Origin of the sequence: Bacillus cereus group sp. Bc010 (genome assembly GCF_027716745.1) — a bacterium.
Taxonomy (GTDB): domain Bacteria; phylum Bacillota; class Bacilli; order Bacillales; family Bacillaceae_G; genus Bacillus_A; species Bacillus_A pacificus.
Window position 1 is genome coordinate 1 of record NZ_JAQFUY010000001.1, and the last position, 57,671, is coordinate 57,671.

Genomic DNA, 57,671 nt, shown 5'->3' on the forward strand with positions numbered 1-57,671 from the left:
AAAGCTGCATAATTTTTAAAATGAAACTCGTTAGAGTTTATTTGGTGTGTGTACTTTTCAATACCAAAAGTACATTACGTGTTTTTTAGTTTGTTTGAACGAAAGTTCATTTTGTTTTCGTTCTTAAGTTGATGGGCATGTATGGTGACCCCTAATAGAGATTTTTAAAGATTTGGCTATGACATTAAGTGAACTACATAAAAAAATAATAACTCATCGTGATATTAAGCCAGAAAATATACTATATTATCAAGGTGAATTTTGTTTTGGAGACTTTGGTTTAATGGATTTTCCTGAAAAAGAAGATTTAACTAAAGCAAAAGAAGCACTAGGAAATCGAAAAACAATGGCTCCTGAAATGCGAACGCCTTCACAAGTAGATGATTCTAAGCCAGCAGATGTTTATTCATTTGCAAAAACACTTTGGATTATACTTACTGGTGAAGAATATGCATTTGATGGTCAATTTAATTATTTTGAAAATAATAAATTACAAAATAAATATCCTGACCAACATTTTGTTGAATTGTATAAGCTGTTAGCAGATTCGACAGTTGAAAATCCTGAAAAAAGACCAACAATTGATGAGTTTTTAATTAGACTGCAAGAGTGGGAAAGTATAGCTCAAAATGAGCGTGAAGCACATAAAAGCTTATGGAGATTTATAGAACAAACCGTTGTACAACAGAAAAATCCAAGTACAGTTATTTGGAGAGACAAAATCCAAGTAGTAGAAATTCTTAAGCAATTAACGATTTTAAACTTTAATCATACATTTATTCATTCAGGCGGAGGAATGGATTTAATAGATATAAAATTGTTAGAGGAAATAGAAAAAGATATGGTTATGATTGACTTTGGTTATGGAAGGGGACACGTATTTAAAGTAAAAAAATTAATATGGGAGCTGCCAAACGAGGATCCTGCCTTTAGCTATTTTCGTTTAGAATTCGATAAAATAGATCCCATTTATCCTAAAGTAGTTGAAGAATTAGAAAATTTTGGGGGGAATCAGGAATTTGGAGATTATGACAAGATAGTTTCAGAAAATTTGATTGTTAATAATAATGGAGAATATGAGAATTATTACGAAGATGATGAGATAGCACATTTCAGTGTTACTAGATGGTTCGATGGTTCATTTTTGATAGTGCCAAAAGGGTCTATATATAATTTTATTCACAGTACATATGATGGACAACATTCAAAGTTCAATGCAGATGAGTTTAGAGAATATATGGAGATATTACAGTATTTTTATAACCATGAGCTCTTAAGTGATTATTTCTCTTATATTGCTAATAGAGATCCTTTAGAAGAAGGTATATTTGAAGAAATGAAACGAATTAGGCTTATGACAGATGAAGAGTTGAAAACGCTATTAAACATCAATATAGAAAATTAAAGAATTTTATCAATACAAGATAATTTTTATAAAACTTTGTTGAAAGTTTCTTGGCAAGAACATATTTTGCGAAACAGGGCTAAAACAATAAAGTATATACCTTGCTGTTTTTTTATTCTTATATTTTTAAGTATAGTGAAGTAACTTATATAGAAAATTATAAAACTATCTTAACCCTGTCTTAAATTTAGAACGTGGTTAAGATAGTTTTAGGTTTTAAAAATTAAATAACTTTATTTTAAATCAACATCTGTTTCAATTAATTCAATTTCGTCAGATGTTGAATCCCCCGCAAGCTTTAATGCTTCTTGATAAAATTTCTCCGAGTTTGCATTTTTTTCTCTTTTGTCGTAAACAGAATCCCAAGGAATACCAGTTGCTTGGGCGTGTTTTACAGGGTCATATTTTTGCCCCGTTTTAAGCATCATATAAAGGATCTTGGCAATCTTGCCACACATATGCCCAATTGCTGTTTTTCCATTCATTTTACGCTCTACTAGACGATGATAATAGGAGCTGAATACGGATGGCTGGGATTTTGTCGCAATGATAATCATTGCCATTTGAAACAGCACTCGACGTGCATCTCGAACTCCACTAAAGGTCATTCTCGTACCCTTTACTGATGTCCCGGATTGTTTATTTTCAGCCGAAACACCAAGATATTTTTTGAACTCTTTATATGTATTAAATCGTTCAACATCACCAATGGCTCCGATAAGGGTACAAGCCCAATTATCACTCATAAAAGGGAAAGAGTATAATAACTCTGTATAAGGGTGAGGTTTAATACCTTTTCCTGAATTTCCGTGAAGTAGTTCTTGGATGTGATTGTCAATTCCTTTAATACTTTCTTCAATACGTAATGCTTCTTCAATTATCCAATTTTGTCTTCCAACTAAATGAGGGACATCAATTGTTATAGATTTTGCTGTAACTTTTGCTAGTGCCTCAGACGCCTTTGTAGCTACTCTCTTTGCCCCAGATTCAATCATTGCTTGTCGTAGTTCTTCCTGTGTGGCTAGTTTTAAATCTTTACCAGTAGGATACTTCAATACGAATTTCATGACAGAAGTGGTACCAAGCTTCTTAAATGCTACTTTGAGGTCTGGGTGCGTAACAGTTAAAAGTTGCTGTACCTGATTTTTACGCCGTGTTAACTGAGTATTTAATAACCATCGGTCACGGGTTAACGAACGAAAAATAGATTGAGTTACAGAAGCTGGTTTAAGTAAGCTAACTCCTTTCATATGAGGGTGTAAGATTTTATGCCATCCCATATAGGACATTACCCATGCGTCAACTGCATCTGATTTTTCAGTAATTCCTAAATGTTTTTCGCGGAAGTCTTTTACTGCGGAATTTTCTAATAGGTATACATCAAAATTTTCGTTCAAAAGGACTTGTTGAAGTAGGTAAGAGTAGTGACCACCTGTTGGTTCTAGTAAAACTAGGAAGTCCGATTTATGAATTCCTAGCTGTTTTTCCATTTGTTCTAAGGCTTGTAAGAACTGTGATATTCCCAGACTGTCCGCATTAAACTTCATTGTCTTTGTCCGTTTCCATTCACGTCCCTTTGGGTCCAAAAAAGCTTGAAAGGGGATACAACTAGCAACGTGAAAAGAGGAACCAATGTCAATTCCCACAAATAACTGGTACATCTTCCTCTTAGTTTCTTTCTCTTTTTCTTTGGATTCCTCTATAAAACTAAAGGGTACTACTGTGTTTTCATTCATACATAAATCCTCCTAGCGATATATACATCTGACTGTCCAATTTTCCGTTAGAGCTTAATGCCCAATGTAGTATGTCAGGACTATAACGCCAGATGGTAAATCTCACATTAAGTAAAGATGTCTAGTCAAGAGCCAGCCCCAAATAACCAAAGAGTTTCAATCGCTAATTTTGTTAAATACTATATACGTATTTGAATTTTACTTGCATATAGTCTTTTTAAATTTCTAAAAGAAAAATTCTTTATCTGGTATCCTATTTCCTGCCTGGTTCACAGAATTTTTTATCTTTTTTTGATTAATTTGTTATAATGAGTGTGTGCAGTGACCTTTTAAGGTGTTTCCGACCATAACTGGATTGGGGCTAGCATTATATATCCTAGACCTCTTATATGCAATTGGGGCACTCCACTACTTGTGGGTACAAGGCTCTGCACACCCTAGATAAATCCCTTATCTTCTAAACTAATTTACCGGGATAGTGGGTTTACTGCCAATAAAAAACTTGTCTATGTTCATAGTAAACAAATCTATTTTCTTATGATAAGCAAGAAACATAAAAAAAGACCCCTTTTTGTAGGAGTCTTTTTTCTATGTATGCCAATGCTCCCAATAAGTTGAAAGAGTTACTGCTCAAAAGCATACTCACATTAACAAAAAAGATACATTGGCATTATTATTATAACTCACTTTTTATTCTATTTACCAGTTTTAGTTGTTAGCACGTTCATTGGAATAAAAGGCATAAAAAAGACCCTCTTGCTGCGGAGTCTTTTTTATGTGGAAACCAATGCTCCAAAATTATCGCAAGAGTTACTGCTCGAAAGTGTACCCACATTAACTTAAGAGATGCACTGGCATTATAATTATATTTCATATTGTATTGTATTGTATCGTCTAATAGTTTCCTAGACAGCAGATTATTTTATTCAATTTTATAAACCTTTGTTTAGTTGATTATTCTTATTTTTAAGTTCCTCGATACCTCACATCTGCGGATACGCCTCCCCGCCATGAGCTATGTCCTCCACCAAAACCAATTAACCCCTTATATAATTCCTTTGTTTTATACTCTTTCGCGTATAGTATGTAGTCTTTTATTTTTAACTAATTTATTCTAAAAAGACTACGGAAAAGACTACGGAAATTATTGTAGCTTTTTTCATGATTAATACTGCAACGAAACAGTATTTTCAATTGGAAAGTAGAATATATATTGATTGTATGTCCGTTTCCATTAAATAGGAAGGTGATTATAGATTTGTGCCGAATGTAGAGGATACTACAAGAGTTTTCCATTACCTATCTTATAGTTAGTCATGATTACGGACAGGGGACTTTGGCGTGTTTGATTCTATCAGAAAGTAAAGTATGGGGAGGATCACAATGTCGATGAAAAAACGTAAATGGCTAAGAATGATGGCTACTGGTTGTGTTTTAGGTTCATTATTAATAACCGCAGCTTGTTCAGGAAAGAAAACAAGTACAGAGGGTGACAAGACGATTAAGGTAGGTGTTCTTGCTTCATTAACAGGTCCATTAGAATCATATGGAAAACAAACCATGAACGGATTTGAATTAGGATTAGACTATGCAACCGGTGGAACTGGGAAAGTGGAAGGGAAGAAGATTAAGTTTGTTGTAGAAGATACGGAAACAAAAGCGGATGTAGCGGTTAAAAAAGCTACGAAGTTATTAGAAGAAGAGAAAGTCGATTTTTTAGTCGGATCGTCTAGTTCAAGTGATACATTAGCAGTTTTACCATTAGCTGAAGAATATGAAAAAATAATGGTTGTAGAACCAGCAGTAGCTGATAGTATTACCGGGAAGAACTGGAATAAATATATTTTTAGAACAGGTAGAAATTCCTCTCAAGATGCAGTCGCTGGTGCGGCGGCAATCGCTAAAAAAGATGTGAAAATAGCAACATTAGCACAAGATAATGCTTACGGCCGTGAGGGAATTGCAGCATTTAAAGCTGGAGCGAAGAAATTAGGGGCGAATATTGTAAACGAGCAATACGCAGATACAAATTCGACTGACTTCACTGCAAATATTCAAAATATCATTAGCTCAAAACCAGATTATTTATTTATTGTTTGGGCAGGGGCAAATTCACCTTGGAAACAGTTGAAAGATATGAATGTGGAAGCGCAAGGTATTAAAATTTCTACTGGTGCACCAGATATTCCGGCATTAAAAACGATGGATGCGTTAGTAGGAATGCAAGGGTTTTCGGTATATTATCATACACTCCCGAAAAATAAGGTGAATGATTGGTTAGTAGAAGAACATAAAAAACGATTTAATGGTGCGGTGCCAGATTTATTTACAGCAGGGGGAATGTCAGCGGCAATTTCTATTGTAGAAGCGTTAAAGAAAACAAAAGGTGATACAGATGTAGATACATTAATTAAGAAAATGGAAGGAATGGAATTTGATACACCGAAAGGAAAGATGAAGTTTAGAGAAAAGGATCACCAAGCGATGCAGACGCTTTATTCTATCACGTTGAAAAAGCAAGATGGTGTTGACTATCCAGTGCCAGTATTAGAGCGAGAATTAACGATGAAAGAGACAGAGCCACCAGTTCAAAATAAATAGACTGAATTTTCTGTTGTTTTTTGCATAAAGAGGGGATCCCCTCTTTGTACGTATTTTTTTCATACTTAAAGCTTTAAAGGGGGGATTTCATGACACATTTGCTAGAAACAAAAAATCTTAGTGTATCTTTTGGCGAGCATCATGTTATTAAAGATGTAAATTTAACTGTACAAAAAGGAAAACTCATTTCTATTATCGGGCCAAATGGTGCGGGTAAGACAACATTATTTAATTTACTAAGTGGACAGATTTCACCCACAACAGGTGAAGTGTATTTTAAAGGGCAAGATATTACAAAACTATCGATTTCAGATCGAACACGCTTAGGAATCGGTCGCTCTTTTCAGCTTACAAACATATTCCCAGAATTAACGGTACTTGAAAATGTCCGTTTAAGTGTTCAATCATTCGTACAAGATTACTATAGTTTTTTCCCGAGTCCAGCAAAATTAAAGCAACAAGTTGGAGAGGCGAGACGTTTCTTAAAAACAGTATTACTTCAGGAGAAAGAGAATGTATTAGCAAAAGATTTGGCACATGGAGAGAAAAGAAAGCTAGAACTTGCGATGTTATTAGCTTTAAAAACGGATGTGTTATTACTTGATGAGCCGACGGCAGGTATTTCGGTTGAGGAAGTCCCAGCTATATTACAAGTGATTGAAAATATTAAGAAACATCCAGAGAGTACAATTGTACTTATTGAACACAAAATGGATATGGTATTAGGTTTGTCAGATCATCTAATCGTTTTATTTCATGGAGAGTTATTGGCTGAAGGCTTACCCGAAGAAATTATGAAAGATGAGCGTGTACAAAGTGCTTATTTAGGGGGATTATATAGTGGCACTATTACAAGTGAATAATATAGAGACGTATTTAGATCAGTTTCATATTTTACAAGGGGTATCTCTTACTGTTGAGAAAGGAACGATTACTGTACTGTTTGGAAGAAATGGGGCAGGGAAGACTACGACGTTACGTTCGGTTATGGGGTTTCACCATATCGCACATGGTGAAATTTATTATGATCGTACACAAGTAAAGGGATTATCTACACATTTAATTTCAAGGAAAGGGATAGGGTATGTACCAGAAAATCAAGGTATTTTTCACGATCTGACAGTAGAAGAAACATTCGCTCTTGCTAGAGGTAAGGGCGAAGAAGCGGAAGAAAAGATAGAATGGATGCTTGAACTATTTCCAGATTTAAAGCAATTTTGGCACAAAAAAAGTGGACTCTTAAGCGGGGGACAAAAGCAAATGTTAGCAATTTCAAGAGCATTTATTAATAGTGATGGTTTACTACTTATTGATGAGCCGAGTAAAGGCTTGTCTCCTATTATGATAGAAAAATTAATGATAGCTATTTTGAAAATGAAGGAGAAAACAACAGTTTTACTCGTTGAACAAAATTTTATGATGGCTAGTCAAATTGGTGATTATTTTTATATTATGGATAACGGAAAAATTGTTCATAACGGTTTTATGCATGAATTAAAAGAGGATAAGGAAATGTGTCACAAATATTTAGGAATCTCTTAACATGAATCCGGGGTGAGAAGGATGGATGTGTTAATCAATTTATTTGTAAATGGGATTTCAACAGGGATGCTCATTTTTTTATTAGCATCAGGTCTTTCACTTATTTTCGGTTTAATGAGTGTTCTAAACTTCGCACATGGTGGTTTATTTGCGTGGGGAGCATTTACAGGTGTTTGGCTATTTAATATGACAGGGAGTTATGTGTTAGCTTTAATTGGAGCAATAGCTATGGGAATGTTCCTTGGATTTATTTTAGAAAGATTCCTTATTAGACCGGTATACGGAAATCATGTTCGACAGCTTCTTGTTACACTTGGAGGAATGCTTGTACTTAGTGAATGTATTAAAGTATTTTGGGGACCAAATCCAATTGGGGCAAAGTTACCGTTATGGCTACAAGGAAGTTTTACGTTCGGAGGCGTTATATTAATTAAATATCGTCTATTCGTTATCATAATTGGGGTTATCATATACATTGCCTTATTATTATTGCTCAAAAAAACAAAGATAGGTCTTATGATACGCGCAGGTGTAATGGATAAAGAGATGGTTCAAGCGCTCGGTATTAACGTAAAAGCTATATTTTCTTTCGTCTTTTTATTAGGAGCAGGGATGGCTGCCTTAGGTGGCTTCTTATTAGCACCATACTCAGGCGTTATTTTCGCTGAGATGGGTATGCAGTATGCGATTTTAGCTTTCATAGTAGTAATCATTGGAGGGCTAGGAAGCGTACAAGGTTCAGCCATCGCTTCTTTAATTGTCGGATTAGCTGGTGCTTTTACAGCGTATTTTATACCGGATTTATCACTTGCAATCAATATGTTAATGTTACTATTTTTCTTAATAGTGAAGCCAAATGGACTTGTTGGTGAAAAGGGGTGAAATGGTGAACAGCACATCAAATCGAATTAAAGTATACTTCGGAGTATGTATGCTCATTTGTTTAAGTGTATTTCCATTCGTAAATGATTCACGGAGCTTGTTAATTTTGTTCACTCAAATCTTCATCTTTGCTATTTTTGCAATGAGTTTTGATGTATTGCTTGGATATACAGGAATTGTATCATTCGGCCATTGTATGTTCTTTGGGATAGGAGCATATGGCATAGCGCTTTTATTTGATCGACAAGGAGTATCCATAACGAACTTTTTAATAGGAATAGTAGCTGCAATTATCATTTCAGCAATCGTTAGTTATATAATCGGTTTGCTTTCTTTACGGCTGAAAAGTCATTTTTATGCGATGTTAACACTTGCTATTTCACAGTTGTTTTTCGTACTTGCTGAAAAATGGCGTGGGCTCACTCACGGAGGAGATGGTTTTACATTTGGTGTACCAGAAGTATTCCGTGATCGTTTTACGTTTTATTATGTAACACTTATATGTTTACTTATCATTTTTGTTCTGTTACGTCTTTTCACCAAATCTTCTATTGGAAAAGTATTAAAGGCAATTTCACAAAATGAGCAACGTGTTGAAGCACTAGGATATAAAGTTCTTCATTATAAAATTATTGCTAGCATTGTTGCAGGAGTAGTAGCTGCAATTAGCGGTGGTTTATTTGTTATAACTTTACGCTTTGTTAATACAACTGTATTTTCAATTGAAATGACATTAAATGCATTATTGATGACTATGATTGGAGGCGTTGGAACGTTAATAGGAGCCATTGCAGGAGCTGGAATTATTGAATCCCTAAAATATTATTTATCAGAACTAGCTACAGAGTATCCGATCTTTGAACGATGGACGATTATTCTTGGTGTATTGTACATTATCGTATTGCTAGTTTTCCCGAAAGGATTAGTTGGCACGGTTAAGAGACTGAAGAATATGAAACGGAATAAGAAGGAGAAAAGTGCAGAAGTGGAGCAAAATGTGTGAAAAATCAATTGTATAGAATATGAAAATCCCTCTTTTAGATTCGGAAAGGAGGGATTTTTATTGCTATATGTAAATTTAGTTCGTTTATAGCTATTATATTAATCAAATAGTTCATCAGGGATTTGTTTGAAAGAATTTTGATTCGTAAAGAAATGAACAGCTAATTTCTCAATTGGAACATCTTCAATTGGTACTAATTTATCATTTTTAATCGGTAAAAAGGCTATTCCTTTTCCGTCCTGAATAAACTCTTCTATAAGCGAATAAGAATCTAATTGTTGAAGTTGGCGCTGAGATAAATTATTTTCTTTTAGAAATTGTATCGTCTTATTCCTAAAAGGGCACTTTTTGTCATTACTAACGAAGAAGAGTTCCTTTGAAAATTCAATGGTACACTTTTCTTTCGGTTTTAATAAGCCGATAGAAATTGAAGTGGAAAATACTTTTTTAAACGATATGTCTGGGTAATCCTCATAAGTAATGACCATATCAACTTTTTGTTGCTGCAGTAATTTTTGCAAATGACTACTATTTTCTACATATATTTGATAACTCCTAAAATTTTCTTTAATGCGCTTGCTTACATAATTAGTCAAAATAGATTGTGACGTTGCGATTATATAAGAAGACCCACTCGTTTTAATTTTATCTTTTGCTTCTTCTACTAGCGTTAATATTTGATTTGTGTAGTCTAATAAAATGTCACCAGAAGGTAATAAAGAAACGCCTTTGTTATCTCTATGTAGTAAAGGTGTTTCTAACTCTTGTTCTAATTTTTTAATTCGCTCAGTTACGTTCGGTTGAACATACCCTAACTCTTTCGCAGCTTTACTAATAGAGCCTTCGCTAGCCACAGTTTTGAATATAATAAGATCATTTATTTCCATTTATCACAGCCCCTTATACGATATCATTATAAATGATACCAAACATAATTTATACCTATTTTACGTTAGTCAATCATCGGTTTATCATTGTGTATATAAGATGGAAAGTGAGTGATAAACATGATTAGAATGCAATATAAGGTCATTTTGCCGAAAGATTATGATATGGAGATTATTAAGAAAAGGGTAAAGGATAATGGGTATAAAACGGATGGTTTTCAAGACCTGAATTTTAAAGCTTATTTAATTACTGAGGCAGATAAGGACGGAAATTTCTATAACTGTTATGCACCTTTATATATTTGGAATGGTCATGAAGGAATGAACAAATTTATCTTTGAAGGGTATTACGATAATATTTTACAATCTTTTGGATGGCAACAAATAAATATAGGTGTTCCATTAGTTGTTAATGTAAAGGGTGATTTTAAGAAATGTAGATATGTTGTGGAATATGAAGGAAGTATTTCTCCAAGTGAATCATTGAGTGGGATTCAATCTATCATTGTGGATCAAAAGGTAGAAAATTGTTTAGGAAATGTAATAGTATATAATCCAGATAAATGGGGATATAGCCAGTTTAATTTTTATGAAGAGAAGCCTGATATTACAGCGAATAAAGGTGTTACATTATATGAGATTTTGCACATTTCACGATGAAAACTTGTTGAAGTTAAATTAAGAAAAAGGAATGACAATGTATGCCTTTTGTGAACGTCTATTATCATGAAAATAAATTAAATAAAGAAGAAATCAAAAAGATAGGTGAATGTATTCATCTTTCATTAATTGAACATTTTAACATTCCTGAAAATGATTTCTTTCAAATGTTTTTACCCTATCAACAAAATCACTTTTTATATAATCCATATTATTTATTAGAAAGAGGAGAAAAGAGAACAGAGAATATGATGTATGTTTCTATCACATGTGGACCGGGAAGAACGATAAAACAGAAAAGTGATCTATATCATTCGATATCCTCGAAGGTTTCTGAATGTTCTAGTATAAAAAGTGCAAATATTTTTATTACGGTAAATGAGACATCTGCAGAAAATTGGTCATTTGGTCAAGGAATGGCACAATTGGTAAAAGTGAAGGGGGAGTGAAATGATGAATGAATCCATTGGATATTGTATTCAAGAGAAAATGAGAGAAATGGCACCTGTATTTGCACATTATAGTGAAGAGATACTGTTCGGGGAAGTGTGGCGAGATGACACTTTAACATTACGAGAAAGAAGTTTATGTACTGTGTCAGCACTAATCAGTCTTGGTAATACAGAACAATTACCATTTCATCTGAAGCTAGCTAAACAAAATGGGATTATGGAGAATGAGTTGGTTGCATTAATAACACATATGGCTTTTTATGTTGGTTGGCCCAAAGCAGCGGGAACTTTACATATAGTAATGAATGAAATGGAAAGTTAAGAATAACGATAAGAAAGAATTCGTTTAAACATGAATTCTTTCTTATCGTTATGTATGCAATACTTTAATGAGATATTTTTCACGGTTTCTCTTGCTTTTTTATCACTTGCGTAGTAAAGTGATAGTAAGATTCACGATAGGAAGTGATCAAACATGCGTGATAATACGATAGGATCATTAATATGGTTACGTTTAATACGATTTACGAACCAAAGTAATCAGATGTCAAATGAGTTTTTAAAACGCTTTGATTTAACGACTGCTCAATTTGATGTGCTTTTGCAAATACGTACGTATCAACCACTAACACAAATGGAGTTAGCTGAAAAGGTAACTGTTACACAAGGCGGTATTTCTCGAATGTTAACACGTCTTGAAAAAGAAGGATATATTGTACGAAAACAAGATTGGAAAACGAAAACAATTAGTCTGACAGAGCAAGGGGAAGCGGCCTTAGAGAGAGCACTGCCAGAGCAGCTTGCATTTCAATCATCGTTTTTTGATGATGTATTAAATGAAGAAGAGCAGAAAATGTTATACGAGCTAATGACGAAAGTTCATAAGCATAGTGAAAAAAAAGAATTACCGCAAGAGTAATTTTTTTTACACTATCAATTGACTAATCAAGTGATGTTGTAAGCAATAGGGAAAAACATTTGACTTACAAATGTTTTTAAAAGAGAAAATAATAACACCTCATCAAAGGAGAGAGCAATGATGGAAAAATACCGTATGAATACAAGTAAAGGAATGGAGTTTGGATTATATTCAATTGGGGATCATGTTTTAAATCCACATAACGGAGAGAAAATTAGTGCTGAACAAAGAATTCATGAATTAATTAAAACAGCAAAGTTAGCGGATGAAGCTGGACTTGATGTATTTGCTGTCGGTGAAAGTCATCAAACGCACTTTACAACGCAAGCTCATACAGTTATTTTAGGAGCGATTGCGCAAGCTACGAAAAATATAAAAATTGCAAGTTCAGCAACGATAATAAGTACATCTGATCCGGTACGAGTATACGAGGACTTTGCTACACTTGATTTGATTTCTAATGGACGTGCAGAAATTGTGGCTGGTCGTGGATCTCGTATTGGGGGATATAGTTTACTTGGTTATGATGTGAATGATTATGAAGAGTTATTTGAAGAGAAGATGGATCTTTTATTAAAAATTAATAAAGAGGAACATGTAACATGGAATGGACAGTTCAGAGCACCGCTTGCGCATGCATCGGTTATTCCAAGAGCTAAAAATAATAACTTACCAATTTGGCGTGCAGTTGGTGGCCCACCAGCTAGTGCGATTAAAGCAGGACGTGCAGGTGTACCAATGATGATAACAACACTAGGTGGCCCAGCTATTAACTTTAAAGGATCAGTAGATGCTTACCGTGAGGCGGCTGCGCAAAGTGGATTTAATCCAGCGAGTTTGCCAGTTGCAACAACGAGTTTATTTTACACAGCAAAAAATTCACAAGACGCACTTAGTGAATACTATCCTCACATTAATGCTGGTATGCTTACGCTACGCGGTGGTGGGTATCCGAAACAACAATTTACAAATGCAATAGATTACCGTGACGCGTTAATGGTTGGTAGCCCACAACAAATTATCGAAAAAATGCTTTACCAATATGAATTGTTTGGGCAACAACGTTTTATGGCAGAAATTGATTTTGGTGGTGTACCATTTGATAAAATTGAGAAAAACATCGAATTAATTGCTACTGAAATTTTACCGGCTATTAGAAAACATACAGAAAAGTAATTTGAAAAATACCGAGAGTCTAATCGATTCTCGGTATTTTTTTATGTATGAATTTAGTTTGAAAAAATGACAATAAAATGAATTTTTAGTCTAGAAAGAGGGAGTATATTTTCTATTTTTGAATAACATTATTTCGTGTTTGAATTTTAGAAATACATTTTTCTCTTGACAAAAAAATAACGAATTTATCCATTGATTAATAGGACATTTTTTCGTAGAAAAGTCAAGTGTATAAAGAGAGAAACGATTATTTTATTGATGCAAAGATAAGTCTCATATTAAAAAAACACATTTTATCGATGAGAAAAATATAATTCAAAAAAATACCAAAAGACATATTTCAGACAAAATGATGTCAATAATACGTCAAAAATCAGCTGAATTTACTATGCAGGTATATTATACAATTCGATTAACGAATAAAACACTACAGAAATAGTGAAAAGGTAAAAAATAGCATTACAATAGTTTGAAAAACTGAAACTTCATATTTTTCGACAATACATACAAAATGTTTTTGTCTTTTCGTATTTCTTAATAATTGAGTTTGATAAGATTGCTCAATTAACTTTTATTATAAAAACTATGAAGGAAGTGATTGTAGTATGGAAACGCTCGAATTGGCACGAATACAATTCGCATCAACAACGATTTTCCATTACTTTTTTGTTCCGCTGTCTATTGGTTTAGCTTTTATCATTGCGTTAATGCAAACGTTATATGTGGTAAAGGGACAAGAAATTTATAAGAAGATGACAAAGTTTTGGACGCAAATATTCCTTGTTAACTTTGCAGTAGGTGTAGTAACTGGTATTCTACAAGAATTCCAGTTTGGCATGAACTGGTCAACCTATTCACGTTTCGTAGGCGATGTGTTTGGTCCATCACTTGCGATTGAAGGTTTATTAGCATTTTTCATTGAGTCTACATTTTTAGGTTTATGGGTATTCGGTGAGGATAAATTACCGAAGCGCATTCATCTTTTATGTATTTGGCTCCTTTCAATTGGAACAATGTTATCAGCATTTTGGATTTTAACTGCAAGTGCATTTATGCAATCGCCAGTAGGATATGAAATGGCAGCAGATGGACGTGCACAAATGAATGATTTCTTAGCAATTATTCAAAATCCACAATTATGGGTACAATTCCCGCATACCATTACAGCGGCAATTGCAACTGGTGCATTCTTTATTGCCGGTGTGAGTGCATGGAAAATAACGAAAGCACAAGAAACTGAAGTGTTTAAAAAATCATTCCGCATTTCTATCATTGTTGGAACACTTACAACGGCGCTAGTATTATTCTTCGGTCATGCGCAAGCACAACAATTAATTAAGACACACCCAATGAAAATGGCAGCAGCTGAAGCGTTATGGAATACGAGCGAAGATCCAGCGCCATTTACAGTATTTGCGAAAATTGATGCGGAGAAGAAAGAAAATTCGTTTGAAATTCAAATCCCGTATATGCTAAGTCTATTATCATATGATAAATTTAGCGGCCAAGTAGAAGGGATGAATCAAATTCAAAAGCAATATGAAGAAAAATATGGGCCTGGAGATTATATTCCACCAGTACACACGATGTTCTGGAGCTTTAGAGCGATGGTAATGAGTGGAACATTTATGCTTCTTCTAGGAGCGTACGGTTGGTTCTTATCAAGAAAAGATCGTTTAGCTGAAAAAACTTGGTATTTAAAATTAATGGTGTATGCAATTTCACTACCGTTTATCGGTAATACAGTAGGATGGATTATGACTGAAATGGGACGTCAACCTTGGGTAGTTTTCGGTGTTATGAAAACGGAAGATGCTGTATCTCCAAATGTTACGTTCGGAGAAGTGCTATTCTCTTTAGTTTCGTTCACATCATTATATTTAATTATAGGTGGAATTACAGTTTACTTATTCGTTCGTATTATTAAAGGACATGAGAATAAGAAAGCGAAACAGAATTCTCAAAGCCATGATCCATTTGATAAGGAGGATGAGTATGTTATCTCTTAATGAGTTGTGGTTTATTATTATTGCAGTTTTATTCGTTGGCTTCTTTGTACTTGAAGGTTTCGATTTCGGTGTAGGTATAGTTTCAAGGTTTTTAGGAGAAAACGATTTAGAGAAAAGAATATATTTAAATACAATTGGTCCATTTTGGCACGCGAATGAAGTATGGCTTGTTTGTGCAGGTGGCGCTATGTTTGCGGCATTCCCGCATTGGTATGCAACTTTATTTAGTGGGTTTTACATTCCGTTTGTATTTATGCTTCTTGCTTTAATTATTAGAGGTGTTTCCTTTAAATTCCGTGCGAAAATAGATAATCATAAATGGCAAGGCTTTTGGGATTGGGGTATGTTTTTAGGAAGTTTACTACCGCCTATCCTTTGGGGAGTTGCCATTGCTAACTTTATGGTAGGTATTCCAATTGATGAGACGAAAAATGCTGTAGGTGGATTCTTACAATTACTTCATCCATTTGCATTACTTGGAGGAGTTATGTTCCTTCTGTTATGTATTGTTCACGGATTGCAATTCCTTACTATACGTACAACAGGTAAGTTAAGAGAACGTGCACGTATTGCCGCGTTGAAAATTGCACCACTCGCAATTATAGCACTTCTTATTTTTGCCGGTGTAGGGTTATGGAAAACAGATATTTTCACTGGTCATGGTACAGAGTGGATTATGGTTCCAATCGGAGCTTTTGTAGCGTTATGTGCGTCAACATTATTAAATAAAAGAAGAAGAGATGGTTGGGCTTTCTTTATGACAAGTTTAACAATCATTTTACTAAGTGCGAGTGTGTTTGCTGGCATGTTCCCACGTGTCTTAATTAGCTCGTTAGGGTCAATATACGATTTGACAATTTATAATGCAGCATCAGGAGATTATGCACTAAAACTGATGACATATTTTTCAATTGCTATATTGCCATTTGTTTTGGGAAGTCAAATATGGAGTTTCTATGTGTTTAGACAACCTGTTAAGTCAGATAAAGATTTGGAGTACTAATGAAAAGAAAAAGAGGACTTCCGTCGTATCCTGGTAGCCGAGTTTTATATGTAGTGTTAACAATCATTAGCATGTTAGAAGCTTTTAGTATTATTGCACAAACAGTGTTTTTAGCGCGAGCTATCACGTTTTTATTTCAGGGAGAAGCAGTGCAATCTGTGTTAAATGAAACAGTTTATTTCGGAATCACGTTTGCAGTACGTCACTTGCTAGTTCGAATGTCACAAGTATTAGTGGAACGTTTCGCTGAAAAAACAGGATCGCTACTGAGAAAACAATTAATAGAGGCGTATTTCACATTAGGTCCACGGTATGTTCAAACTGTTGGAACAGGTCATCTGGTTACCTTATCGATAGAGGGTATTGAGAAATTTAAAACATATATTGAATTAACAATTCCTAAAATGATTAGAAGTAGTATCGTACCAGGACTAATTGTACTATATGTTTTTACACTAGATATTGAGTCTGGAATCATTTTAGTTGTAACGATTCCTATCGTAATTATTTTTATGATCCTACTAGGATTAGCAGCGCAGAAAATGGCGGATAGCCAATATGAAACATATCGTGTTCTTTCTAATCATTTTGTAGATACGTTAAAAGGATTAGAAACATTAAAGTATTTAGGTCAAAGTAAACAACACGAAGGAAAGATTGAGAACGTAAGTAAAAGATATAGAAAAGCAACGATGCGTACTTTGCGAGTTGCTTTTCTTTCTTCATTTGCATTAGATTTCTTTACGAGTTTATCAATTGCATTTGTAGCGGTCGGATTAGGGATACGTTTAATAGATGGAACAATTGTACTATTGCCAGCCCTTACGATTTTAATTTTAGCTCCGGAATACTTCTTGCCGATTAAACAAGTTGGAGCAAATTATCATGCTACGTTAGATGGACAACTTGCAATGGAGCAAATAGAAGAGATTTTACAGCGACAAAAAGAAATAGGGAAGAAAGAATCTAATGTAGACTTAATATGGAATTCAACTAGTAACTTGAAATTACAAGATGTAAAAGTAAAGAATGATGAATCTGAAAAAGCTATATTAGAGGGAATTGATTTTACTTGGAATGGAAACGGCGCTATAGGTGTAATTGGTGAAAGTGGAGCAGGGAAATCGACGTTAATCGATGTATTAGCTGGATTTTTAACTCCTTCGGGTGGAAAGATGATCGTAAATGGTGTGGAAATTGACGGGTCTACTCGTGAAGAGTGGCAAAAGAATATTGCTTATATTCCGCAGCAACCTTATATTTTTCCGCTTTCATTAAAAGATAACATTTGTTTCTATGAAACAAATACAACTGATGAAGAAGTGGAAAGAGTTATGAATGAAGTCGGTCTTCGTTCACTTGTTACATCGCTTCCAAATGGAATGTATGAAAGAATTGGAGAAGGTGGGCGTATGCTGAGTGGCGGACAAGAACAACGTGTCGCAATGGCGCGAGCCCTTTTAAGCAAAAAGCCAATTATTTTATTAGACGAGCCTACGGCACATCTTGATATTGAAACTGAATTTGAAATAAAGCAAGCGATGTTACGTCTGTTTGAAGGTAAGTTAGTATTTCTTGCAACACATCGTCTTCACTGGATGAAACAAATGGATCATATTCTTATTTTAAATAAAGGGAAAATGATAGAAAGTGGAACGTATGAAGAACTTGTAAAGAATGAGGCATTACATGTTCACAGGAAAGAGAGGGGATAGAGATGAGTAACTGGATTAAACCGTATATACAGCAAAATAAAGGTAGAATGACTGTAACTATTTTCCTTGGTCTTCTTGGAGTTAGTTCAGGTGCGATGCTACTTTTCATTTCAGGTTATTTAATCTCTAAATCTGCTCTTAGACCAGAAAATGTAATGGCTGTATATGTTCCTATCGTTGCAACACGTGCGTTTAGTATAGGACAAGCGGTATTTCATTATGTAGAGCGTTTAGTTGGACACGATGTTGTATTACGCATATTAGAAAAGATGAGAACGAAACTATATGGGATAGTAGAACCACAGGCGTTATTTTTCCGTTCACGATTTCAAACGGGCGATATGTTAGGCGTATTATCCGAAGATATAGAGCATTTACAAAACCTATATTTACGTACAATATTTCCTAGCATATTAGCATTAGTTGTATATAGCATATTCGTACTTGTTATCGGTACATTTGACGTAGTGTTTGCACTTATTGCAGGGGGTATGCTAGCTATTATCGTTTTTCTGCTTCCATTTGTATCGTTACTTTTAATGAAGCGACATCATGTTACTTTAAAACAAGGAAGAAATCGTTTGTATCAACAACTAACAGATGCTGTTTTTGGATTATCTGATTGGCAAGCAAGTGGTAGAAAAGATGAATTCATTGATAAGTATGTAGAGCAAAATGCTCAGTTGTTAAAAACGGAAAAAAGAATGAAGCGTTGGAATCATATTCGGGACAGTATTATTCAATTAGTAGTGGGTATTGTAGTTATTGCAATGATTATATGGACTGGAAATGAGGCTGCGAGTGAACAAATTGCTCCTACCGTTATTGCGGCTTTCGTCTTAATGACGTTATCTGTCACAAACGCGTTAATCCCTCTGTCAGATGCTATCGATCGAATTCCATCATATGTAGAATCCGCTCATCGTCTCAATCAAGTAGAAGGTAATGGTGTTTTACAGGATGAAAAGGAATTACCTAGAGATAAAGATTATGTTGCACCAAAACATATAGACATTGAATTAAATCATGTATCGTATAGTTACCCACATAGTAATGAAGTTGTATTGAAAGACGTATCATTACAAATAAAAGCAGGAAAGAAAATTGCCATTTTAGGAAGAAGCGGAACCGGAAAATCTACTTTGTTAAAATTGTTAACAGGTGCGCTAAGCCCGTTACATGGTGAAGTTTTATTGAATAGTGAACATGCTCACACGAATCTTTTATCAAAATATATTTCTGTATTGAATCAAAAGCCGCATTTATTCGATACGACAATTGGAAATAATGTGCGAATCGGCAAACCAGAGGCAACAGATGAAGAGATATGGAAAGCTTTAGAGAAAGCACAATTAGCTTCTCATATTGCTTCTCTTCCAGATGGATTACAAACAAAAATGCATGAGATGGGAAAAAGATTTTCTGGTGGGGAAAGACAACGGGTTGCTTTTGCAAGAACGCTAATGCAAGAAGCACCAATCATTGTACTAGATGAACCTACAATCGGTTTAGATCCAAAGACAGAATTATCTTTAATTGAAACGATGTTTTCTGCAACGGAAGAAAAGACAGTAATTTGGATTACGCACCATCTTGTAGGAATGGAGCATGTTGATGAAGTAATATTCCTTGATCGTGGTCAAATTGTGATGCAAGGTAGTCATGAACAACTTCTGAAAGAAAACGAAAAGTATCGTATGCTTTATGAGTTAGACAAAGGAATATAATTTTATCCGACTTTAATGGGCAGTAAGACCCCCACCTTAAAATGCAGTGAAAGCAAAGAAGTTAGGTGGGGGATCAACTGCCCATAAAAGTCCGATTGGTTCAACTAATAATCAGTGGGGGATGAAGAAAACCCCCACTGATTAAAGTTTCACTTTATTAAGTATGTAATGGAAAAATAGCTACGCCTAATGGTGGAGCTATTTTTTGTTTTGAAATAAATATTCTATTCTTTTTTTGATGGATGGCAAATGTATATGATCGTTACGAATGAAAAATGAATTTCATATTATACATATAATGGAGGGGATATACGTGAAGGAGCAGTATAAAATTATTGTTTTAAGTGATGAATTATCAAAGGAGAAGATTCAAAATACATTAGACAAAAATAAATGTAAAACAATCGTTCATCTTGTAGACGTGTCAGCTATTGTTCAAATAGAAAATTCTTTTCAATATATAGTCATTTGGAGAATGGACGCAGAAAAACTTACAAATGAATTGATAAATAGGGGCGTGCAAAGTTCAAAAATTATTAATTTAACAAAATACATGTATGAATGGAGGAATAAATTAATTTCTATCTATCAAATAAATCCGGATCTTATATCTTTATACATTTCTATGAAAAAAGCAAAGGGTGATCCGACGTATGAATTGTTTGCGACGGGCTTATCTTATCCGCATTGTGGTATAAGTACGGAGTTCCTCTCAAAAAAGTCAATAAAATTTACACTTCCATCACAAGACCTGTACTATGATTATTTAATAGCGTCACAACTTCTATCAAACGATCATTCCTTTCAATATTGTTTGATAGGAATAGCCTATTTCTCTTTTTACTTTGACATGTCGTTATCATCGGAATCATATAGAATTCACAAAGTATATTATCCATTGTTTCAAGACGGTCATCATACTGTAGTGCATTCTCCTTTACCCACTGATGGATTCTCACATCTAGATACCCCGAAACCACTTTCTTCTATTTTTAATTTGCATTTTGAATATATTTTATTAGACGAACTAAAAGATGAATCATTGATGTTGCCTTGGTTAAATGCTGAATGGAATAACACGCCTCTTCACATTCCTTTTGAAGAACACGGAAAAATAAGAGCAGCTTCACATGCTAAATTGTCATATCCTCATACTTTAGTTGAAAATAAAACGATTTTCAAAAAATATTTAGAACTATTGTTAAAACATGATATAAAACCACTAATTGTTGTATTTCCTGTTACTTCACATTATTTCAATTGTAGTAGTAAGAAATTAAAAGAAGATTTTTATAACGTTATAAAAGATTTTCAATCTCAATATTCTTTTCAAATTATAGATTTATTTGATTCGCCATTATTTTGCGATGATGATTTTTATGATAGTGATCATATGAATAAAAAAGGTGCAAATAAAATGTCCATATTACTAAATATGTTTATTCAGGAACGAAAAGTATGATATTTCGTTTCATGTCTGCATAAAAGTATATAGGCTCCATTCGGTTACAGTAATGTGATTTTTGTGTCGCGTATATAAATAATATGCGAAGAGGTGAGAGAGTAAAATGAGAACTCGTATTGAAAGAAATGAAGAGGTGGTAGATCAACTTCCGTTGGTAAGTGTATTAATTCCTACATATAATCGTCCATGCTACTTTGAAGAGGCGTTATGTAGTGTGTTAGAACAAACGTACCCTAATATAGAGATTATAGTTGGAGATGATAGCACGAATGACGAAACAGAAAAGGTGTTACAAAAATACTTATGTGATCATTCAAATATTACTTATATAAAAAACAGGTCAACTCTCGGACAGTTTGAAAATGCTCTAATGTTATTTAATGAAGCGAGCGGTGAGTATATAAATTTTTTAATGGACGATGATATCTTTCATGTGGATAAAATTGAAAAAATGATGAAGTATTTTTTCAATGATTTAGATAATGAAATTAAGCTTGTAACATCCCATCGTCAAGTAATTGATGAAAAAGGGAAAGAACTACGACATATTTATTCAACTGTCCGTTTATTTAAAGAGGATACGATTATAGAGGGAACAGAATTAGCAAATAGGGTAATTGTCGATCAAAAAAATTATATTGGAGAACCGACAACAGTTTTATTTCGTAAAAATGATTTACAAGAACCGTATGGGATTTTTGATAAGAGGAGGTATCTTTGTAACGTAGATATAGCTTCATGGTTATCTTTATTAAGTAAAGGAAAAGCAGTATATATAGCAGAGACACTGAGTTACTTTCGATTGCATCCAGATCAACAGTTAAATGAATCTAATAAAATGATGGATGGATTAGAAGATTTTTCACATAGTATTTTAGTAGGAGAAAAATATGGTTTCTTATCTAACGAAAAAGAGTTAGATAAAGCGATAACTAATTTTCTAGATTATGCAAGAAGGATAGTTCCACCATCAATATTATATACATTAGACTATTATCAAAAAATTAAAGAAAAGAAAATAAACATAGAAAAGAAAAAACAACATATAAATAATAATTCGCCTTTACCGAAAGTAAGTATACTTATTCCTGCGTACAATAGGCCGTATTACTTGGAATTGGCGCTTAACAGCGCTCTGAATCAAACATATGAAAATATTGAAATTATTATTTCTGACGACAGTACAAATAATGAAGTCAATGCTATGATTCAACCGTATTTACGTGAATATGAGTGTATTACATATGTTAAAAATGAAACGCCGTTAGTTGCTGAAAACTTTAATAAGTGTATAGAACTTGCGAACGGGGATTATATAAACTTTTTATTAGATGATGACTTATTTCATCATGAAAAGATCGAGAGAATGATGAAATACTTTTTGACGTTAGAAAATATTTCATTTGTGACGTCTTATCGTGAACTGATTGATGAGAACGGAGAGATATTACCACCTTCAACTTTGAATATGAAAATTGCGAAAGAAACTACACTTTTTGAAGGAAAAGAATTAGGGAATTACATATTGAAAAATTTAAAAAATATAGTGGGTGAGCCGACAACTGTTCTGTTTAATCGGAACTTGTTTGAAGGGAAGTTTGGGTATTTTAAAGGGAAGGCTTATTCTGCTATTAATGACATTGCAACTTGGTTAGATATGATGAGGAAAGGGAAAGTAGTTTATATAAAAGAGCCTCTTAGTTATTTTAGACAACATAGTGGACAAAATCAAAAACAAATGCATTTTATTTTAATGACAATTGAAGAGTGGATTGAATTAATTATAGATGCATATAATAGTGGGTTTTTAAGTTCTGAGAGGGATTATAAGGAGAGCCTATCTTATTGTTTAGAAAATGCGGGATTTATAGTTAAGGATGCAGTAAAAAATGGAGAACTAGATCAAATTTATAATGAAAAGATTAAAAAAGGATTAAACAAGCTAGTTGCTCATATGTTTGAGAAAGAACCTTGTTATTGTCAATATTGCAATCAACAATTTGAAAAATTTTTACCTTGGCCAGCAGATTATGACTTTCCGAAATATAAATTTGAGATGTGGAATAAAGATACAGGGATATGTCCAGTTTGTAGTTCAATGGATCGTGAAAGATTGTATCGTGCGTACATTGAAACGGAAACGGACTTGTTAAGTAGAAAATATACTATGCTTCATATTGCACCTGAAGGGAATTTAAGGGATTGGTTTAACGAGTATAAAAATATTACGTATGTATGTGGGGATATAGAACCAAAGGATCCATTAATGAAGGAAATTGATGTTACAAGTATTACATATGATAGTAATACGTTTGATGTAATTTTGTGTAGCCATGTATTAGAACACGTTCTTGACGATGATAAAGCAATGCGAGAGTTATATAGGGTTTTAAAACCAAATGGATGGGGAATTATTCAAGTACCAATCGTAATGAATGTAGATTCTATTATAGAGAATAAATTAATTGTAACACCACAATTGAGAAAATTAGCTTTTGGTCAAGAAGATCATGTGAGAATTTATAATCAATCGGGATTCATTCAACGATTAACGAATGCAGGATTTAAGGTGGAATTATATAACATAGCTGAAAGACAAGGAATGAAAAGTGCGAGGAAATTTGGATTATCTGAAACAGATATGCTCTATATTGTCCGAAAATGATAGGAAGGAATAAATAGATATGGAGAATATTCCTTTTTTACGTGCTTCAACTGTACCAGTAATTGAGTATTTAGATGAATTGAAGGAAATTGATGCATCGCACATATATACGAATTATGGACCTATAAATCAACGTTTTGAACAAACAATTATGTCGGGATTTTTTCAGAACAGGGGAGCTGTTACAACAGTAGCAAACGCAACGTTAGGGTTAATGGCGGCCATTCAACTTAAGAAAAGAAAAAAAGGAAAGTATGCCCTCATGCCTAGTTTTACATTCCCTGCAACTCCATTAGCGGCTATTTGGTGTGGGTTGGAACCTTATTTTATTGATATTTCAATAGATGATTGGTATATGGATAAAACAGTACTCTGGGATAAGATTGAAGAATTAAAAGAAGAGGTTGCGATTGTTGTCCCGTACGCAACTTTTGGCTCATGGATGAACTTAGAAGAATATGAAGAATTAGAGAAAAAAGGTGTTCCGGTTGTCGTAGATGCGGCACCGGGATTTGGATTAATGAATGGAGGGATGCATTACGGTCAAGATTTTAGTGGAATGATCATATATAGCTTTCATGCAACAAAGCCTTTCGGAATTGGTGAAGGAGGGCTCATATATAGTAAAAATGAAGAAGATATACAACGTATTAAAAGAATGGGGAATTTCGGATTTGATACAAATCGTGAATGTACGATGATGGGGTTTAATTGTAAAATGTCTGAATACGCAGCCGCGATTGGGATTGCAACTATGAAAAAATGGGATGACAAATTAAAAGAACGCACCCGTATTTCTGAATGGTATAAACAATTGTTACAAAGTAATGGGTTAATGAAAAAAGGGTGGCAACTCCAAAAGACAGAAGCAGTTATTCAGCAATTTATGCCTATTCTTTGTCCGGAAGAAGTTCGCAACAAACAAGTAATAGAAGAACTGAAAAAACAGAAAATAGAAGCTAGATTATACTTTTCGCCCTCTTGCCACCAACAAGTTCTTTTTAGAAACTATAAGTCTACAGATTTAACAAGAACGAATAAAATAGCAAAACGAATAGTAAGTTTGCCTTTATGGGAAGGAATGACGAAAGAAATAGTAGAACAAATTGTAATCTGTTTAGGACAGAAGGTGGTGTCGGCAGATGAATAGTTTTTATAGTCAAGAAGAGCTAAAGAAAATTGGATTTTTATCTGTTGGGAAAAATGTATTGATTAGTAAAAAAGCAAGTATATATAATCCAGGTGTTATATCAGTTGGTAATCATGTAAGAATTGATGATTTTTGCATTTTAAGTGGCAAAATCACAATTGGAAGTTATTCGCATATATCAGCGTATACAGCGTTATATGGAGGGGAAGTTGGAATTGAAATGCATGACTTTGCAAATATCTCAGCTAAAACCTTAGTATATGCAGTACTAGATGATTTCAGTGGGAATACATTAATGGGGCCAACCGTCCCGAATCAATATAGGAATGTGAAAACAGAAAAAGTTATTTTAAAAAAACATGCGATTATTGGTGCTAATTCTATTCTTTTTCCAAATGTAACTATAGGAGAAGGCACGGCAGTAGGTGCGATGAGTATGGTGAAAAAGAGTTTAGAAGATTGGTATATTTATGCTGGAGTTCCCGTAAGAAAAATAAAACCTCGTCAAAGAAAGATGCTAGAGTTAGAAATTGATTTTTTAAAAAACATTCCTTCTTAACAAAAAGAAGGAATGTTTTTTATTTTTATGGTGCAGCAGAGTGTGTATATAAACGTATTATGTTTTAAATTTTGCTGACCAAGGCAATACTGAGCCATAGTGAATGTAAAGTTGGAGGGCGAGCGTATATGTTTGATGAGGATGGGATTGTTTTAATTATGGAACCGGCTGATGAAAGAAATTTGAGGAGATTTATTTTTTCAGTACCAAAGTCAGTGTATGAAAAGAAGGGGCTTACATTACACTATGGAACAGCTATAGGACAAGGATATACGGATATAATTGAAGATATTATTAGCGTACATATAGAAGTAGATGTTGTAACGGTAATCGGGCATGTAAGAGGGTAAATAGCTATTTGAAAAAAGGTTATAAGTAATGTAGCTAGAAGTTAGGATAGAGAAACTTACAGACAATTATAAAGACGAAGGGAGCCTAAAATGAAAATAAAATCAATTTTATTAGTATTTATAGTTACAATTGGTTTGATGGGATGTTCACTCGTTGAACAAGGAAAGAACTCCATAGATTATGCTCAAAAAGCGACAGATTATGTAAATGAAATAAGTGCATTTGCAAATGATGCACCAGCATTAGCTGAAAAGGCTGTTAATGATAGTGAAGCTCGAAAAGAATTAGAAGCGAAGCTTAGTGAAATTAAACAAGATATACCCGTTTTTAATGAATTAACACCGCCTGATGTAGCAAAGGATCTTCATCAGCAAATCGTCGGATATAACGAAAAGTTAAATACGTTAATTGATACGGCGATGACAAAGATAGAAGAAGGGAAAGTGAATGTAGAAGAGTTTAAAAACTCTGAGCTTATGCAGACGGTAGATCAAGTTCGAGATTTGAAAGATAAGGTGCAAAATTTAGGTCAATAGTAAAAGGCTCCGTTTATCACAAACGGAGCCTTTTACTATTGGATACAATAAACGATTACACCAACGATAATAATCATGTTGCCGATGAGTTTACGTTTCGTTATTTTTTCCCCTAGGAAATACCAACCGAAAATTAATATGATGATATAACTTAAGGATTCTAATGCTGATGCTTGTTTTAATGCCATTCCCTTCATGGCGATAACATTTAATCCAGCGTTAATTACAAATAAAGAGTAGCCAATCATAACATAAGGATTCATATATTCTTTTATTCTAGAATCGTATTGTTGCAAAGTAGCTTTTTTTAATAATATTTGTGAGTAATTAGCTAAAATTATCCCGAAAATAAATAATAACATATAACTATTCATCTTTTGTCACCACCACAATTCCGACGATAATAATAGCTGCACCAAGTAAATGATTCCACTGAATCGTATCTCCAAATAGAAATACTGACCAAAGCATTGACCATAGTATAATAATCCCGCGATGTGAATATGCTTTTGATATTTCGAAATGTTTAATTACTTGTTGCCATAAAATTGCATATCCAAATAAAAGTATAACTAGTCCGAAATAAGCAATAAAAAATGAGATGGAAGCAATGGGAAATTTAGCCGCCCATTTCATGTAAACCATAATGATAGAATATATCAAAAAAGCTACATGTAAAAATAAGTAATTTTTAATAGTTGGTTTCATTTATTCACTCTCTTTTGCATATAAATATATATTTATACCTAATTTTTCTAATGATAGATATTGGAACGTATTTAGTTTAAGCTTTCACATTCCAAATTATATAGTATCATGGCTTTTATTGTAAAACAATAAAAGCCATGTATTCATTTTTTCTAAGATTCTATAATATGTATCGTTTTATTTGTTGCATCTGAATACCCAATCATTATTTTAGGGTTATTTAGAAAAGCATCATAATCAATATAAGGTAATAAGGAATTTGAATTCATGCCACCAATTGTTGACATGATACAAGAAACATTAGGATTTCTTATTAAAGCATTTAGTTCCTCAGCACGCTCTTGTATACTACCCGAACGATAATAATCATATCGACCTGTTAGTGAACCTTCTAATATATGAAATCCTTTCTGTTGTAAGTAAGATTTCGCTCGTTCAAATCTTTTAGGAGAAGTGTAGGTTACTGGAGAAGAAGGTGAGTAAATCCCAATTGTGTTTCCGTATTTTAATGATTTTGGAAGTGGCATTTGTATGAATCCTTTCTATTAATAGTTTTATTCATAAGGATTTATCATTGAATATTCTTATATTTCGGTATTGTTATTGTAACATACATGCATTGAAATAATAATTACTGTAGATGAATAAATATGCTTTTTACCTTGACGATATAAAGGGAAAGTTGTTATGGTTAAATGTGAGTGTATAAAAGGTTTGTTAAAGGAGTTTTGAAATGAAGCGGTTAAAATGGGGAAGGCTGACAGTCCTATTAGTCATTGTTTTAGGGATATGTTGGTTCTTATTCCAAGGAACTCAAAAGAGTGCAACAAGTATAGAGGGACAACCTTTACAAGTGGCAGAACTACCTAAAACAGGATTAGTTGAAAAAGTAGTCCCACCAAAGTACATACCACCGGAAATTGATGCAAAAGCAGCTATGATTATTGATGCGAGTAATGGAGATATTATTTATCAACATAATGAAAATGAGGCTTTTGCGCCAGCAAGTATGTCTAAGATGATGACAGCATATCTTCTATTAGAAAATGTACATAATGGGAAAGTTCGCTGGGAAGATCCGGTGAAAATGAGTGCGAAAGCGGCACAAACAGAGGGAGCGAGAATCCCAGTACAAGTTAATGACACATTAACTGTTAAAGATTTATATCATGCATTAATGATTGAGTCAGCTAATAATTCAGCTGTGGCTTTAGCAGAACATATGGCAAAATCGGAGAAAGATTTCGTTCAGCTTATGAATGCAAAAGCGAAACAGTTAAAAATGTCGGAACATGCTAAATTTGCAAATGCTTCTGGATTACAAGAGCCCGATGGAAGTGAAACAAAAATGACGGCTGGTGATGTAGCAAACTTGGCGTATCATCTTATAAAAGATTACCCAGAAATATTAGAAGTGACTCACTTACGTCAAAGTCAGTTAGCATTTAATAATATTAATGTTATAAGTACAAATGATATGTTAAACAAAAATAATAAAGCTTTATATATAGAAGGAATAGACGGATTAAAAACAGGATTTACAGATAGCGCAGGGTATTGTTTTACGGGTACAGCAAAACAAGGTGATACTCGTATTATTACAGTTGTTATGGGAACAAAAGGTAAAACAAAGCGTTTTACAGAGACGAATAAGCTAATGTCTTATGCATTTGGCTTAGTTAATTAAGTGAAATACTGAGTTGGATCATCATATAAGAAAGGCAATTTGTTGTTACGTATTATCGGTAACAACAAATTGCCTTTTATTTTTTAGCACTAATAAAGTAAAAAGGTAAAAAATGTGAGTGTTATTATTTGAGTTTATTATTGTTTGTTTATATTATAAAGTTAGAAACTTATTAATGATAAGTTTTGAGGGGCATATGATGTGTACATAGGAAAAAGCCTCAAATGAAAATTGGAGGGAATTATGATGGCAAAAGATTTTTACTCAGCAATTGAAGACAGAAGATCTATTTACGCAATTAGTAAAGAACAAGTAGTTTCTGATGAAAAAATTCAAGAAGTAATTTATCATGCTGTAAAACATACACCTTCAGCTTTTAACTCTCAGAGTGCTCGCGTTGTCGTCTTGCTTGGAGAACAACACGATAAGTTATGGGATATTACGAAAGAAACGTTACGAAAAATTGTACCTGAAAATAACTTCGCTTCTACGGAAGAAAAAATGAATGCATTTAAAAGTGGTTATGGAACAGTTCTATACTTCGAAGATAGTGAAGTGGTGGAAGAACTGCAAGAAAAATTTGCATTATACAAAGAGAACTTTCCAATTTGGTCTCAGCAATCCTCAGGAATGTTACAATTTGCAATTTGGACAGCTTTGGAAATTGAAGGGTTTGGTGCTACATTGCAACATTACAATCCATTAATTGATGAAGAAGTGAGAAAAGAATGGGGAGTTCCAGAAAATTGGAAGCTTATTGCGCAAATGCCTTTTGGTAAACCAGTTGTACCTGCAGGTGAAAAAGAATACCAGCCTTTAGAAAAACGTGTGAAAATTTATAAATAATGTAGGAACGAGCGGGGGAATTGTTTATCCCCCACTAATTATTATTTGAACCAATCGGGGTTTTGCTACTTATAAAAAGGTGAACAGGGATACAACCTGTTCACCTTTTTATAAGTAGTAAGGATTTTTTTGATAGGAATTTTTCATCTGATCTTTTAATTCGTTTTTACGTGTTTCAACAGTTGATATTTTTTGTAAGGTAATAATTGAAACGAATTGAAAAAAAGCATAGTACAGTTCTATATTTTTATTGATAGGATTATCTATTATATTTTTCATAAATATACCTCCTTTTTGATTTCACTATTTGCAGGCAATAAGGCTTCCATCTCAAAATTCAATGTTAAGTGGAGAATACCGACCTGTAAAAGTTCGATTGGTTTCCGGGTAGGGTGGATAATATTTGTATGGATTAAGGTACCACTGTATATATAATAATATAAATATCCTGAAAATTCCATATGTAGTGAAAAATAGTTAGTGGAATGTACATTTTCGTCAAATTAGAACAGAATTTTTGAAGTTAAATCTTACAAATCGTCAAATCTTTTAAAAGCGATAGATAGTATCAAAAATAGTTTTCTAAAAATATTATACTATTGATAAAAAAAGTGTTTTTTGTCATGATAAGAGTATCCTTCATAGGAAGAACTATACTAGGAAATACATTCTTTGCATTGTGTTAGATGAATAGAATTTTTTTAAGTGGATAGAAAATATATACTAAGATAATGAATGGTATGTCGAATTTCCAATAAAATACATAAGAAATATAAAAAAAGCATTGCAAAAAGAGTAAGTTTAATGGTAAAGTTCACATGAAGTTCACACGGATTTCACTTCGCTCGTTTAAAATGAACTCTGTGTGAAAAATAAAACTCTTGTTAAAAAATGGAACTTAATGAATATTTTACTTTGATAATATTGTAAAGTATTAAGTTTATAAGTTTTTTTTAAGAGGATAGTAGGGAAAGGAAGTAAAGACAACTTATGAAAAAAGTAATTGCAGGTTTAGCAGCAGCTTCAGTAGCAGGTGTTGCAGTTCCAGGTATGGATTCTGCTCATGCACAAGTTTCAAACGAAGCGCTAAAAGAAATTAATGGACAAACTCAAACACAAACGACTGTAACTGAAACAAAAACTGTAGAAACAAAATCTGACTTAAAATACACAGTAACTGCTGATGTATTAAATGTTCGTTCAGGTGCTGGTACAGGACATAGCGTTATTTCTAAAGTAAAACAAGGTCAAGTACTACAAGTAATTGGACAAGAAAACGGTTGGTTCAAAGTAACTGTAAACGGTCAAACTGGTTATGTAAGTGGTGACTTCGTAACGACTGGTGGTAAAACAGGAACTACTGTTCAACAAGGAACTGGTACTTACACAGTAAACGTTTCTTCACTTAACGTACGTACAGGCCCAAGTACATCTCATACAGTATTAGGCTCTGTAAATAAAGGTAAAACAGTACAAGTTGTTGGTGAAGTACAAGATTGGTTTAAAATCAATTTCAATGGTGGAACTGGATACGTAAGCAAAGACTTCGTCACAAAAGGTGGTTCTGCTGTATCTAACCAAACACAACAACCAACTACAAACAACAATACTACTACAGTTCAAACTGGTGGTTCTTATGTTGTTAACACTGGTGCTTTAAAAGTACGTACAGGCCCAGCTACATACAACGCTGTAATCGGTGGTGTAACAAACGGTACAGTATTAAACGTTACTGGCGCTGAAAATGGTTGGTACAAAATTAACCATAACGGCCGCACAGGTTACGTAAGTGCAGACTTCGTTAAGTTTGTAAAAGGCGGAGTAAACAACGTTACAAATAACAATAACGTTACAAATAACGTTCAACAACCAGGTAAAGACGTACAAAAGCCAACAACTGGTGGAGATACATCTTCAATCGCTGGATTCGCTAGATCATTAAATGGTTCACCATACAGAACAGCTGGTACAACACCTGCTGGTTTTGATTGCAGTGGATTCATTCACTACGTATTAAATCAAACTGGTCATAAAGGCGCTCGTCAAACAGTTGCTGGATACTGGAGCTCTAAAACAAAAACTAGCAATCCACAACCAGGTGATTTAGTATACTTCCAAAACACTTATAAATCAGGTCCTTCTCACATGGGTGTTTACTTAGGAAACGGTCAGTTCATTAGTGCAGAAACTGATGCAACTGGTGTACGTATTAGTTCTGTAAGTAACTCTTACTGGAGCAAGCACCTATTAGGTTACACAAAAGCATACTAAGAAAAAGTAGATTATATACTTTTCGTATAGAGAAAAGGCTTTCCAGGGAAACTTGGGAAGCCTTTTTATAGTTTAATAAATTGGAAGGTAATAGTTTTTACTGTAACTTCCCGTTTAAAAATCGAGCGTATAGATCATGAAAGTAGTTGGGGCGGAATAAGTTTGCTGCATGTCCTGCTAACGGTATTTCTTTATATAAAACGTTAGGAAGAATGGACTTTAAATCAAAAAGACAAGATTTATAGAGATGATCATGTTCGCCCATTACCCATAGAATAGGGTGGGGAAGTGATTTTAATTTAGATTTTAAATCGAATTCTAACCGGTGACGTAATGATTGAGCAATAATTGATGAATGTAATTGCAATCCGAACCGATAATAAATATTTCTTGAAATGACTGCGAACGGATTTGCCTTTAGTATGCCACTTGGAAAAATGGTATTTGCGTATTGAGAGAGCCATTTAGAGTAATCGTCTCCTCGCTTCTCCCAAAACTTTTGAAATACGTTATATAAAAGGGAAGGGTTATTATAATGTCCACCAATATGACAAATGCTCAAAACTTTTTCTGGATGCATTTGTGCAAAAATGGTAGAGATATAACAGCCGTAGCTTAAAGCGCAAATATGAGCTTTTTGAATGCCTTCTTTTTCGTATAAATTCAATAATTGATCAACGAGACGCTGTAATGAAAATTCGATAGCTTCTCCTTTATCATCGCCGTGACCTAATAAGTCATAAGTAATAATGTTGTAAGAGGCGGAAAATCGTTTATGCTCTTTTTTGAAAGCACGACGATTGCCGACTAAACCATGAATAAAAATAATTGTTTCCTTTTTAGAATGTATATTTGTTTGCAAAAAGGATACTCCTTTCAATAACTGGAGATTTATATAGTATTGTAAATTAGTTATCTATCATTCACATAGAACAATATTAAGTACCAGGTAATAATATCAGATGTTTATATCTGTTGTAAAGATAAGTTTTTATGTATATTTTGTAAAAACAGAAAAAGTGTGTTTACATTCAGTTTACATTTGTATTGTATTCTATTTTTAGAAAGAACAGTTTTGTTTAACACGAGGAGATGACAGAAATGGAAGTTAGAAATGAAATAAAGAAAAAAGGGAGTTGGAGGCAGTTTTTACGCCTTATTCAAGATACAAATCCTTCGAAAGGGATTCTTGTTTTTGCGTTATTCATGAGTTTGCTTTCTACGGGAGCGAGTTTATTTATTCCGATGTTAACAAAAGGATTAGTAGATAATTTTTCACTTTCGTCAATTAGTACAGGACAAATTGTTGGGCTAGTTGCATTCTTTATTATGCAAACTATAGCTGCAGGATTATCTATATATTTACTAAATTATATCGGGCAGAAGATTGTAGCCGGACTGAGAGAACGTTTGTGGAAAAAGGTACTTATATTGCCAGTATCTTATTATGATCAAAATAGAACAGGCGATACAATTAGCCGAATGACAAATGATACAGGTGTTGTGAAGACATTAATTTCTGAGCATTTGTCAAATTTATTAACAGGCGGTATTTCAATTGTCGGATCATTAATCGTATTATTTGTTTTAGATTGGAAAATGACACTTTTACTTTTAACGGTTATTCCATTATCAGTACTGATCTTAGTTCCACTAGGACGAAAAATGTATAAGATTTCAAAAGCGCTTCAAGATGAAACAGCTTCTTTTACAAGTGTGCTAACGCAAGTATTATCAGAAATTCGTTTAGTGAAATCTTCGAACACAGAAAAAAGAGAATATGAAACTGGAAATAAAGGTATCGAGAAGTTATTGCAATTTGGTTTGAAAGAGGGAAAAGTGCAAGCGTTAATTTCACCAGTTATGTCGTTTGTTTTAATGGCATTACTTGTTATTATCGTAGGATATGGCGGGATGCGAGTTTCTAGCGGTGCATTAACAACTGGGGAACTAGTAGCGTTTATTTTATATTTAGTTCAAATTATAATGCCGATGAGTCAATTATCTATGTTCTTTACACAATTCCAAAAGGCAATTGGTGCAACGGAAAGAATTAATACTATTTTAGAATATGAAATAGAAGACCATGAAACTGGTGTGAAAGTCACAAATGCTAAGCAACCAATTGTTCTTGAAAATGTATATTTCGAGTATAACGAAGAAGAGCAAGTGTTAAAGAATATTGATTTCACAATTAAATCAGGAAAAGTAACAGCGATCGTAGGGCCAAGTGGTAGCGGGAAAACGACATTATTTTCACTATTAGAACGTTTTTATGAGCCAACTAGCGGTGCTATTAAATTAGGGAAAGATGCAATTACGAACTATTCATTACAATCATGGCGACGTCAAATTGGTTACGTTTCACAAGATAGTCCGTTAATTGATGGAACGATTCGGGATAACATTTGTTACGGCGTTGAGGGAGAAGTGACAGATGAAGAAATTGAAAAAGTAGCGGCGATGGCATACGTTGATGCATTTATTCATGATTTGCCAAATGGATATGCAACAGAAGTTGGAGAACGTGGTGTGAAACTTTCTGGAGGACAAAGACAGCGAATTGCCATTGCCCGAGCGTTACTTCGAAATCCACAAATTCTTATGTTAGATGAAGCAACTTCTAGTTTAGATAGTAAATCAGAGTCTGTCGTTCAAAAGGCATTAAATAACTTAATGAAAGGCAGAACAACGTTAGTTATTGCACATAGACTTTCTACTGTAGTAGATGCAGATAAAATTATTTTTATAGAAAAAGGGAATCTTACAGGAAGCGGTACACATGATGAATTGTTACGCACACATGACATGTATCGTGAATTTGCAACGCAACAATTGAAAATTAAAGAGGGCGTATTATAAAATGAATCATCAGTGGGGCTTATACTCCGCTGATGATTCATTTTTACAAGTTATATAAAAGATGCTACGTAGAAAGGAGAGGTTTTCTTTGCTACCAAAAATTTTAATAGTAGATGACGATCCACATATTAGAGAACTTGTTTCTGTATTTTTAGAGCGGGAAGGATTTCAAACATATGAAGCAATTGATGGTCTAGATGCACTTCAAAAAATAGATGAAGTGAAAGTTGATATGGTTATTCTTGATATCATGATGCCGAATATGGATGGATTTGATGTATGTTTTGAATTAAGAAAATACTATGATATCCCTATTTTGATGCTAACTGCTAAAGGAGAAACATCTCAAAAAGTAAAAGGGTTTCATCTTGGTACGGATGATTATCTTGTAAAACCATTTGATCCGATAGAACTAGTAGTGAGGGTAAAGGCGTTATTGAAACGTTATCAAATTACTGTGTCGCAATCAATTCAAGTTGGAAATGTACTGTTAAACCGTAAAACATTTGAAGTTATAACCGGAGAACAAACGGTTACGTTACCACTAAAAGAATTCGAATTGCTCTTTACTTTAGGTTCTAAAGCGGGAAGGACTTGTTCGAGAGAGCAATTAATTGAAGATGTATGGGGATATGATTTTGAAGGGAATGAGCGTACACTAGACGTTCATATAAATCGGTTACGTGAGAAGTTCCAAGAAGAGAAGTCGAAATTTAGTATTAAAACGATAAGAGGCTTAGGATATCGCTTAGAGGTAAGTAAATGAGAAGAAGAGAGCGAATGAATAAGGTGAAGATATTGAAAATAATTGGAGCGGTACTAGCTCTCTTTTCTTTTCTCACAATAATTTGGTCTATAGCCTTTTATGTATCATCAAGTGTAATAAATGCTCTTGAAATACAAGTATCACCTTTTGTTACTTTTTTAATTAGTGATATGGTCGGCTTTGTATTTATTGTTCTTATTTGGGTGTTGATTGGGGTATTAATGAGACCGAAGCGAGAGGCGATGATTTGGACTATTATTGAACCGATACAAAAAATTGCAAAAGGGGACTTCTCCGTAAAAATACGAAATGAAGAGAAATATGATGGAGAAATTGGTGTGCTCGTAAAAAGTATAAATGATATGACAGATGAACTAAATGCGATGGAGAAAATGCGCCAGGAATTTGTATCGAATGTTTCTCATGAAATACAGTCACCATTAACTTCTATAAAAGGATTTGCTAGAGCGCTACAAGATAACAATCTTTCCGAGGAAAAGAGAGAGCATTACCTTACCATTATTGAAACGGAAACGACGAGATTATCTAAACTAAGTCAAAATTTACTGAAGCTTACCCTTTTAGAGTCGGAAGAATATACACCAGAAAGAGCGACTTATCGATTAGATCAACAGTTAAAGCAAATTGTGTTAAATAGTGAACCGCTCTGGGCTGAAAAAGAAATTGAATTGGAACTTAATTTAGAGAAAGTGCACATTACTGCTGACCAAGAAAGTATGAGTCAAGTTTGGATAAATTTAATTCATAATAGTATTAAATTTACGCCAAATGGTGGCACGATTACAATTCAGTTAAAAGAATATGAGAAAGTAGTGGAAGTACGTATTCGCGATTCAGGAATTGGTATATCAAAAGAACAGAAGCAACATATTTTTGAGCGCTTTTATAAAGCGGATTCTTCACGAAATCGTGCTTATGGAGGAAGTGGCTTAGGTTTGGCTATCGTAAAAAAAGTACTTGACCTTCATCAAGGAGAAATAAAAGTCGAGAGTGAGGAAGGGAAGGGTACGGAATTTATTGTGTGTATTCCTAAGTATAAAGAGAAATAGTGTTAGGGGCATATCTTCTAACACTATTTTTCTTTATACGTACATTTACCATTGCTGCAGCTATACTGATAAGCTTTTCCTTCACTATTCATACGGTATGAGTAATCAGATTCTTTATCTTTTTTAAAGTCAACGTATGCTTCTGCACCGTTTTTATCATCATCAATATCAACGAATTGAACATGGCGTATAGAATAATCTTTCTTTTTACTTAAACCTCTTTCTTGCAAGTTTTTATGAATACCGTCTACTAACTCGTCAAACAATGACCAGTTTAAATTAAGATTTTCAAATGACTCAGTATGTCTTCCTAAAATGCCGTTGTCTTGTATTATTTTATTATTATCGTATGTATAAGAGTATGTAAAATAAGGTTCGTCTTTATATACGACTTCCGCATAATAGCCGATATTATAAAGAGGAGTATATTTTCCGGTTATGCTTTGTATTTCTTTTTGCTTATATCCTTTTATAGTATGGAGATATTCGTTAGTATCTTTTTTTATTACTTTATAATGTAGTGGATTACCAAATATAAAGTACATAGCCAAAAATATGATGCATAGTCCGACTGCAGTTAGTGGCAAGAACCATTTTTTTCTTGTCATACACATATACTCTCCTATGTAGAATTTATTTTTATTTTACATGAATTATGGCAAATCCATAAGAATTATAAATAAAAAATTTCTATAGTTACCTACAAGTAACCTACGCACATGAAAGTGCATCATTGCCTTTTTCCATAAACATAGATACAATTTTCATATAGTACATAACTGAGATGATTAAGGAGTGTTATACTTGGCAGAATTATTACAAGGCAAAAATGCTTTAATTACAGGAGCAGGTAGAGGGATTGGTCGCGCTGTAGCGATCGCATTAGCGAAAGAAGGCGTAAATGTCGGTCTTTTAGCTCGTTCAGAAGAAAACTTAAAAGCTGTAGCGAAAGAAGTAGAAGCAGAAGGCGTAAAAGCTGTTATTGCGACTGCTGATGTTTCTTCATATGAAGAGGTAACTACTGCAATTGAAACGTTAAAAAACGGTTTAGGATCTATCGATATTTTAATTAATAACGCTGGTATTTCTAAATTCGGTAAGTTTTTAGAATTAGACGTTGCTGATTGGGAAAAAATCATTCAAGTAAACTTAATGGGTGTATACTATGCAACTCGCGCAGCTTTACCAAGCATGATTGAACAACAATCTGGTGATATTATTAATATTTCATCTACAGCAGGACAAAAAGGTGCACCTGTAACAAGTGCATATAGTGCTTCTAAATTTGGTGTTCTTGGCTTAACAGAATCGTTAGCGATGGAAGTTCGCAAACATAACATTCGTGTAACAGCTTTAACTCCAAGTACAGTAGCAACAGACATGGCTGTTGATTTAGGATTAACTGACGGAAATCCGGATAAAGTAATGCAAGCAGAAGATATTGCAGAGTTTATCGTAGCGCAGCTGAAATTAAATAAACGTACATTTATTAAATCAGCAGGACTTTGGTCTACTAATCCGTAAGGGATACATGTATAAACAAAAGAAGGGATATCTATTTTGTAATGAAGTAGATGTCCCTTCTTTATTTTTTGCATATGAGACAGAATTTTCGGTATAATCAAAAGTGGATAGTAGAAAAGCATGCTGACATTGCGCGTAGCAATATTGAACGCGCTAATTTGAATGATAGAGTTGAAGTGCGAACAGGATTAGCTTTAGATTCTTTACAACAAATAGAAAATGAGAAGTATGAACCATTTGATTTTATCTTTATAGACGCTGATAAAAAAATAACCCTGCTTATTTTGAATGGGCACTGAAACTATCACGCCCTGGTACTGTAATTATTGGGGATAACGTAGTACGTGAAGGAGAAGTTATTGACAATACGAGTAATGACCCTCGCGTACAAGGGATACGTCGCTTCTATGAGCTAATAGCTACTGAGCCACGTGTAAGTGCTACAGCGCTTCAAACAGTCGGAAGTAAAGGGTACGATGGATTTATAATGGCAGTCGTAAAAGAATAACGAAAGGAGATAAATAGAATGAAAAAGATGTTTGAAAAGTTATAACATGTATCGTATACAACGCAGTTAGCTCGTGGACCTCCAACGTACTTCAAAATATAAGTTTATATTAAAAATTGGAGGTTAGGAATAGATGAGAACTGAAAAAGAAATGCTGGACTTAATTATAAATACAGCAAAAGAGGATGAAAGAATTCGAGCTGTCATCATGAATGGATCGCGTGTAAATCCAAATGTGAAAAGAGATTGTTTTCAAGACTACGATATTATATATGTTGTAAAAGATATACGCTCTTTTACGTCTAATCATAATTGGATTCATAGGTTTGGAGAAATAATGATTGTACAAGTGCCAGAAGAAATGTCATTAGTTCCACCAGATGGAGACGGGAAGTTTCCGTATTTAATGCAGTTCATGGATGGAAATCGGATTGATTTAACATTAGTTCCGGTTGATTTAATAAAAAAGTTCGTTGGACAAGATAGCTTAAGTAAATTACTTCTCGATAAAGATAATTGTATGGAAGAATTCCCGCCAGCAAGCGATAAAGATTACTTAATAAAAAAGCCTACAGAAAAAGAGTTTTTAGGTTGCTGTAATGAATTTTGGTGGTGTAGTACGAATGTGGCAAAAGGATTATGGAGAGAAGAGCTTTCTTATGCGAAAGGAATGCTTGAAGGACCAGTACGAGATATGTTCATCGTAATGCTAGAATGGCATATTGGTATGAAAACAGACTTTACAGTTAATGCAGGGAAGTTTGGAAAGCATTTTGAGCAATATTTCGAAGGAGATATGTGGGAGCAATTTAAAAAGACATTTTCTAATGCAGAATATGAAAACATATGGGAATCATTCTTTGTCATGGGTGATTTATTTAGGGAAGTGGCGAATGAAATTGCTAGCGCTTATGGATATCAGTACCCGCAAGGTGATGATGACAGAGTGACGAGTTATTTAAAACATGTGAAAGCTTTGCCAAAAGATAGCACATCAATTTATTAACAATAGTAAGCAGTAAGACTGTCCAAATTACGGACAGTCTTATTTTTGTTTATGAATAAGAATTTCTCTAACAAAGTGTAGAGGAATCACATATGAAATTTTAGGGAGGTTTTTATTATGTATTGTTTTTATTCGCCACAAATGTTTGCTCCATATCAATGGGGACTAGAACGAGATGTTCCGTATACCTATATGCCATATAACTTATTTTATTACGGAAATTATATAAGCACATTGCCATACACATATACCCCTCAAAGCTATGAAGTACAAATGAAAGCAGATGAACGTGGATCGTGGACACCATTTTCATGGGTCGAAAAATATGCGTACGCATTTTCAGGACCGTACAATAAAGCGGAAGTCGCACTTACATTTGATGATGGACCGGATTTAGAATTTACGCCGAAAATATTAGATAAGTTAAAACAACATAATGTAAAAGCGACTTTTTTCTTACTTGGTGAAAACGCAGAAAAGTTTCCGAATGTCGTAAAGCGTATTGCGAATGAAGGGCATGTAATTGGCAATCATACGTATAGTCATCCAAATTTAGCGAAAGTAAATGAGGTCGAGTACCGTAATCAAATTATAAAAACGGAAGAAATATTAAAACGTTTAGTCGGCTATGCTCCTAAATTTATACGCCCGCCGTATGGTGAAATACTTGAAAATCAATTGCATTGGGCAACTGAGCAAAACTTTATGATTGTACAGTGGAGTGTGGATACAGTTGATTGGAAAGGTGTAAGTGCTGATACGATTACAAATAATGTGTTAGGGAACTCATTTCCTGGTAGTATCATACTTCAGCATTCAACTCCAGGTGGGCATTTGCAAGGATCTGTAGAGGCACTGGACCAAATCATTCCACAGTTAAAAATGAAAGGGGCACGTTTTGTAACGCTGCCAAGCATGTTCCAAACATCGAAAGAGCGAAAGTGAATGTGTTGTAAAATTGGAAAAAACAGGATTTTTTCGTATAATGAAGCTGTAGGTTAGGAGGGGATATAATTGATGTATGCACTAATAAACATAGGAATGAGTATTTTAATAGGTATTATATTTATACTTGCGGCAATTGTCCTTCAAAAAAATCCACCGACCGATATTAATGCGGCATATGGTTATCGTACGAAACAATCTATGAAAAATAAAGAATTATGGGATGCAGGTAATAGGTATAGTGCAGAAGTGATGAAGCAAAACGGATTCATTATGATGTTAATTGGAAGTGTGATTAGTATACTGTTTAGATATCCACATACAATGATAGCGATTATGGTGATTATGCTGTTATTAATCATTCGTTTATTTATACAAGTAGAGAGTAGATTGAAAATACTTGAACAATAATGAAAAACTAGGACTCCTTGCAGTACGATGCTAGGAGCCCTAGTTTATTTATAGACTATTATTTTCTAGTAAGTCTTTTCCTTGTTCAATAACAAATTCATAGTATGCAAAATCATATGGATAAATATCATCAAAAGTTATCGTTAGCGGTTTATTGCTCAAAACAGAAGTAGCGGTAAAAGATGAAATCTCTCTTTTTAATAGCTGTAGAAAAGAAGTTGCATGTATTTTCATCACATCGTCTACTTCTTGACCCGGTGCGAATGGAAGTGGGTTAATGACATTGTGGAAATACATATGACAAAACTCGCGATCTGTAAGATTTGAAATTTCATAATCTATTGTAAAGATGCCCTTATATGCTAAATCAGTCGTTTGAAAAGAAAGCCCTAATTCTTCTTCAATTTCACGAAGACCACCACTTTGTACATCTTCATCATGCATAATATGTCCAGCGGAAGTAATATCCCAAATGTTCGGAGCTTCTTTTTTATTTCTAGAGCGTAATTGGAAATATAAAAACATATCTTCATCATCTTTTTCTACAAACCAACAATGAAATGTTTCGTGCCAATCACCGTCACGATGCACTTCATCACGTAATTTCTTCCCAAGTATATTTTTTTCAGTATCAAATATTGTTAACCACTCTGTCATTTAAATTCCCCTTTCTGCAAATTTTATTATACAATATTTGTAATGAATTTTGGGAAAATAAAGAAAAAGGGGTCGTTATTAGTGGGAATAGAGAGTAAGAAAATAAAATCGATTATTTCAACAGAGGAAGAATTACGGGGAATATTGGGGCAACCAAGTGAACGAGCTTTAAAAAAAGTTATTTCATCATTAGACCACCATTGCGTAGACTTTCTGTCTAAATCTCCTTTTCTAGTATTATCTACGGCAAATAAATTAGGAGAGTGTGACGCTTCGCCGAGAGGAGATGCACCTGGATTTGTATACGTATTAAATCATAATAAAATTATCATTCCAGAAAGACCGGGCAATCGTCGTATAGACTCCATTTTGAATATTATTTCCAATCCACGTGTAGGATTAATCTTTTTCATCCCAGGTCTTGGGGAGACACTCAGAATAAATGGCCGAGCGTATATAACAAACGACGAAGAAATTTTGCAAGAAATGCAGGTAAATGGACGCAATCCGCTACTTGGAATTGTTGTTGAAATAGAAGAGTGTTATATTCATTGTGCAAAAGCTTTTATTCGTTCTAATATGTGGGATCCGGAATCTTGGTTACATAAAAAAGAGTTACCTTCAGCAGCAAAAATGTTGCTGGAGCATGCCAAAGTGAATGCTTCAGAAGAAGATGTTGCACGTTCTTTAGAAGAAAGTTATAGGGAAAGATTATATTAAAAAAATTACTTTTTAAATATAGTGTTGAGGTGTGAAACTCTAAACGTTTTAGAATGAGACTTTAATATCAATCTTGTTAGTTTGTAAGTGATGAATACATGTGCAAGAGTAGAAATCTATATGAGATGATTTGTTATTTTAAAATAAAATGATTTGTATTTTTAAAAATAATGAACAAAAATAGGCTTGCTTTTTAAAAAATTGATAACTATAATAAGTTAACAAATAGACATGAACGAAAAAGTAATGATAAGGACACGAAATCATTTTTACGGTTTACAGAGAGGGAAGTCAAGGGTGTGAGCTTCCTAACACGAGAAATGATTTTACCACCTTTGAACTTCAATAGTGAACGAGTAATCTAGTAATTATTGACGGTATTAGCCGTTATCTGAACTTGAGCAATCTAGGAGGAAATATGTCTGGATTGGAACAAGGGTGGAACCACGAAAACACATTCGTCCCTTTCCTAGGGATGAGTGTGTTTTTTTATGGATTACAGATTGAAAATTTAAAATAATCAAAAAATAGTATTGATTTTGTTTTTTATGCGAGTATAATGAGTTAACAAATAAACATGAACGAAAAAGTAACGATAAGGACACGAAATCATTTTTACGGTTTACAGAGAGGGAAGTCAAGGGTGTGAGCTTCCTAACACGAGAAATGATTTTACCACCTTTGAACTTCAATAGTGAACGAGTAATCTAGTAATTATTGACGGAATCAGCCGTTATCTGAGTTTGAGCAATCTAGGGAGAAATACGTCTAGGTTGGAACAAGGGTGGAACCACGAAAACACATTCGTCCCTTTCCTAGGGATGAGTGTGTTTTTTTATTACTTTGAAAGGAGGTGCTGTAACATGAAACGATTTGTACGTACGGAAATAACCACCAGCTGCATGATTGAAAAGCAGAGCAAGGTGATTGATAAAGATAAAAAATAAAATTGTAGGAGGAGATTAGAAGATGAATAACGTTGTTAATGTAGGGGTGTTAGGATTAGGTACGGTCGGAAGTGGTGTTGTCCATATTTTGAAAGAACATTGCAAAAAAATTGCACTTGATACAGGATATGAAGTGAAAGTGAAGACAGTCGTTGTACGTGATTTAGAAAAAGAACGTGATGTTTGTATTGATGGAATCGTAGTAACAAGTCATGTCGATGAAGTTCTAAATGATTCAAATATTGATATTGTAGTAGAGGTAATGGGCGGAATTGAAGAAGCGAAGCAGCATATTGTTAGGGCTTTACGAAATAAGAAACATGTCGTAACAGCAAATAAAGATTTAATGGCTGTATATGGTGCAGAGCTTCTCCAGCTGGCGAACGATAATGATTGTGATTTATGTTATGAGGCAAGTGTAGCGGGCGGTATTCCGGTGTTAAGAGGGTTAACAGACGGATTAGCATCAGATCAAATTGAAAAAATAATGGGAATTGTAAATGGTACAACAAATTACATGTTAACAAAGATGAGTCAAAATGGATGGTCGTATGAAGAAGCTTTACAGGAAGCACAAAAATTAGGTTTTGCAGAATCAGATCCGACAGCGGATGTAGATGGGCTAGATGCGGCGAGAAAGGTAGCGATTCTTGCAAACTTAGGTTTTTCGATGAATGTTTCTTTAGATGATGTACAAGTAAGAGGGATTCGAAAGGTCGAAAAAGAAGATTTACAAATGGCTGAAAAGTTAGGGTTTACAATGAAATTAATTGGTAAAGCAGAGAAACAAGGATCAGCCATTCATTTAAGTGTAGAACCGACTCTTTTACCTAGTCATCATCCATTATCGAATGTAAATAATGAATTTAATGCAGTATATGTTCACGGTCAAGCAGTAGGGGAAGTAATGTTTTACGGACCTGGAGCTGGGAAGTTACCGACTGGTTCTGCTGTAGTAAGTGATATTATTTCAATCGTTAAAAATATGAATCAAGTTCAGAAAAATAAAAGTGCGTTAAAAGAACCAGAGCCGTACGAATTACAGGGAGATGAAGAAGTCGTTTCGAAATATTTCTTGCGTATTTCATTACGAGACGAACCAGGGATGTTGCAAAAAATAACAGAATGTTTCGTTAATTATTCCGTAAGTTTAAAAGAAGTGATTCAATTACCTTTAAATCGTGAACTTGCAGAAGTCGTTGTTGTAACACATCAAACTTCAAAATATCAATTCGAACGAGTTTTAGGAGCGATAGAAGATGTCGCAAGTGAAATAAACAGTTACTACATTATTGAGGAGGAAAAACAATATGTATAAAGGATTATTAAAACAGTATGCTTCTTATTTACCAGTAAATGAAAATACACCTGATGTGAGCTTAATGGAAGGGAATACACCGCTTATCCCGTTATTAAATATATCAAAACAATTAGGAATTCAGTTATACGGTAAGTATGAAGGAGCGAATCCGACAGGTTCTTTTAAAGATCGTGGTATGGTAATGGCAGTTGCGAAGGCGAAAGAAGAAGGTTCAGAGGCCATTATTTGTGCATCGACAGGTAATACATCAGCATCGGCTGCCGCATATGCGGCACGCCTTGGAATGAAATGTATTATCGTAATACCGGAAGGAAAGATTGCACATGGAAAATTAGCGCAAGCAGTTGCCTATGGTGCTGAAATCATTTCAATAGAAGGAAATTTTGATGATGCATTAAAGGCTGTAAGAAATATTGCAGCAGAAGAGCCAATTACATTAGTAAACTCAGTGAATCCTTATCGAATTGAAGGGCAAAAAACAGCAGCGTTTGAAATTTGTGATCAGTTACAAAATGCGCCAGATGTTTTAGCGATTCCTGTTGGAAATGCCGGGAATATTACAGCGTACTGGAAAGGTTTCTGTGAATATGAGAAAGAAAAAGGCTATAAGAAGCCACGAATTCACGGATTTGAAGCGGAAGGAGCAGCTGCTATTGTAAAAGGGCATGTAATTGACGAGCCAGAAACAATTGCAACAGCGATACGCATCGGTAACCCAGCAAGTTGGTCATATGCAGTAGAGGCTGCTGAGCAGTCTCACGGTGAAATAGATATGGTATCAGATGAAGAAATTTTACATGCGTATAGATTATTAGCAAAATCGGAAGGGGTTTTCGCTGAGCCAGGATCGAATGCTTCATTAGCTGGCGTAATGAAACATGTTCAATCTGGAAAAATCAAAAAAGGAGAAACAGTTGTTGCAGTTTTAACTGGAAACGGCTTGAAAGATCCTGATATCGCAATTTCTTCTAATACATTAGATATTGCAAGTGTTTCAAATAATATAGAACAAATTAAAGAGCATATTAAAGGGGTGATTATGTCGTGATACCATTCAGTATTCGTGTTCCTGCTAGTACAGCGAATGTTGGACCTGGATTCGATTCAGTAGGAATAGCATTGTCATTGTATTTACATGTAGTAGTAAAAGAGAAATCTAATAAATGGCAAGTGATCCATTCTTTTGATGAGTCGATTCCGACAGACGATAAAAATTTAATCGTTAGCACGGCATGTAAAGTGAGTCCTTCTTTATCACCTCATATAATCGAAGTTACTAGTAATATCCCATTAACAAGAGGGCTAGGAAGTAGTGCGTCAGCAATTGTAGCTGGGATAGAGCTTGCGAATCAAATAGGCAACTTGAACTTAACGACTGATCAAAAAGTTCAAATTGCTACAAATTTTGAAGGTCATCCTGATAATGTTGCTGCTTCTATATTAGGAGGAACGGTAATCGGAGCACTTGATGGAAAGAATGTTTCGGTTGTAAGAATTGAAAGTAAGGAATTAGGCGTCATTTCTCTTATTCCAAATGAAGAGCTAAATACAGATGAAAGTCGATCTGTATTACCAGATGTATTCCCGTTTCATGAAGCTGTTAAGGCTAGTGCAATAAGTAATGTATTAGTAGCTGCTTTATGTCAAAAGAGATGGGAAGTTGTAGGCGAAATGATGGAGAGGGATCATTTTCACGAGCCGTATCGTTTAGAGCTTGTACCGTTATTACCATCTATTCGTAAATGTGCAAAAGAATTCGGTGCATACGGTACAGCGCTTAGCGGTGCAGGGCCGTCTATTTTTATATTAACGCCGTATGAGAAACGTCAAGAAATTGCTGAGCAATTAGCAAGAGTATTTACGTCTATGAAAGTGTGTGAGCTAGAAATTGATCATAGAGGGATTACTGTAAATAAGGAAGAACATATTGGATTATAAAAAAAGCTAGCATCGCTAGCTTTTTTTATGTTGTAAATATGTTTGCGTATAAAAGAAAAATATTAATGTATAATTTAGTAAAGAGTGTATTCATTTGGAGGTGATCGTATGAAGAAAGAGTCACCGGAAGAAAAAAGAGAACGTATAAGGCAAAATGAATTGAAAAACAATCCTACCGGTTCTTTACATGATGGACTCAACAGAGCTGAAACGGGAAGTCCAGTTGATATGACGGGTGGTATGAATTGGAAAGGTACAGCGCTAGTAATTTTATTGCTAGTTTTAGCGTATATTATATACACTTATTTTTTTAGTTAAGAAATGCATGTTAAAGCTTTGAATGATTTGCTTTTATAATTAGTGAGGATGAAAAAAACACGGTTATTGTACTACATATATTAAGCAGATTATAGTTGTCCGTATATATTTATTTTTAATACCCAAAATAGAGCTAGCATTATGCTGGTTCTATTTTTTTGCCACATTCCTGTAACAAAGCCTCTGTATATTCAGTGGTGGAGGTGCAGAAGATGAAAAAAATGATAGCAATATGTCTTCTTACAACGATATCATTGTCGACTTTAGTCGGGTGTGATGTAAAAGGTAGCAATACTGTTCAAGAGTCTAAAATAAAGAAAGCGACGTATAAAGAGTTTACTTATGATGTAAATCCAGAGACTTTCACGTTAATTGTAGAACATGATGGCGTAAAGGAACTGGCATCACAGCCTTTGCCGAAAATGAAGGTGTCGAATGTAAAAAAAGATAAGGATCGTACATCTTGGGAATATCCAGATCAAAAAGTAAAAGTGAATCTAGAGAAGAAAAAAGATCACTTAAATATTGAAGTGGAATCGACTGGTGCAGAAAGCTTTACTTGGCCGAAAGTACAAGCTGAAAATTATACACTTCCGTTATGGGAAGGGAAACAAATTCCGAGTAATGATGAAAATTGGAAGAAGTTTTTAAAGGATGATGCCTATTCATTTGCTGAATCATTTTCTATGAAGTTTTTCGCGTTAAATGGTTCGAAATATTCGATTGTATATATTTCGAACAATATGTTTAATAATGAATTGAAATTTCATTCGGATCCGAAAATAGGATTTGATTTTATACATGAATTTCCGCGTATAAATAAAAATAAAACATATGGATTTCAAGTATATGTGACAAATAATGATGCAGTAAGTATTGCTAAACTGTATAAAGACAATATCGCTCGAAAAGGCGAATTTAAAACATTAAAAGAAAAGGCTAGAAAAAATAAAGAGATAGAAAAGCTTTACGGTGCAGCTCATTTTTATTTTTGGAATCAAAATGGCTTATCAGAAAGTAATGTAAATTGGCTAAAGCTAAGAGAGAAAATAAATAGCCCTGTGTTTAGCCATATAAAAGAGCTTATTCAAAAATATAGTTCAGAGCCTGGAGAATTAAATGTATTCGATCAAGTAAGTAAACAAGATTTCATTGATAAGTATCAAAAAAATGTTATTTTGCGTTATATAAATGAAGTATTATCAATGAAGGAATTATATAAAGAGGATATTTTCCAAAGAGTGGATCAGAAGGCTAGTGAGTTATTAAACAAAGGTGTGGATCATTTATCAAAGATGGAGTTATATAACTTAAATAAGCATGTATTAAAGTCAGCGCTCGATGATGCAGTTGAAGAAGTAAGTAAATGGGGTAAGGCAGATGGAACGGATATTATAAAGGAAATGAAAGCTGCAGGAATAGATAATGCATGGATTGGGTTACCGAACTGGGAACAAGGGTATATGCAGCCTGATTTCGTGACAGAAGCTAAGAAAATGGGGTATTTAGTTGGTCCGTATGATTCTTACCATTCTATTCACGAAAAAGCTGATAAAAATTGGAATACAGCTTCTTTTACTGATCCATCGTTATATGAAGAGGCAACTGTGACGAAGAAAAATGGAGAAAAGGTACAAGGATTTTTAGGTAGAGGGCGAAAATTAAATCCAACTTTATCTCTTCCTAGTGTAAAAGAGAGAATGAACGATATATTACAAAATGGACCTAAATATAATTCATGGTTTATTGATTGTGATGCGACAGGTGAAATTTATGATGACTATTCGGCCAAACATATAACAACACAAGAACAAGATTTAAAAGCAAGGTTGCAACGAATGGATTATATTGCGCAAGAAAAAGGTATGGTAGTTGGTTCAGAAGGCGGAAATGACTTTGCAAGTAGCACGATTGCATTTGCTCACGGCATTGAAACGCCTGTTATTAAATGGGACGATGAAGATATGAGGAAAAATAAAAATAGTCCGTATTATGTGGGCGGATATTGGTCACCGAATCAAAATGTTCCAGAAAAATATGCAAAACAAGTACCATTAAAAGAAGAATATAAACAAGTATATTTAAATCCAGTATATTCGGTACCGTTATATAAATTAGTATACAATGATTCTGTAATTACAACGCATCACTGGGAATGGGGAAGTTTGAAAGTAAAAGATGAGGTAGGAAGCCGTATGTTATATGAGTTATTGTATAATGTTCCTCCGTTGTATCATTTAGATGAAGTAGAGTGGAATAAGCATAAACAAGAAATTACGCAGCACCTGAAGGTTTGGAATGAAGTTCATGAAAAGGCAGTAAAAGAAGAAATGACGAACTTTGTATATTTGTCAGAAGATAAATTAGTTCAATCTGCATCATATGGAAAAGATATTAAAGTTATTGTGAATTTCTCAAATGAAGAGATAGAAATAGATAAGGCGAAACTAAAAGCAAAATCCGCTTTCATTTATAATCATGGAAAAAAAACAATGTATACACCGCTCGAGAAAAAATAATGTGAAATGTATTGTTGCATTACTAATTTTTCACATGAAAATTGAAGGATTTGAAACGGATAAATTTATAAATCTGTAATTTAGGATGTTGGGAAATGTTAAATTTTTGAAGTTAAAAAATAGTGACTTGCCAAAAATAAGCACGAGAGTATAATGTGAAATGTAATACATATTGGATTCATTATGTAACCTTACAAAAATGTAAGGTATTTGAAAGGAAATTCAATATGAAGATTGCTAGACATACATTATACTAGGGAAAGAGAAAGAGAGGCGAATGAAGATGAGCTCTGAATTAGAACAAAATACGAGAAGCAATAAAAAACGTTCTAAAAGAAGGTCAATAAAATGGTTCATTTTAATTCCATTTTTCCTACTTATTTTTGGAGGAGTAGGATATGGATCGTTTATATATAACAAAGCAAAAGCGGTTGTAAGTGATGCGTATGCACAAATTGATAAGTCATCGAAGCGTGATAAAGAAGTTGAACCTTTAAAGGATAACATCTCCATTTTAATTATGGGTGTAGATGGTAGTGAAATGCGGAAAAGTCAATACGGTGAAGCTGTTCGAACAGATGCACTTTTATTAGCAACAATTAATAAAAATGATAAGTCCGTTAAGTTAGTAAGTATTCCGCGTGATTCACGTGTTTATATTCCATCTAGAAAGAAATTAGATAAAATTACACACGCACACGTATTTGGTGGTGTTGAAAGTACACGAGATACAGTGGAAAGATTTTTAAATGTTCCTGTGGATTATTATGTGAAGTTTAACTTTGAATCATTCGTACAAATTGTCGACTCAATTGGTGGTATTGACATTGATGTACCAGTTACTTTCACTGAACAAGATAGTAAAGACCAAGCGGGTATGATTCATTTAGAGAAAGGTTACCAACATTTAAATGGGGAACAAGCACTTGCACTTGCAAGAACGCGTAAAATTGACAGTGATGCAATGCGTGGTCAAAGACAACAACTTGTAATAGAAGCAATTGCTAAAAAAGCGATGTCTGTTCAATCAATTAGCAAAATGGGCTCTTTACTTGATGCGGTTGATAAAAATATGAAAACGAACTTAACTTTTGATGATATGCTTGCTATTACGAAAAATATGGCAGGATCTAATTTGGAAATGGAAAAAATGCAAGTGGAAGGTACGGATAAACGTATCGGAGGTATTTATTATTACATTCCAAATGAAAAAAATGTAAAAGATATTTCGAAAAAATTAAATGAACATTTAGGTGTAACACCAAAGCCAGTTCGAAATGAATAATAAAAAAAGATTGGCCTTTGCCAATCTTTTTTTATCGAGATGGATTTGCAACTTTTCTGTAACGATTTTTTATACTTAAATCATTTCAATTTATATAAACAAAAGGGGCAAATATACGATATACTAGAGGAGACGATTTGGCAATTAACTCCTAATGCTGAAGAGAAGCAAATGCAATTCATCAAAACTATAGAACGAATTGAATTGATAGGAAATCGAAATAGGCTAAAGCAAATTTTCTTGAATATTATTCAAAATGCCATTAAATATTCACATAAAAATGGTAAAGTATATATTGAAGCGACTAAAAATGAAGGACAAGCAGTGATAAAGGTGAAAGACGAAGGGATTGGAATTGCTAAAGAGCATTTACCATATATAGAATAGTCATTTTACCAGATTAATAATCATACTACAGATGCGGGTCTTGGTTTAGCTATCGTTAAAAAATGGTGGAGCTTCATGGAGGTACAATAAATATTATAAGTAAAGAAGGAATAGGAACGACCATTTTGATAAAACTCCCATTATAATACATATAAAGTTTGTTTTATATAGTGTAATAAAATAAATAGATGTATAATTATATTGGGTGATTTATATATAAGATTAATAGGGAGAGGAATTCGATAGAATGGAAAAAGCTTTTAAAATTAAACGAGTAGTATTCGTTTTAATAGCGATTGCAGCAGTAGCTATTGGGTATTTCATGTTTCAATCCATTACTTCACCAGCAAAGGCTGTTGCAAAACAAGAAAATGTAGTACAACTCGCAAGTGAACAACCAAAAGTAGAAATGAATAAAACGGCACCAAGTCGTTTTAATGGCAAGGAAAGAAAAGTTGCTTATCTTACATTTGATGATGGCCCAGGGAAATATACGGCTGAATTATTAAATACGTTAAAACAACATGATGCGAAGGCGACATTCTTTTTAATTGGAGCGAATGTAAAAGAGTTTCCAGATTTAGTGAAACGTGAAAATGCAGAGGGTCATTATGTAGGAATGCATAGTATGACGCATAATTTTGCAAAGTTATATAAAAATGGCGAGTATGTAAATGAGATGAAAGAAGATCAAAGTTTAATCGCTAATATTATTGGGAAATCACCTAAATTAACACGTCCACCATACGGTTCAATGCCTGGATTAAATGAAAGTCTTCGAAATAAAGTGGTAGAAGGCGGCTTTAAAGTGTGGGATTGGACAATTGATTCATTAGACTGGAAATATAACAAAATGCAAGTTGATGCAGCTGCAGCACAAATTGCTCAAAATGTATTAACAAATGCAACAAAACCACAAGAAGTCATTTTAATGCATGACATTCATCCACAATCAGTTGCTGCTGTGCCAGCAATTTTAAAAGGGTTAAAAGAAAAGGGTTATGAGTTTGAAGCTTATCATGAAGAGAGTCACTTCCCAGTGAATTTCTGGCATGATAACCGTATGTAATGGAGGAATGAACGTTGAAGTATGGAAAAGTAGCAGTAGTTGGAGCACTATCAGTCGGACTATTAACAGGTTGTTTCGGTGAAAAACCAGAAGAAAACTTATATACAGCTTTTGAAACAGCGGCGACACAAGAAAAATCATTGGTTGATGAAGCGAAAAAATTAGAGAAGTTAGAGAAGGAAGGCCAAGAACTATATTCTCAAATTTTACAAGAAGGTAAAGATCATAATGACGCTGTTATGAAGAAAATAGAGCAAGCTACTGCAAATGTAGATGATCGTGAAAAAGCATTGAAAAATGAGAAAGAAATGCTAGAAAAAGCTCAGAAAGAAACAAAATCTGTTCAAGGAAATATAGAGAAGCTTGAAGATAAAAAGTTACAAAAACAAGCGAAAGCAGTAGAAGAGTCGTATAAAAATCGTTATGATGCATTCCAAAAGATGAATGAAAATTATACGAAGGCGTTGGCGACTGAAAAAGAACTGTATGAAAAATTAAAAGTAAAAGAAACGAAATTAAAAGAGATTGGTGAAAAAGTTAAAGCTGTTAATGAATTAACTGTGGAAGCACAAAAATCAAAAGAGCAATTTAACAATTTTACAAAAGAGTATAATGACAGTAAAGTAGCATTCTACAAAGATGCAGAGATTAAGATTAAAAATCAGAAATAAAGAAGAATCTTAAACGTAATAAAAAGCCGGGGAAACATCGTCACAAATGTTTTTTCGGTTTTTTACGTTAAATGAATAGAAAAGACTGGAATTGATATCATAAAAGAGTTATAGTGAATTATTCTAAGGGAAACATTGTTAAGTAAGGAGACTAGAAATATGTCATATGAATTTTTACTCAAATTAGGTTTAGCACTCTTTTTAGGATTATTCATCGGGATAGATAGGCAGCTAAAGAATAAACCGCTTGGCGTGAAAACAAGTATGGTTATTTCTGTAGCAAGTTGTTTAATTACGATGGTTTCAATTGAATCTGTACATGTATATTCTGTTCCAGGGCATACCAATATGGATCCAATGCGTCTAGCTGCTCAAATTGTGAGCGGGATTGGTTTTCTTGGGGCAGGTGTTATTTTAAGAAGAAGTAATGATGTTATTTCTGGATTAACGACCGCCTCTATGGTGTGGGCTGCTTCAGCTTTAGGTATTGCGATTGGAGCAGGATTTTATTTGCAAGCGACGGTTGCTATGATTTTAATCATTTTAGCAATTAATGTACTTCCGCAACTTGTGAAAATTGCAGGACCGTATTCATTAAGACAAAAGGACTTGTCTATTAAAATTACTGTAAAAGAGCATCATGAGTTAGATGGTATATTTAAGCAGATTAAAAATTTAGGAATGCATGTAAAACGCGTGAAGATTAAAGATATAGATAGTGGGGCATTTCAGCAATTAGAGATGGTTATTTTAGCTCCAGAAGACTTGTATACGACGGAGTTATATAGTTCCCTAAAAGAGATTGATCGAGTAGTTTCAGTTGAAGTGGAAAGTAGATAATGGTGCTAAAAAAGAGTGAAGTGAATTTACTCTTTTTTAATTTGGATTTTTTAGGAAATAAATTGATATAATGGTGAATAACAAGGGGGGAGAAATGATGGAAATACATATTAGAAGAGCGATAAAAGATGATATACCAGGTATAGCAAAGGTCCACGCTGATAGTTGGAAAACGACATATAAAGGCATATTCCCTAACGAGATTTTAGAAAATATAACATATGAGCAACGGGAAAAACAATGGGAAAGTATTTTTCAAAAAGAATGTAATCATCAATTTAGATTTGTAGCAGAGACGTTAAATGGAGAAATAGTTGGATTCATCGATGGAGGAGCAGAAAGAACTGGTACATATAATTGTGATGGAGAATTATATGCGATCTACCTTTTACAAGAGTATCAAGGAATGAAAATAGGACAAAAGTTATTTCAAGTTTTACTATCTGAATGTACAAACAATAATATGCGATCACTTTTAGTATGGGTTGTTACGAATAACCCTTCTAAAACGTTTTATGAAAAATTTAATCCAGAAAAAATTGATACAAAATTTTTAGAGAGATTACAGGTGGAAGAGACAGCGTATTGTTGGAAAGATATTAATAATATTATTATGTAAAGTGTATGTTTGAAAGAGGTATACCAATTAAAGTATACCTTTTTTGTTTCACTCGAATGGTTTGAACATAATGCGAAAGATATATGAAAAGAAGAAATGAAAGTACTAACAAATAGAAATTTAGGAGTAGTAACTTCTTAGTATAAAATGATGTAAGAGTCTCTCATTGTAGAGACTCTTTAAAAAAAAAAAAAATAACCAAAAATTACCATGTATTTAAATTAAAATTTAACACAATTTATATATAAATAAGGAGGTGATTGGTAATGGCTAGAAATCGTAATTCTAATCAATTAGCATCACATGGAGCACAAGCGGCTTTAGATCAAATGAAATATGAAATTGCACAAGAGTTTGGTGTACAACTTGGCGCTGATACTTCTTCACGTGCAAACGGTTCTGTAGGCGGTGAAATTACAAAACGCCTTGTAGCGATGGCAGAACAACAACTTGGTGGCGGATATACTCGCTAATTGTAGAAGGTTATAGGAGAAAGGAAGGATTCTTCCTTTCTTTTTTTTTCAATTAATTGGTATGGATATATTGTGAACTGGATTCAAAGAATAGGAATAATACTATATTTTCCCCAATTTCTTTTGTTGTGAATGGGAAGTAGTAAAAATGTAATAGCCCTGGTGGAATGAAAAGTTACGTTCCAGCAGGGCTATTATATGGTAAGAAATATATGATGAAAGGTTTCGAAGCCAACATGTTAAAAAAAGAAAACTGTTGTTTAATTGCGCTTGCATCAGTTCCACTTGTTATGACATTAGGGAATTCAATGCTCATCCCAATTCTGCCGACTATTGAAAAGAAATTACATATTTCATCATTTCAAGTATCCATGATTATTACAATTTACTCTATCGTAGCCATTCTACTTATACCGATTGCTGGTTATTTATCAGATAGATGGGGACGAAAGATGGTAATGGTTCCGAGTTTGCTGATTGCGGCTATAGGAGGAGCGATAACTGGTTGGGTATCTTGGAAAGTTGATAATCCCTACACTTGGATATTGATTGGTAGAGCGATTCAAGGTATTGGTGCTGCTGGTGCAATGCCAGTTGTTATACCGTGTGTTGGTGATTTATACAAAGATGAAAAACAAGTTAGTACAGGTTTAGGAATCATCGAAACATCCAATACATTTGGGAAAGTGTTGAGCCCTATTTTAGGATCTGCTCTTGCTGCCATTGTATGGTTCCTACCGTTTTGGGCGATTCCAGTTTTATGCGTAGTATCAATTGTTTTATTACTTGTTCTAGTAAAGGCAAAGAAACAAGAAGGAGAAGTACCACCGCTTAAAGAGTTTATAAAATCAATTCTTGCTACGTTTCGAGAAAAAGGAAGATGGTTAATTGCCATTTTTGCATTAGGTGCAATTATTATGCTTATTTTATTCGGAATTCTCTTTTATTTGTCAACTATACTGGAATCAAAGTATGACATTCATGGTATTTGGAAAGGGTGTGTACTTGCAATCCCGTTACTTGTACTGTCACTTAGTTCATATATGGCTGGCAAAAAAATTGGAGACAACCAAAATGTGATGAAGAAGTGTATTTACATTGGTTTTTTAATGGCTGCTGCATCAGTCATCATTCCTTTATTTATAAAAGGAATTTATTTACTACTTCTTTGTCTCGTTATTATGGGGGTAGGAATTGGTATGGCACTCCCATGTTTAGATGCTCTCATTACACAAGGAATTGAAAAGGAGCAAAGGGGGACGGTTACGTCATTTTATAGTTCTATGCGATTTATCGGTGTAGCAGCTGGACCACCTCTATACTCTTTTTTCATGAAAGGTGCTGACCATGAAGTGTTTTATTTAACAAGTATTTTCGCCGGGATCGGTGCTGCTATAGCAATCATTTGGATTAAACCAGCAAAAGATGCAAAGAACGTAAAAAAGAAACCAGAACCTACTTCATAATTTGTAAGAGAATTGCATGATGTTTTCAGTAACATGCAATTCTCTTTCGTTCATTAGGAATAAATAACTTGTTTTAACATATAAAGTGCGACACTCCATATGATGAGACCAGAAAATTTATTTAATAATACGATTGTCTTTCCGGTTGAGTCTAGCCTTTTTAGAAATTTCCCCGCTAAAGCTAAGCTTATAAACCAAATCCAAGAAACGATAATAGTTGCAAGTGTGAAAGCCCATTTTTCATTTCCTATGTATTGAATAGAATTGGTTCCAATTACACCGATTGTATCTAAAATTGCATGTGGATTTAATAACGAAACCGATGCGGCGAAAAGGATTTGCTTTTTTAAGGGCATGCTTTTTTCTTGTTTTACATCGTTGGAAGGGTTACTTCTCCAAATAACAAAGCCCATGTATAGGAGAAAGAAAAATCCAATTATATATAACGAGTTAGTTAGCCAAGAAAAAGTAAGGAGTACAAGGGAAACACCTTGTACCGCTATCAATATGAGTAACGTATCACATATAGAGGCAGTTAATACGACAGGGGCTGCTCTCCAAATATTCGGTTGGCTCGCACCTTGGTTAAAGACGAAAACATTTTGAACACCTAATGGAATGATAAGGCCAAATGCAAGAATGATACCATGAATAATTGCTTCACTCATCATATTACCTCCTATTTTAATTCGTTATGATAGTGTATATTGTATAGAAGAAATGAAAATTTGTATCCATCCATATGGTTGGGGAGGTTACCAACCAAAAAGAATGTAAGGTGATATGATGGAAAGAATCGTTTGGAAACCGAATATGTCTCTAGCGACGCCTCTATATAAACAAATAGAAATGTATATAAAAGAAAGAATCGTTAATGGAGAATGGACTGTTGGAACGAAATTACCTTCACAAAGAGAATTGGCATATACATTTGGTGTGAATCGAAGCACAATTGTAATGGCTTTCGATGAACTAGTTGCCAAGGGGTACATTGAAGGAAACGGCAGGAAAGGAACAATTGTTGTAAATAATAATGTGAATGCTTCCACATACGCACCCCCGCCTAATTGGCAGTCTTATGTAGAAACAGGACTTCATTATCCGAATCTGCCTGCTATTCAAGAAATAAATCAAGCTGAATTTGATCCGCATGTCATTCGTTTAGGAACAGGTGAGCTCGCGCCAAGTCTTTTACCTGAAAAAAAGATGAAAGATATTATGAATAAGCTTTTAGGAGCCAAGATGATACTTGGCTATGAAGAGCCGAAAGGAAATCTTTCTTTAAGGAAGAAGATTGCAGATTATTTAAAAGGACAGGGTATATATGTATCTCCTGACTCTATATTGATTGTTTCAGGAGCAATTCAAGCGCTTCAACTTATTTCTATTGGGCT

The 57,671-nt window shown here is 34.0% G+C and carries 55 protein-coding genes, 2 pseudogenes and 2 other annotated features (1 of these 59 running past the window's edge); of the genes and pseudogenes, 47 read left to right on the plus strand and 10 right to left on the minus strand.

The genetic code is table 11. The features are described 5' to 3' along the window. Positions 1-178: 178 nt before the first annotated feature. A complete protein-coding gene (locus PDQ68_RS00005) occupies positions 179-1,405 on the plus strand; it encodes a protein kinase domain-containing protein (RefSeq protein WP_228920370.1) in 1,227 nt (408 codons plus the stop codon). 233 nt (positions 1,406-1,638) lie between these two features. Here the strand turns inward: PDQ68_RS00005 and PDQ68_RS00010 are convergent, their stop codons facing one another. Then, positions 1,639-3,141, minus strand: a complete 1,503-nt coding sequence (locus tag PDQ68_RS00010; RefSeq protein WP_061182826.1) for an IS110 family transposase — start codon at positions 3,139-3,141, stop codon at positions 1,639-1,641. Positions 3,142-4,524: 1,383 nt separating this feature from the next. Here PDQ68_RS00010 and PDQ68_RS00015 point away from each other — a divergent pair. The 5 genes from PDQ68_RS00015 to PDQ68_RS00035 all read left to right on the plus strand — a co-directional run bounded on the left by PDQ68_RS00015 (position 4,525) and on the right by PDQ68_RS00035 (position 9,169). Continuing rightward, complete coding sequence (locus PDQ68_RS00015) at positions 4,525-5,742, plus strand: substrate-binding domain-containing protein (RefSeq protein ID WP_061182825.1); 1,218 nt, start codon at positions 4,525-4,527, stop codon at positions 5,740-5,742. Between the two features lie 89 nt (positions 5,743-5,831). After that, positions 5,832-6,605, plus strand: a complete 774-nt coding sequence (locus PDQ68_RS00020; RefSeq protein ID WP_000149327.1) for an ABC transporter ATP-binding protein — start codon at positions 5,832-5,834, stop codon at positions 6,603-6,605. Continuing rightward, positions 6,583-7,284 (plus strand): branched-chain amino acid ABC transporter ATP-binding protein, encoded by a 702-nt coding sequence (locus PDQ68_RS00025; RefSeq protein ID WP_061182823.1) that lies wholly within the window; start codon positions 6,583-6,585, stop codon positions 7,282-7,284. Before PDQ68_RS00020 ends, PDQ68_RS00025 begins: the two co-directional genes overlap by 23 nt. A gap of 21 nt (positions 7,285-7,305) precedes the next feature. After that, the gene (locus tag PDQ68_RS00030) at positions 7,306-8,166 is read left to right on the plus strand and encodes a branched-chain amino acid ABC transporter permease (RefSeq protein WP_000382789.1); all 861 of its coding nucleotides are present in this window, start codon (positions 7,306-7,308) and stop codon (positions 8,164-8,166) included. A gap of 49 nt (positions 8,167-8,215) precedes the next feature. Next, complete coding sequence (locus PDQ68_RS00035) at positions 8,216-9,169, plus strand: branched-chain amino acid ABC transporter permease (RefSeq protein ID WP_061182827.1); 954 nt, start codon at positions 8,216-8,218, stop codon at positions 9,167-9,169. 98 nt (positions 9,170-9,267) lie between these two features. On the opposite strand, the gene PDQ68_RS00040 is transcribed toward PDQ68_RS00035, so the two are convergent. Next, positions 9,268-10,056: a LysR family transcriptional regulator gene (locus PDQ68_RS00040; protein WP_061182822.1), complete on the minus strand. Its 789-nt coding sequence runs from the start codon at positions 10,054-10,056 to the stop codon at positions 9,268-9,270. Positions 10,057-10,176: 120 nt separating this feature from the next. On the opposite strand from PDQ68_RS00040, the gene PDQ68_RS00045 reads away from it, so the two are divergent. The 15 genes from PDQ68_RS00045 to PDQ68_RS00115 all read left to right on the plus strand — a co-directional run bounded on the left by PDQ68_RS00045 (position 10,177) and on the right by PDQ68_RS00115 (position 26,443). Further along, a complete protein-coding gene (locus PDQ68_RS00045) occupies positions 10,177-10,716 on the plus strand; it encodes a DUF4865 family protein (protein WP_061182821.1) in 540 nt (179 codons plus the stop codon). Positions 10,717-10,757: 41 nt separating this feature from the next. Continuing rightward, positions 10,758-11,165, plus strand: coding sequence for a tautomerase family protein (locus tag PDQ68_RS00050; RefSeq protein WP_001117257.1), 408 nt, complete (start codon positions 10,758-10,760; stop codon positions 11,163-11,165). Between the two features lies 1 nt (position 11,166). Then, positions 11,167-11,490, plus strand: coding sequence for a carboxymuconolactone decarboxylase family protein (locus PDQ68_RS00055; protein ID WP_000980852.1), 324 nt, complete (start codon positions 11,167-11,169; stop codon positions 11,488-11,490). A 153-nt stretch (positions 11,491-11,643) separates the two neighbouring features. Continuing rightward, positions 11,644-12,087 carry a MarR family winged helix-turn-helix transcriptional regulator gene (locus tag PDQ68_RS00060; RefSeq protein ID WP_001205526.1) on the plus strand — a complete coding sequence of 148 codons (444 nt, stop codon included), beginning with the start codon at positions 11,644-11,646 and terminating at the stop codon, positions 12,085-12,087. Between the two features lie 120 nt (positions 12,088-12,207). Then, positions 12,208-13,263 carry an LLM class flavin-dependent oxidoreductase gene (locus tag PDQ68_RS00065; RefSeq protein WP_016717218.1) on the plus strand — a complete coding sequence of 352 codons (1,056 nt, stop codon included), beginning with the start codon at positions 12,208-12,210 and terminating at the stop codon, positions 13,261-13,263. 605 nt (positions 13,264-13,868) lie between these two features. Beyond that, entirely contained in the window at positions 13,869-15,272 is a 1,404-nt protein-coding gene (cydA, locus tag PDQ68_RS00070; RefSeq protein WP_061182820.1) for a cytochrome ubiquinol oxidase subunit I, read from the plus strand. Next, on the plus strand, positions 15,259-16,275 hold the full coding sequence (cydB, locus tag PDQ68_RS00075) for a cytochrome d ubiquinol oxidase subunit II (RefSeq protein ID WP_061182819.1): 1,017 nt from the start codon (positions 15,259-15,261) through the stop codon (positions 16,273-16,275). Before cydA ends, cydB begins: the two co-directional genes overlap by 14 nt. After that, complete coding sequence (gene cydD / locus PDQ68_RS00080) at positions 16,275-17,990, plus strand: thiol reductant ABC exporter subunit CydD (protein WP_061182818.1); 1,716 nt, start codon at positions 16,275-16,277, stop codon at positions 17,988-17,990. The genes cydB and cydD overlap by 1 nt, the downstream gene beginning before the upstream one ends. A 2-nt stretch (positions 17,991-17,992) precedes the next feature. Continuing rightward, positions 17,993-19,717 (plus strand): thiol reductant ABC exporter subunit CydC, encoded by a 1,725-nt coding sequence (cydC, locus tag PDQ68_RS00085; protein WP_061182817.1) that lies wholly within the window; start codon positions 17,993-17,995, stop codon positions 19,715-19,717. A gap of 313 nt (positions 19,718-20,030) precedes the next feature. Then, complete coding sequence (locus PDQ68_RS00090; RefSeq protein WP_061182816.1) at positions 20,031-21,179, plus strand: hypothetical protein; 1,149 nt, start codon at positions 20,031-20,033, stop codon at positions 21,177-21,179. Positions 21,180-21,285: 106 nt separating this feature from the next. Then, complete coding sequence (locus tag PDQ68_RS00095; RefSeq protein ID WP_061182815.1) at positions 21,286-23,847, plus strand: glycosyltransferase; 2,562 nt, start codon at positions 21,286-21,288, stop codon at positions 23,845-23,847. A 19-nt stretch (positions 23,848-23,866) separates the two neighbouring features. After that, positions 23,867-24,997, plus strand: coding sequence for an aminotransferase class I/II-fold pyridoxal phosphate-dependent enzyme (locus PDQ68_RS00100; RefSeq protein ID WP_016717224.1), 1,131 nt, complete (start codon positions 23,867-23,869; stop codon positions 24,995-24,997). Beyond that, complete coding sequence (locus tag PDQ68_RS00105) at positions 24,990-25,556, plus strand: acyltransferase (protein WP_016717225.1); 567 nt, start codon at positions 24,990-24,992, stop codon at positions 25,554-25,556. Before PDQ68_RS00100 ends, PDQ68_RS00105 begins: the two co-directional genes overlap by 8 nt. Before the next feature lie 128 nt (positions 25,557-25,684). Further along, entirely contained in the window at positions 25,685-25,906 is a 222-nt protein-coding gene (locus tag PDQ68_RS00110) for a hypothetical protein (protein WP_000459104.1), read from the plus strand. A 90-nt stretch (positions 25,907-25,996) separates the two neighbouring features. Then, positions 25,997-26,443 carry a DUF6376 family protein gene (locus PDQ68_RS00115; protein ID WP_000695208.1) on the plus strand — a complete coding sequence of 149 codons (447 nt, stop codon included), beginning with the start codon at positions 25,997-25,999 and terminating at the stop codon, positions 26,441-26,443. A gap of 35 nt (positions 26,444-26,478) precedes the next feature. On the opposite strand, the gene PDQ68_RS00120 is transcribed toward PDQ68_RS00115, so the two are convergent. The 3 genes from PDQ68_RS00120 to PDQ68_RS00130 form a co-directional block, all read right to left on the minus strand. After that, positions 26,479-26,817 carry an EamA family transporter gene (locus tag PDQ68_RS00120; protein ID WP_061182813.1) on the minus strand — a complete coding sequence of 113 codons (339 nt, stop codon included), beginning with the start codon at positions 26,815-26,817 and terminating at the stop codon, positions 26,479-26,481. After that, positions 26,810-27,151 carry an EamA family transporter gene (locus PDQ68_RS00125; protein WP_000805122.1) on the minus strand — a complete coding sequence of 114 codons (342 nt, stop codon included), beginning with the start codon at positions 27,149-27,151 and terminating at the stop codon, positions 26,810-26,812. The genes PDQ68_RS00120 and PDQ68_RS00125 overlap by 8 nt, the downstream gene beginning before the upstream one ends. Positions 27,152-27,303: 152 nt before the next feature. After that, complete coding sequence (locus tag PDQ68_RS00130) at positions 27,304-27,678, minus strand: LD-carboxypeptidase (RefSeq protein ID WP_061182308.1); 375 nt, start codon at positions 27,676-27,678, stop codon at positions 27,304-27,306. A gap of 206 nt (positions 27,679-27,884) precedes the next feature. Here PDQ68_RS00130 and PDQ68_RS00135 point away from each other — a divergent pair, with 206 nt between their 5' ends. Together PDQ68_RS00135 and PDQ68_RS00140 are read left to right on the plus strand one after the other, a co-directional pair. After that, a complete protein-coding gene (locus PDQ68_RS00135; protein WP_000825886.1) occupies positions 27,885-28,838 on the plus strand; it encodes a D-alanyl-D-alanine carboxypeptidase family protein in 954 nt (317 codons plus the stop codon). Positions 28,839-29,081: 243 nt separating this feature from the next. Next, positions 29,082-29,684, plus strand: a complete 603-nt coding sequence (locus tag PDQ68_RS00140; RefSeq protein WP_201027230.1) for a nitroreductase family protein — start codon at positions 29,082-29,084, stop codon at positions 29,682-29,684. 108 nt (positions 29,685-29,792) lie between these two features. On the opposite strand, the gene PDQ68_RS00145 is transcribed toward PDQ68_RS00140, so the two are convergent. After that, on the minus strand, positions 29,793-29,963 hold the full coding sequence (locus tag PDQ68_RS00145; protein WP_061182306.1) for a hypothetical protein: 171 nt from the start codon (positions 29,961-29,963) through the stop codon (positions 29,793-29,795). A gap of 711 nt (positions 29,964-30,674) precedes the next feature. Here PDQ68_RS00145 and entFM point away from each other — a divergent pair. Then, positions 30,675-31,955: an enterotoxin EntFM gene (gene entFM, locus PDQ68_RS00150; RefSeq protein ID WP_000755519.1), complete on the plus strand. Its 1,281-nt coding sequence runs from the start codon at positions 30,675-30,677 to the stop codon at positions 31,953-31,955. Positions 31,956-32,052: 97 nt separating this feature from the next. Here entFM and PDQ68_RS00155 read toward each other — a convergent pair whose 3' ends face one another. Further along, positions 32,053-32,817 (minus strand): alpha/beta fold hydrolase, encoded by a 765-nt coding sequence (locus PDQ68_RS00155; protein ID WP_001194311.1) that lies wholly within the window; start codon positions 32,815-32,817, stop codon positions 32,053-32,055. A gap of 239 nt (positions 32,818-33,056) precedes the next feature. Here PDQ68_RS00155 and PDQ68_RS00160 point away from each other — a divergent pair, with 239 nt between their 5' ends. The 3 genes from PDQ68_RS00160 to hitS all read left to right on the plus strand — a co-directional run bounded on the left by PDQ68_RS00160 (position 33,057) and on the right by hitS (position 36,653). Continuing rightward, complete coding sequence (locus PDQ68_RS00160; protein WP_270786555.1) at positions 33,057-34,817, plus strand: ABC transporter ATP-binding protein; 1,761 nt, start codon at positions 33,057-33,059, stop codon at positions 34,815-34,817. Between the two features lie 88 nt (positions 34,818-34,905). Then, positions 34,906-35,583 (plus strand): envelope stress response regulator transcription factor HitR, encoded by a 678-nt coding sequence (hitR, locus tag PDQ68_RS00165; RefSeq protein ID WP_061182716.1) that lies wholly within the window; start codon positions 34,906-34,908, stop codon positions 35,581-35,583. After that, positions 35,580-36,653, plus strand: a complete 1,074-nt coding sequence (hitS, locus tag PDQ68_RS00170; protein WP_001254314.1) for an envelope stress sensor histidine kinase HitS — start codon at positions 35,580-35,582, stop codon at positions 36,651-36,653. The genes hitR and hitS overlap by 4 nt, the downstream gene beginning before the upstream one ends. Before the next feature lie 23 nt (positions 36,654-36,676). Here the strand turns inward: hitS and PDQ68_RS00175 are convergent, their stop codons facing one another. Beyond that, positions 36,677-37,261 (minus strand): DUF3139 domain-containing protein, encoded by a 585-nt coding sequence (locus PDQ68_RS00175; RefSeq protein WP_061182718.1) that lies wholly within the window; start codon positions 37,259-37,261, stop codon positions 36,677-36,679. A 196-nt stretch (positions 37,262-37,457) separates the two neighbouring features. Here PDQ68_RS00175 and PDQ68_RS00180 point away from each other — a divergent pair, with 196 nt between their 5' ends. From PDQ68_RS00180 to PDQ68_RS00200, 5 genes and pseudogenes are all read left to right on the plus strand, one after another. Continuing rightward, entirely contained in the window at positions 37,458-38,177 is a 720-nt protein-coding gene (locus PDQ68_RS00180) for a 3-ketoacyl-ACP reductase (protein WP_000818985.1), read from the plus strand. A 113-nt stretch (positions 38,178-38,290) separates the two neighbouring features. After that, positions 38,291-38,685 (plus strand): annotated as a pseudogene (locus PDQ68_RS00185) (O-methyltransferase); the annotation flags it as partial. Positions 38,686-38,818: 133 nt separating this feature from the next. After that, positions 38,819-39,691, plus strand: coding sequence for an aminoglycoside 6-adenylyltransferase (locus PDQ68_RS00190; RefSeq protein WP_061182719.1), 873 nt, complete (start codon positions 38,819-38,821; stop codon positions 39,689-39,691). Positions 39,692-39,808: 117 nt separating this feature from the next. Beyond that, a complete protein-coding gene (locus tag PDQ68_RS00195) occupies positions 39,809-40,636 on the plus strand; it encodes a peptidoglycan-N-acetylglucosamine deacetylase (protein ID WP_100633804.1) in 828 nt (275 codons plus the stop codon). 72 nt (positions 40,637-40,708) lie between these two features. After that, positions 40,709-41,047 carry an SdpI family protein gene (locus tag PDQ68_RS00200; RefSeq protein ID WP_049112599.1) on the plus strand — a complete coding sequence of 113 codons (339 nt, stop codon included), beginning with the start codon at positions 40,709-40,711 and terminating at the stop codon, positions 41,045-41,047. A 48-nt stretch (positions 41,048-41,095) separates the two neighbouring features. Here PDQ68_RS00200 and PDQ68_RS00205 read toward each other — a convergent pair whose 3' ends face one another. After that, entirely contained in the window at positions 41,096-41,704 is a 609-nt protein-coding gene (locus tag PDQ68_RS00205; RefSeq protein WP_061182721.1) for an NUDIX hydrolase, read from the minus strand. Positions 41,705-41,785: 81 nt separating this feature from the next. Here PDQ68_RS00205 and PDQ68_RS00210 point away from each other — a divergent pair, with 81 nt between their 5' ends. The 14 genes and pseudogenes from PDQ68_RS00210 (at position 41,786) to PDQ68_RS00275 (ending at position 56,277) form a co-directional block, all read left to right on the plus strand. Further along, on the plus strand, positions 41,786-42,424 hold the full coding sequence (locus tag PDQ68_RS00210) for a pyridoxamine 5'-phosphate oxidase family protein (RefSeq protein ID WP_061182722.1): 639 nt from the start codon (positions 41,786-41,788) through the stop codon (positions 42,422-42,424). 237 nt (positions 42,425-42,661) lie between these two features. Then, positions 42,662-42,893 (plus strand) — a binding site (T-box leader). Between the two features lie 114 nt (positions 42,894-43,007). Further along, positions 43,008-43,239, plus strand: a binding site (T-box leader). A 154-nt stretch (positions 43,240-43,393) separates the two neighbouring features. After that, the gene (locus PDQ68_RS00215; RefSeq protein ID WP_061182724.1) at positions 43,394-44,689 is read left to right on the plus strand and encodes a homoserine dehydrogenase; all 1,296 of its coding nucleotides are present in this window, start codon (positions 43,394-43,396) and stop codon (positions 44,687-44,689) included. Continuing rightward, on the plus strand, positions 44,682-45,740 hold the full coding sequence (gene thrC, locus PDQ68_RS00220) for a threonine synthase (protein WP_061182725.1): 1,059 nt from the start codon (positions 44,682-44,684) through the stop codon (positions 45,738-45,740). The genes PDQ68_RS00215 and thrC overlap by 8 nt, the downstream gene beginning before the upstream one ends. Next, the gene (gene thrB / locus PDQ68_RS00225) at positions 45,737-46,630 is read left to right on the plus strand and encodes a homoserine kinase (RefSeq protein WP_061182726.1); all 894 of its coding nucleotides are present in this window, start codon (positions 45,737-45,739) and stop codon (positions 46,628-46,630) included. The genes thrC and thrB overlap by 4 nt, the downstream gene beginning before the upstream one ends. Positions 46,631-46,738: 108 nt before the next feature. Next, positions 46,739-46,948 (plus strand): DUF6366 family protein, encoded by a 210-nt coding sequence (locus PDQ68_RS00230; protein WP_061182727.1) that lies wholly within the window; start codon positions 46,739-46,741, stop codon positions 46,946-46,948. A 212-nt stretch (positions 46,949-47,160) separates the two neighbouring features. Beyond that, positions 47,161-49,467, plus strand: coding sequence for a glycoside hydrolase (locus tag PDQ68_RS00235; protein ID WP_061182728.1), 2,307 nt, complete (start codon positions 47,161-47,163; stop codon positions 49,465-49,467). 283 nt (positions 49,468-49,750) lie between these two features. Next, a complete protein-coding gene (locus PDQ68_RS00240; RefSeq protein ID WP_061182729.1) occupies positions 49,751-50,752 on the plus strand; it encodes an LCP family protein in 1,002 nt (333 codons plus the stop codon). A gap of 69 nt (positions 50,753-50,821) precedes the next feature. Then, a pseudogene (locus tag PDQ68_RS00245) lies at positions 50,822-51,285 on the plus strand (sensor histidine kinase); the annotation flags it as partial. Between the two features lie 101 nt (positions 51,286-51,386). Next, positions 51,387-52,208 carry a peptidoglycan-N-acetylglucosamine deacetylase gene (locus PDQ68_RS00250; protein ID WP_000409387.1) on the plus strand — a complete coding sequence of 274 codons (822 nt, stop codon included), beginning with the start codon at positions 51,387-51,389 and terminating at the stop codon, positions 52,206-52,208. 14 nt (positions 52,209-52,222) lie between these two features. Beyond that, complete coding sequence (locus tag PDQ68_RS00255) at positions 52,223-52,879, plus strand: YkyA family protein (RefSeq protein WP_061183134.1); 657 nt, start codon at positions 52,223-52,225, stop codon at positions 52,877-52,879. 159 nt (positions 52,880-53,038) lie between these two features. Beyond that, entirely contained in the window at positions 53,039-53,719 is a 681-nt protein-coding gene (locus tag PDQ68_RS00260) for an MgtC/SapB family protein (RefSeq protein WP_000119508.1), read from the plus strand. 94 nt (positions 53,720-53,813) lie between these two features. Beyond that, complete coding sequence (locus tag PDQ68_RS00265; protein ID WP_270786556.1) at positions 53,814-54,338, plus strand: GNAT family N-acetyltransferase; 525 nt, start codon at positions 53,814-53,816, stop codon at positions 54,336-54,338. Positions 54,339-54,604: 266 nt separating this feature from the next. After that, positions 54,605-54,811: an alpha/beta-type small acid-soluble spore protein gene (locus PDQ68_RS00270; protein WP_000113545.1), complete on the plus strand. Its 207-nt coding sequence runs from the start codon at positions 54,605-54,607 to the stop codon at positions 54,809-54,811. Positions 54,812-55,047: 236 nt separating this feature from the next. Continuing rightward, on the plus strand, positions 55,048-56,277 hold the full coding sequence (locus PDQ68_RS00275) for a bacillibactin exporter BcbE (protein WP_033678375.1): 1,230 nt from the start codon (positions 55,048-55,050) through the stop codon (positions 56,275-56,277). A 53-nt stretch (positions 56,278-56,330) separates the two neighbouring features. Here the strand turns inward: PDQ68_RS00275 and PDQ68_RS00280 are convergent, their stop codons facing one another. After that, on the minus strand, positions 56,331-56,945 hold the full coding sequence (locus PDQ68_RS00280; protein ID WP_001287294.1) for a LysE/ArgO family amino acid transporter: 615 nt from the start codon (positions 56,943-56,945) through the stop codon (positions 56,331-56,333). A 115-nt stretch (positions 56,946-57,060) separates the two neighbouring features. Between PDQ68_RS00280 and PDQ68_RS00285 the strand changes: the two genes are divergently transcribed. Further along, on the plus strand, positions 57,061-57,671 hold the 5' portion of the coding sequence (locus tag PDQ68_RS00285) for an aminotransferase-like domain-containing protein (RefSeq protein ID WP_142238280.1). 835 nt of this gene lie beyond the right edge of the window; the window shows 611 of its 1,446 coding nt (coding positions 1-611); its start codon is at positions 57,061-57,063; its stop codon lies beyond the right edge, outside the window.

Bases quoted from the DNA above. Each gene is read 5' to 3' on its own strand.
- thrC (WP_061182725.1), top strand. From the start codon at position 44,682: ATGTATAAAGGATTATTAAAACAGTATGCTTCTTATTTACCAGTAAAT.
- PDQ68_RS00275 (WP_033678375.1), top strand. From the start codon at position 55,048: ATGTTAAAAAAAGAAAACTGTTGTTTAATTGCGCTTGCATCAGTTCCA.
- PDQ68_RS00035 (WP_061182827.1), top strand. From the start codon at position 8,216: ATGCTCATTTGTTTAAGTGTATTTCCATTCGTAAATGATTCACGGAGC.
- PDQ68_RS00195 (WP_100633804.1), top strand. From the start codon at position 39,809: ATGTATTGTTTTTATTCGCCACAAATGTTTGCTCCATATCAATGGGGA.
- hitS (WP_001254314.1), top strand. From the start codon at position 35,580: ATGAGAAGAAGAGAGCGAATGAATAAGGTGAAGATATTGAAAATAATT.
- cydA (WP_061182820.1), top strand. From the start codon at position 13,869: ATGGAAACGCTCGAATTGGCACGAATACAATTCGCATCAACAACGATT.
- PDQ68_RS00020 (WP_000149327.1), top strand. From the start codon at position 5,832: ATGACACATTTGCTAGAAACAAAAAATCTTAGTGTATCTTTTGGCGAG.
- PDQ68_RS00135 (WP_000825886.1), top strand. From the start codon at position 27,885: ATGAAGCGGTTAAAATGGGGAAGGCTGACAGTCCTATTAGTCATTGTT.
- PDQ68_RS00230 (WP_061182727.1), top strand. From the start codon at position 46,739: ATGAAGAAAGAGTCACCGGAAGAAAAAAGAGAACGTATAAGGCAAAAT.
- PDQ68_RS00190 (WP_061182719.1), top strand. From the start codon at position 38,819: ATGAGAACTGAAAAAGAAATGCTGGACTTAATTATAAATACAGCAAAA.
- PDQ68_RS00205 (WP_061182721.1), bottom strand. From the start codon at position 41,704: ATGACAGAGTGGTTAACAATATTTGATACTGAAAAAAATATACTTGGG.
- PDQ68_RS00270 (WP_000113545.1), top strand. From the start codon at position 54,605: ATGGCTAGAAATCGTAATTCTAATCAATTAGCATCACATGGAGCACAA.
- cydC (WP_061182817.1), top strand. From the start codon at position 17,993: ATGAGTAACTGGATTAAACCGTATATACAGCAAAATAAAGGTAGAATG.
- PDQ68_RS00115 (WP_000695208.1), top strand. From the start codon at position 25,997: ATGAAAATAAAATCAATTTTATTAGTATTTATAGTTACAATTGGTTTG.
- PDQ68_RS00050 (WP_001117257.1), top strand. From the start codon at position 10,758: ATGCCTTTTGTGAACGTCTATTATCATGAAAATAAATTAAATAAAGAA.
- entFM (WP_000755519.1), top strand. From the start codon at position 30,675: ATGAAAAAAGTAATTGCAGGTTTAGCAGCAGCTTCAGTAGCAGGTGTT.
- PDQ68_RS00260 (WP_000119508.1), top strand. From the start codon at position 53,039: ATGTCATATGAATTTTTACTCAAATTAGGTTTAGCACTCTTTTTAGGA.
- PDQ68_RS00095 (WP_061182815.1), top strand. From the start codon at position 21,286: ATGAGAACTCGTATTGAAAGAAATGAAGAGGTGGTAGATCAACTTCCG.
- PDQ68_RS00250 (WP_000409387.1), top strand. From the start codon at position 51,387: ATGGAAAAAGCTTTTAAAATTAAACGAGTAGTATTCGTTTTAATAGCG.
- PDQ68_RS00175 (WP_061182718.1), bottom strand. From the start codon at position 37,261: ATGACAAGAAAAAAATGGTTCTTGCCACTAACTGCAGTCGGACTATGC.
- PDQ68_RS00215 (WP_061182724.1), top strand. From the start codon at position 43,394: ATGAATAACGTTGTTAATGTAGGGGTGTTAGGATTAGGTACGGTCGGA.
- PDQ68_RS00140 (WP_201027230.1), top strand. From the start codon at position 29,082: ATGATGGCAAAAGATTTTTACTCAGCAATTGAAGACAGAAGATCTATT.
- PDQ68_RS00065 (WP_016717218.1), top strand. From the start codon at position 12,208: ATGGAAAAATACCGTATGAATACAAGTAAAGGAATGGAGTTTGGATTA.
- PDQ68_RS00015 (WP_061182825.1), top strand. From the start codon at position 4,525: ATGTCGATGAAAAAACGTAAATGGCTAAGAATGATGGCTACTGGTTGT.
- PDQ68_RS00160 (WP_270786555.1), top strand. From the start codon at position 33,057: ATGGAAGTTAGAAATGAAATAAAGAAAAAAGGGAGTTGGAGGCAGTTT.
- PDQ68_RS00240 (WP_061182729.1), top strand. From the start codon at position 49,751: ATGAGCTCTGAATTAGAACAAAATACGAGAAGCAATAAAAAACGTTCT.
- PDQ68_RS00120 (WP_061182813.1), bottom strand. From the start codon at position 26,817: ATGAATAGTTATATGTTATTATTTATTTTCGGGATAATTTTAGCTAAT.
- PDQ68_RS00030 (WP_000382789.1), top strand. From the start codon at position 7,306: ATGGATGTGTTAATCAATTTATTTGTAAATGGGATTTCAACAGGGATG.
- PDQ68_RS00100 (WP_016717224.1), top strand. From the start codon at position 23,867: ATGGAGAATATTCCTTTTTTACGTGCTTCAACTGTACCAGTAATTGAG.
- PDQ68_RS00145 (WP_061182306.1), bottom strand. From the start codon at position 29,963: ATGAAAAATATAATAGATAATCCTATCAATAAAAATATAGAACTGTAC.
- PDQ68_RS00235 (WP_061182728.1), top strand. From the start codon at position 47,161: ATGAAAAAAATGATAGCAATATGTCTTCTTACAACGATATCATTGTCG.
- PDQ68_RS00200 (WP_049112599.1), top strand. From the start codon at position 40,709: ATGTATGCACTAATAAACATAGGAATGAGTATTTTAATAGGTATTATA.
- PDQ68_RS00105 (WP_016717225.1), top strand. From the start codon at position 24,990: ATGAATAGTTTTTATAGTCAAGAAGAGCTAAAGAAAATTGGATTTTTA.
- PDQ68_RS00005 (WP_228920370.1), top strand. From the start codon at position 179: ATGACATTAAGTGAACTACATAAAAAAATAATAACTCATCGTGATATT.
- PDQ68_RS00060 (WP_001205526.1), top strand. From the start codon at position 11,644: ATGCGTGATAATACGATAGGATCATTAATATGGTTACGTTTAATACGA.
- PDQ68_RS00110 (WP_000459104.1), top strand. From the start codon at position 25,685: ATGTTTGATGAGGATGGGATTGTTTTAATTATGGAACCGGCTGATGAA.
- PDQ68_RS00040 (WP_061182822.1), bottom strand. From the start codon at position 10,056: ATGGAAATAAATGATCTTATTATATTCAAAACTGTGGCTAGCGAAGGC.
- PDQ68_RS00125 (WP_000805122.1), bottom strand. From the start codon at position 27,151: ATGAAACCAACTATTAAAAATTACTTATTTTTACATGTAGCTTTTTTG.
- PDQ68_RS00010 (WP_061182826.1), bottom strand. From the start codon at position 3,141: ATGAATGAAAACACAGTAGTACCCTTTAGTTTTATAGAGGAATCCAAA.
- PDQ68_RS00265 (WP_270786556.1), top strand. From the start codon at position 53,814: ATGATGGAAATACATATTAGAAGAGCGATAAAAGATGATATACCAGGT.
- PDQ68_RS00045 (WP_061182821.1), top strand. From the start codon at position 10,177: ATGATTAGAATGCAATATAAGGTCATTTTGCCGAAAGATTATGATATG.
- PDQ68_RS00280 (WP_001287294.1), bottom strand. From the start codon at position 56,945: ATGAGTGAAGCAATTATTCATGGTATCATTCTTGCATTTGGCCTTATC.
- PDQ68_RS00055 (WP_000980852.1), top strand. From the start codon at position 11,167: ATGATGAATGAATCCATTGGATATTGTATTCAAGAGAAAATGAGAGAA.
- cydB (WP_061182819.1), top strand. From the start codon at position 15,259: ATGTTATCTCTTAATGAGTTGTGGTTTATTATTATTGCAGTTTTATTC.
- PDQ68_RS00130 (WP_061182308.1), bottom strand. From the start codon at position 27,678: ATGCCACTTCCAAAATCATTAAAATACGGAAACACAATTGGGATTTAC.
- cydD (WP_061182818.1), top strand. From the start codon at position 16,275: ATGAAAAGAAAAAGAGGACTTCCGTCGTATCCTGGTAGCCGAGTTTTA.